Origin of the sequence: Rhodovulum marinum (assembly GCF_004343075.1) — a bacterium.
In the GTDB taxonomy this organism is placed as follows: domain Bacteria; phylum Pseudomonadota; class Alphaproteobacteria; order Rhodobacterales; family Rhodobacteraceae; genus Rhodovulum; species Rhodovulum marinum.
On the sequence record NZ_SLXP01000011.1, the window covers coordinates 57,672 to 105,953 of the forward strand.

Annotated in this window: 45 protein-coding genes and 2 pseudogenes (1 of these 47 cut by a window edge); 9 read left to right on the forward strand and 38 right to left on the reverse strand. The window is 67.6% G+C overall.

From position 1 onward, the window contains the following. Nucleotides 1-317, forward strand: the 3' portion of a protein-coding gene (locus EV662_RS15230; RefSeq protein ID WP_132464423.1) for a hypothetical protein. 46 nt of this gene lie to the left of the window's left edge; only the last 317 of its 363 coding nucleotides appear in the window; its start codon lies off the left edge, out of view; its stop codon occupies nucleotides 315-317. A 75-nt stretch (nucleotides 318-392) separates the two neighbouring features. On the opposite strand, the gene EV662_RS15235 is transcribed toward EV662_RS15230, so the two are convergent. Both EV662_RS15235 and EV662_RS15240 read right to left on the reverse strand, forming a co-directional pair. Continuing rightward, nucleotides 393-1,358, reverse strand: a complete 966-nt coding sequence (locus tag EV662_RS15235) for a glycosyltransferase family A protein (RefSeq protein ID WP_132464426.1) — start codon at nucleotides 1,356-1,358, stop codon at nucleotides 393-395. An 8-nt stretch (nucleotides 1,359-1,366) separates the two neighbouring features. Continuing rightward, nucleotides 1,367-2,254 carry a class I SAM-dependent methyltransferase gene (locus EV662_RS15240; RefSeq protein WP_132464429.1) on the reverse strand — a complete coding sequence of 296 codons (888 nt, stop codon included), beginning with the start codon at nucleotides 2,252-2,254 and terminating at the stop codon, nucleotides 1,367-1,369. A gap of 288 nt (nucleotides 2,255-2,542) precedes the next feature. Here EV662_RS15240 and EV662_RS15245 point away from each other — a divergent pair, with 288 nt between their 5' ends. After that, a complete protein-coding gene (locus EV662_RS15245) occupies nucleotides 2,543-3,832 on the forward strand; it encodes a glycosyltransferase family 4 protein (RefSeq protein ID WP_132464432.1) in 1,290 nt (429 codons plus the stop codon). On the opposite strand, the gene EV662_RS15250 is transcribed toward EV662_RS15245, so the two are convergent. The 4 genes from EV662_RS15250 to EV662_RS15265 all read right to left on the reverse strand — a co-directional run bounded on the left by EV662_RS15250 (nucleotide 3,816) and on the right by EV662_RS15265 (nucleotide 9,673). After that, the gene (locus tag EV662_RS15250) at nucleotides 3,816-4,676 is read right to left on the reverse strand and encodes a methyltransferase domain-containing protein (RefSeq protein WP_132464435.1); all 861 of its coding nucleotides are present in this window, start codon (nucleotides 4,674-4,676) and stop codon (nucleotides 3,816-3,818) included. The genes EV662_RS15245 and EV662_RS15250 overlap by 17 nt on opposite strands. A gap of 174 nt (nucleotides 4,677-4,850) precedes the next feature. Continuing rightward, on the reverse strand, nucleotides 4,851-7,178 hold the full coding sequence (locus EV662_RS15255) for a hypothetical protein (RefSeq protein ID WP_132464439.1): 2,328 nt from the start codon (nucleotides 7,176-7,178) through the stop codon (nucleotides 4,851-4,853). A 178-nt stretch (nucleotides 7,179-7,356) separates the two neighbouring features. Then, entirely contained in the window at nucleotides 7,357-9,408 is a 2,052-nt protein-coding gene (locus EV662_RS15260; protein ID WP_132464442.1) for a hypothetical protein, read from the reverse strand. Between the two features lie 4 nt (nucleotides 9,409-9,412). After that, nucleotides 9,413-9,673, reverse strand: coding sequence for a spike base protein, RCAP_Rcc01079 family (locus tag EV662_RS15265; protein WP_132464445.1), 261 nt, complete (start codon nucleotides 9,671-9,673; stop codon nucleotides 9,413-9,415). Between the two features lie 286 nt (nucleotides 9,674-9,959). On the opposite strand from EV662_RS15265, the gene EV662_RS15270 reads away from it, so the two are divergent. Genes EV662_RS15270 through EV662_RS15280 form a run of 3 tightly spaced genes read left to right on the forward strand, consistent with a single transcriptional unit; the run spans nucleotide 9,960 to nucleotide 14,104 of the window. Continuing rightward, a complete protein-coding gene (locus tag EV662_RS15270) occupies nucleotides 9,960-11,459 on the forward strand; it encodes an O-antigen ligase family protein (RefSeq protein ID WP_132464448.1) in 1,500 nt (499 codons plus the stop codon). A 54-nt stretch (nucleotides 11,460-11,513) separates the two neighbouring features. Beyond that, nucleotides 11,514-13,154 carry a glycosyltransferase gene (locus tag EV662_RS15275; RefSeq protein WP_132464451.1) on the forward strand — a complete coding sequence of 547 codons (1,641 nt, stop codon included), beginning with the start codon at nucleotides 11,514-11,516 and terminating at the stop codon, nucleotides 13,152-13,154. Next, nucleotides 13,151-14,104 carry a glycosyltransferase family 2 protein gene (locus EV662_RS15280; protein WP_132464454.1) on the forward strand — a complete coding sequence of 318 codons (954 nt, stop codon included), beginning with the start codon at nucleotides 13,151-13,153 and terminating at the stop codon, nucleotides 14,102-14,104. Before EV662_RS15275 ends, EV662_RS15280 begins: the two co-directional genes overlap by 4 nt. Nucleotides 14,105-14,132: 28 nt before the next feature. Here the strand turns inward: EV662_RS15280 and EV662_RS15285 are convergent, their stop codons facing one another. After that, nucleotides 14,133-15,728, reverse strand: a complete 1,596-nt coding sequence (locus EV662_RS15285; protein WP_132464457.1) for a hypothetical protein — start codon at nucleotides 15,726-15,728, stop codon at nucleotides 14,133-14,135. Nucleotides 15,729-15,933: 205 nt separating this feature from the next. Continuing rightward, nucleotides 15,934-17,499 (reverse strand): VPLPA-CTERM-specific exosortase XrtD, encoded by a 1,566-nt coding sequence (gene xrtD, locus EV662_RS15290; protein WP_243695871.1) that lies wholly within the window; start codon nucleotides 17,497-17,499, stop codon nucleotides 15,934-15,936. A 512-nt stretch (nucleotides 17,500-18,011) separates the two neighbouring features. Here xrtD and EV662_RS15300 point away from each other — a divergent pair. From EV662_RS15300 to EV662_RS15310, 3 genes are all read left to right on the forward strand, one after another. Then, nucleotides 18,012-19,619 (forward strand): GMC oxidoreductase, encoded by a 1,608-nt coding sequence (locus EV662_RS15300; protein WP_132464466.1) that lies wholly within the window; start codon nucleotides 18,012-18,014, stop codon nucleotides 19,617-19,619. Then, nucleotides 19,616-20,008: a hypothetical protein gene (locus EV662_RS15305; RefSeq protein WP_132464469.1), complete on the forward strand. Its 393-nt coding sequence runs from the start codon at nucleotides 19,616-19,618 to the stop codon at nucleotides 20,006-20,008. Before EV662_RS15300 ends, EV662_RS15305 begins: the two co-directional genes overlap by 4 nt. A gap of 126 nt (nucleotides 20,009-20,134) precedes the next feature. After that, complete coding sequence (locus EV662_RS15310; protein ID WP_132464472.1) at nucleotides 20,135-21,691, forward strand: hypothetical protein; 1,557 nt, start codon at nucleotides 20,135-20,137, stop codon at nucleotides 21,689-21,691. Nucleotides 21,692-22,661: 970 nt separating this feature from the next. On the opposite strand, the gene EV662_RS15315 is transcribed toward EV662_RS15310, so the two are convergent. The 21 genes and pseudogenes from EV662_RS15315 to EV662_RS15415 form a co-directional block, all read right to left on the reverse strand. Continuing rightward, nucleotides 22,662-22,889 (reverse strand): DUF2274 domain-containing protein, encoded by a 228-nt coding sequence (locus EV662_RS15315; RefSeq protein ID WP_132464475.1) that lies wholly within the window; start codon nucleotides 22,887-22,889, stop codon nucleotides 22,662-22,664. Beyond that, complete coding sequence (locus tag EV662_RS15320; RefSeq protein WP_243695872.1) at nucleotides 22,886-24,073, reverse strand: TraB/TrbI/VirB10 family type IV secretion system protein; 1,188 nt, start codon at nucleotides 24,071-24,073, stop codon at nucleotides 22,886-22,888. The genes EV662_RS15315 and EV662_RS15320 overlap by 4 nt, the downstream gene beginning before the upstream one ends. Further along, on the reverse strand, nucleotides 24,070-25,047 hold the full coding sequence (gene trbG / locus EV662_RS15325; protein WP_132464478.1) for a P-type conjugative transfer protein TrbG: 978 nt from the start codon (nucleotides 25,045-25,047) through the stop codon (nucleotides 24,070-24,072). Before trbG ends, EV662_RS15320 begins: the two co-directional genes overlap by 4 nt. Beyond that, nucleotides 25,044-25,727, reverse strand: coding sequence for a conjugal transfer protein TrbF (gene trbF / locus EV662_RS15330; RefSeq protein ID WP_132464481.1), 684 nt, complete (start codon nucleotides 25,725-25,727; stop codon nucleotides 25,044-25,046). Before trbF ends, trbG begins: the two co-directional genes overlap by 4 nt. A gap of 1 nt (nucleotide 25,728) precedes the next feature. Continuing rightward, entirely contained in the window at nucleotides 25,729-27,009 is a 1,281-nt protein-coding gene (gene trbL, locus EV662_RS15335; RefSeq protein ID WP_132464484.1) for a P-type conjugative transfer protein TrbL, read from the reverse strand. 4 nt (nucleotides 27,010-27,013) lie between these two features. Beyond that, the gene (gene trbK-alt, locus EV662_RS15340; RefSeq protein WP_132464487.1) at nucleotides 27,014-27,307 is read right to left on the reverse strand and encodes a putative entry exclusion protein TrbK-alt; all 294 of its coding nucleotides are present in this window, start codon (nucleotides 27,305-27,307) and stop codon (nucleotides 27,014-27,016) included. Between the two features lie 4 nt (nucleotides 27,308-27,311). Then, nucleotides 27,312-28,109 (reverse strand): P-type conjugative transfer protein TrbJ, encoded by a 798-nt coding sequence (gene trbJ / locus EV662_RS15345; RefSeq protein WP_132464490.1) that lies wholly within the window; start codon nucleotides 28,107-28,109, stop codon nucleotides 27,312-27,314. Beyond that, nucleotides 28,093-30,567 (reverse strand): conjugal transfer protein TrbE, encoded by a 2,475-nt coding sequence (trbE, locus tag EV662_RS15350; RefSeq protein WP_132464493.1) that lies wholly within the window; start codon nucleotides 30,565-30,567, stop codon nucleotides 28,093-28,095. The genes trbJ and trbE overlap by 17 nt, the downstream gene beginning before the upstream one ends. A 4-nt stretch (nucleotides 30,568-30,571) precedes the next feature. Beyond that, on the reverse strand, nucleotides 30,572-30,841 hold the full coding sequence (locus tag EV662_RS15355) for a VirB3 family type IV secretion system protein (protein WP_132464496.1): 270 nt from the start codon (nucleotides 30,839-30,841) through the stop codon (nucleotides 30,572-30,574). Continuing rightward, nucleotides 30,841-31,125: a TrbC/VirB2 family type IV secretion system protein gene (locus EV662_RS15360; RefSeq protein WP_243695874.1), complete on the reverse strand. Its 285-nt coding sequence runs from the start codon at nucleotides 31,123-31,125 to the stop codon at nucleotides 30,841-30,843. The genes EV662_RS15355 and EV662_RS15360 overlap by 1 nt, the downstream gene beginning before the upstream one ends. Nucleotides 31,126-31,163: 38 nt before the next feature. Continuing rightward, nucleotides 31,164-32,099 (reverse strand): P-type conjugative transfer ATPase TrbB, encoded by a 936-nt coding sequence (gene trbB / locus EV662_RS15365; RefSeq protein WP_207903629.1) that lies wholly within the window; start codon nucleotides 32,097-32,099, stop codon nucleotides 31,164-31,166. 264 nt (nucleotides 32,100-32,363) lie between these two features. Beyond that, nucleotides 32,364-32,801 carry a ribbon-helix-helix protein, CopG family gene (locus EV662_RS15370; RefSeq protein ID WP_132464505.1) on the reverse strand — a complete coding sequence of 146 codons (438 nt, stop codon included), beginning with the start codon at nucleotides 32,799-32,801 and terminating at the stop codon, nucleotides 32,364-32,366. Between the two features lie 11 nt (nucleotides 32,802-32,812). Beyond that, the gene (locus EV662_RS15375; protein ID WP_132464508.1) at nucleotides 32,813-34,804 is read right to left on the reverse strand and encodes a conjugal transfer protein TraG; all 1,992 of its coding nucleotides are present in this window, start codon (nucleotides 34,802-34,804) and stop codon (nucleotides 32,813-32,815) included. 18 nt (nucleotides 34,805-34,822) lie between these two features. Further along, on the reverse strand, nucleotides 34,823-36,586 hold the full coding sequence (locus EV662_RS15380; RefSeq protein ID WP_132464511.1) for a relaxase/mobilization nuclease domain-containing protein: 1,764 nt from the start codon (nucleotides 36,584-36,586) through the stop codon (nucleotides 34,823-34,825). 247 nt (nucleotides 36,587-36,833) lie between these two features. Next, complete coding sequence (locus EV662_RS15385) at nucleotides 36,834-37,583, reverse strand: lytic transglycosylase domain-containing protein (RefSeq protein ID WP_132464514.1); 750 nt, start codon at nucleotides 37,581-37,583, stop codon at nucleotides 36,834-36,836. Between the two features lie 4 nt (nucleotides 37,584-37,587). Further along, the gene (locus EV662_RS15390) at nucleotides 37,588-38,097 is read right to left on the reverse strand and encodes a S26 family signal peptidase (RefSeq protein ID WP_132464517.1); all 510 of its coding nucleotides are present in this window, start codon (nucleotides 38,095-38,097) and stop codon (nucleotides 37,588-37,590) included. After that, nucleotides 38,094-38,552: a DUF2840 domain-containing protein gene (locus EV662_RS15395; RefSeq protein ID WP_132464520.1), complete on the reverse strand. Its 459-nt coding sequence runs from the start codon at nucleotides 38,550-38,552 to the stop codon at nucleotides 38,094-38,096. The genes EV662_RS15390 and EV662_RS15395 overlap by 4 nt, the downstream gene beginning before the upstream one ends. Nucleotides 38,553-38,557: 5 nt before the next feature. Then, a complete protein-coding gene (locus tag EV662_RS15400; protein ID WP_132464523.1) occupies nucleotides 38,558-38,839 on the reverse strand; it encodes a helix-turn-helix transcriptional regulator in 282 nt (93 codons plus the stop codon). A gap of 192 nt (nucleotides 38,840-39,031) precedes the next feature. Further along, a complete protein-coding gene (locus EV662_RS19610) occupies nucleotides 39,032-39,640 on the reverse strand; it encodes a DUF2285 domain-containing protein (RefSeq protein ID WP_165915619.1) in 609 nt (202 codons plus the stop codon). 19 nt (nucleotides 39,641-39,659) lie between these two features. After that, nucleotides 39,660-39,977 (reverse strand): annotated as a pseudogene (locus tag EV662_RS20100) (transcriptional regulator domain-containing protein); the annotation flags it as partial. Next, on the reverse strand, nucleotides 39,859-40,122 hold the full coding sequence (locus EV662_RS15415; protein ID WP_132464529.1) for a DNA -binding domain-containing protein: 264 nt from the start codon (nucleotides 40,120-40,122) through the stop codon (nucleotides 39,859-39,861). The gene EV662_RS15415 and the pseudogene EV662_RS20100, both read right to left, overlap by 119 nt. Nucleotides 40,123-40,238: 116 nt before the next feature. On the opposite strand from EV662_RS15415, the gene EV662_RS15420 reads away from it, so the two are divergent. Beyond that, the gene (locus EV662_RS15420; RefSeq protein ID WP_132464532.1) at nucleotides 40,239-40,478 is read left to right on the forward strand and encodes a helix-turn-helix domain-containing protein; all 240 of its coding nucleotides are present in this window, start codon (nucleotides 40,239-40,241) and stop codon (nucleotides 40,476-40,478) included. An 18-nt stretch (nucleotides 40,479-40,496) separates the two neighbouring features. Here the strand turns inward: EV662_RS15420 and EV662_RS15425 are convergent, their stop codons facing one another. The 9 genes and pseudogenes from EV662_RS15425 to EV662_RS15465 form a co-directional block, all read right to left on the reverse strand. Continuing rightward, a complete protein-coding gene (locus tag EV662_RS15425) occupies nucleotides 40,497-41,645 on the reverse strand; it encodes a hypothetical protein (protein ID WP_132464535.1) in 1,149 nt (382 codons plus the stop codon). Beyond that, on the reverse strand, nucleotides 41,642-42,181 hold the full coding sequence (locus EV662_RS15430) for a hypothetical protein (protein WP_132464538.1): 540 nt from the start codon (nucleotides 42,179-42,181) through the stop codon (nucleotides 41,642-41,644). Before EV662_RS15430 ends, EV662_RS15425 begins: the two co-directional genes overlap by 4 nt. 22 nt (nucleotides 42,182-42,203) lie before the next feature. Next, nucleotides 42,204-42,959, reverse strand: a complete 756-nt coding sequence (locus EV662_RS15435; RefSeq protein WP_132464541.1) for a helix-turn-helix transcriptional regulator — start codon at nucleotides 42,957-42,959, stop codon at nucleotides 42,204-42,206. 198 nt (nucleotides 42,960-43,157) lie between these two features. Next, entirely contained in the window at nucleotides 43,158-43,496 is a 339-nt protein-coding gene (locus EV662_RS15440) for a DUF736 domain-containing protein (protein ID WP_132464544.1), read from the reverse strand. 720 nt (nucleotides 43,497-44,216) lie between these two features. Beyond that, nucleotides 44,217-44,678 (reverse strand): VanZ family protein, encoded by a 462-nt coding sequence (locus EV662_RS15445; protein WP_132464547.1) that lies wholly within the window; start codon nucleotides 44,676-44,678, stop codon nucleotides 44,217-44,219. Between the two features lie 158 nt (nucleotides 44,679-44,836). Continuing rightward, nucleotides 44,837-45,271, reverse strand: a complete 435-nt coding sequence (locus EV662_RS15450) for a hypothetical protein (protein WP_132464550.1) — start codon at nucleotides 45,269-45,271, stop codon at nucleotides 44,837-44,839. Nucleotides 45,272-45,393: 122 nt separating this feature from the next. Next, nucleotides 45,394-46,311, reverse strand: a complete 918-nt coding sequence (locus EV662_RS15455; protein WP_132464553.1) for a DUF2493 domain-containing protein — start codon at nucleotides 46,309-46,311, stop codon at nucleotides 45,394-45,396. Nucleotides 46,312-46,547: 236 nt separating this feature from the next. Further along, the gene (locus EV662_RS15460; RefSeq protein WP_132464556.1) at nucleotides 46,548-47,591 is read right to left on the reverse strand and encodes a DUF7146 domain-containing protein; all 1,044 of its coding nucleotides are present in this window, start codon (nucleotides 47,589-47,591) and stop codon (nucleotides 46,548-46,550) included. 155 nt (nucleotides 47,592-47,746) lie between these two features. Then, nucleotides 47,747-48,282: pseudogene (locus EV662_RS15465) on the reverse strand (DNA-binding protein); the annotation flags it as partial.

The following is a 48,282-nucleotide window of genomic DNA, read 5'->3' on the forward strand; positions in this document are numbered from 1 at the left end:
TGCAGGAAAACGTGCCCGAAACGGTCTGGGTGGGTGCGGTGCAGACGGGTACGCTGGGCTACTGGCACGACCGCACGATCAATCTCGACGGCAAGGTCAACCCCGAGGCGCTGGCGGCGCGGCGCGAAACCGGCACGGTCCTGCCTTACGTCGTGCAGGACAGCCGGATCGACTACATCGTCGACTGGGCCGGCGTGGCCGGCTGGGTCGCGCAGGACGCAGCGGGCTTCTCCGAGGCGTTCGAGCTTCTCTTGCGCGACGAGGCCGCAAATCTCGCGGTGCTGCGGCGCAGGATCCCAACAACCCCCGAGAACTGAGGGCGGTTGGCAACCGTGCCGGCGGGATCTGCGCCGCCGCCGTGGCGGGCTGATCCTTCCGGGCGATCGCCCGTGCTACACGGCCGTTTCCGAGACCGGCTGGACAGCAGCCGACCACAGCGCCGCGCGTTCGGCCTCGATCTCGGCCACGGCGCGGGCCTTGCCAACCAGCAGCGCACGGCGCTGATAGGAGCGGAGGAAAGCGGCAAGGTCCGGATCGTCATGCTGCGGGATCCGGCGTGCCATCGCCCCGAAATAGCCCTGCAGCATGGCCAGACCACCCAGGACAAGGGGCGGCTGGCGCATCCTGTTGATGGCCGAGGCCAGCATGAACAGCGGATCGGTGCCCATGTAGTACTGTCCGAAGCCGTGGCGGCGACGGCCGGTATAGATGCTCGTCTGGCTCGACCCCATGGGGCGCAGATGCTCGAAGCGCAGGTCAGGATCGTCCCAGCTCACCGGTGTCCAGCCCAACTGGCGGGCCTTGTGGCAGTCGATCCCGTCCCACATGACCTCGCGCACGAAGCCGCCGATCTGGCGGAAACAGGCGACCGAGTAGAACTTGGTCATACCCAGCGACATCTCGTCCCCGATCCGCTCGCTGACCAGGTTACCGTCCGCGTTGCGGAAATAGGCCTTGCCTGAGCAGGTGCCGATCCGGGGATCGGCCTGCATACGGTCCATCAGGATCTCGAAATACCGCGGCGGCAGGTCGAGATCGAGGTCGAGCTTGCACAGATAGGCGTAATCATCGAGCGAAACGGTCTCCAGCCCGGCATAGAACGCCTCGATCACGCCGGGGCCCACGGCGCGGTGGCCGCGGTCTGGTTTCAGCACGATGCGGATCCAGTCGTGGCGGGCGGCATACTCGGCCAGGATCGCGGGGGTGTCGTCGGTCGAGCCGTCATCGACGATCACCCAAAGTGCAGGCCGCTCGCTCTGCGCCACCACGCTGTCGAGCGTGCGACGCATGTAGGCCGCCTCGTTCCGGCAGGGCGAGATCACGACATAGGCGCGGGGATCGGGGGCGGGCTGGGTCATGGTACAGATCAACGCAGCCGTTTGACCACGAACATCAGCGACGGACCCGATTCCACGATGCAGGCTTCGTAACACTCCCCTAGAAGCCCGCCCACGAACTGCCACAGTTCGCGCGCAATCTTGGGGATATCCTCAACCACGGCAAAACCGCCGACGCTCAGCCTTGAGAGAAAAAAGGACAGGGAATTAAGGTTGGCCGTAGGCAGATGAAGCCCGTCATCGATCATCAGATGAAATTCGTCCGGCAACGCCGCGCCGAGTGCAGCAAAGGTGGCGCGGTCGGTCTGGTCGACGGGGAAGGTCCGGATCCGCTCTTCTTCGAACAGCACGCGGCGGTCGATATCGGCCCCGAAGACCCGCCCCCGGGGCAGGAAGTCGCGAAACGCCCGCAGTGAGGCACCAGGTCGGCCGGCAATGCCCATGTTCGACACCACATCGGGATTGTTGGTGCCCAGCCCGATTTCCAGCAGGTTGACGGTCCCATCCTCACCGATCTGGTGCAGGATACTGGCATAGACCCTGTGATACTCGTGGGCAGAGGACTTGTCCGAGCCGTACCTCCGAAAAAGAGCCGCAAGTTCGTCAACCCGGCCGGCGCCGTTCCGCTCGGCATAGACATGATCGGTCATTACCGGAGGGGCAGCCAGTCCGATCCCGTCGCCAAGCGCCTTGAGGGCCGGGACCATATCGTTGACCGCCTGCAGAGCGAGGGGCGCGCGCTGGCTGTAGCCGCCGCCGCTGTAGGCGCAGTAGAGCGGGAACGCCTTGAGCACATCGAGCCGCGTTTGCCCGCGGTTCCTGAAAGCGATGTAGCCGTTTTTCGCACGTTCATAGTAAGGGGCAAGAATCCTATTCTTCTTCGTGAAAAGTAGAAAATCTCTGGGGCTAAATGTCATGTCGCATCACAGATCTTGCGCTCCGCTTCCTGGTCAGCCTCGACCGGGCGCCGAAGCATCGGTTGCGGGATGCCTCCATCGCAGGCAGTCTGCTCGTTGTTTGGGGGCAGCGCTCCTACCGGTCAAGCTTTGAATGTTCCGCTGTCTCATGGTGTGGATATCTCGAGGGTTGTTTTTGCTCGACAAGGCAGGGATACCTTCCCAGCTCGGAACCGGAAATTTCACAGGATCACGACAGACGCGATCCTTCGCCTGCTCGCGGGGCGCCATTAAGCTCAGGGGAATAGCATGACCCGACACCGTATTCTCATCCTCGCCCAGGACTGCAATCCCGAATGGCCGTCCCTGCCGATAGTGGGATACAACTATGCCCGGGCGCTAGCCGGGGTGGCAGATGTCACCATCGCCACCCATGTCCGCAATCGAGAGAACATCGAGAAGGCAGGCGAACTCTCCGGCAGGGTGTGTTACATCGACAACGAATGGATCGCCGCCCCCATGTACCGGCTGTCCGTCCTGCTACGCCGCGGCGAGGAGGTGGCGTGGAGCGTTAACCAGATCATGGCCTATCTGCCGAACCTCGCCTTCGAGCGACAGATCCTCGACACCTTCCGCAAGCAGTTGCGCGCCGGCGCGTTCGACATCGTCCACCGGATCACGCCGATGTCACCGACCCAGCCAAGCTATATGGTCGGCAAGACCCGCCAGCCCTTCGTCGTGGGGCCGCTCAACGGCAATCTCGACTGGCCCTCGCAGTTCTCCTCCGAGAAGAAGCGCGAGCGCGAAGGGCTGCGGTCGCTCCGGGAACTCTACCGCTACCTGCCCTATGCCCGGTCGACGCAGTCGAAGGCCGACTGCATCCTCGCCGCGTTCCAGCACACCATCGACGATCTGAAAGCCGCCGATCCCGCCCGCATCGTACCGATGCCCGAAATCGGGTTCGACCCGGCAATCTTCCATGCCGAGGGGCGGCAGGTTCCGTTTTCGGACCCAGGTCCAAAGCGCTTCCTCTATGTGGGGCGGCTGGTGCCCTACAAACTGCCGGAAGTCGCCGTCCGGGCCTTTGTCGGCTCTGACCTGCTCCGACCCCACAAGCTGCACGTGGTCGGAGCCGGCCCCGAACTCGACCGGCTGAAGGCGATGGTCGCGGAGGCCGGTGCCGGCGACCGGGTGATCTTCGAAGGCGGCAAGACACAGGCCGAGGTCGCCGAGTTCATGCGCCGCTCGGATGCCTTCGTCTTCCCCTCGATCCGCGAGCTCGGCGCCGGCGTGGTGATCGAGGCGATGGCCTGTGGCTTGGTCTGCCTGGTGACGGATTACGGTGCACCGGGGGATCTGGCGGCCAACGACCGTGGTGTACGGATTCCGATGCAGAATCTGGAGGGTCTGGTACACGCCTACCGGGCTGCGATGGAAGATTGCCTGGCCGATCCCACGCGCCACGCCGCCACTGCCGACCGGGCGTGGGCCTATGCCCATGGGCTGTATGACTGGGAGGCCAAGGCCGCCTACACCCTGCGCATCTATGAAGCGCTTCTGTCCGGCGCGCCGCTGGACCAGTTCACCGATTACCGCTGAACCGCTCTCCTCCCCCCGGGTGGCGCAGCGTCATTGCAATGCCGTTGCGCATGTAGGGGATGACCCCGACGGGCTTTGCGAGGATTCGGCCGATGCGGGCCGGCAGGCTGGCGCCCTTGAAGCCGTCTTCGTAATATTCCGCCTGTTCCGTCTCGAACCCCGCATGCCCGGCCTGCCAAAGCATCTGTTTCAGCGTGTATTCGTGCTGATGACCAAGGACCATGCCCGGCTCGGGATAGCGATAGATGTCGAGGACCTCCTTGCCGAGCGCCATGTAGACAAGGTTCCGGAACCGGTGGCCATTGGGCGTGGTCAGAAACAGCCGTCCGCCGGGGGCGAGCAGCTTCTTGATCCGGCCGAGCACCACATAGGGCGGCTGGGGGATATGCTCGATCACCTCGGTCAGGATGACCAGGTCCAGCCCTTCGATCTCCGGGGTCTCATCCGAGAACAGATCGACGATGACGAATTTCAGCCCCAAATCCTCGACATCCTTGCGGGCCCGCTCGTTGACATCGCCCACGATCGCGTCGAATTTCAGAAGCCGCGACACGAGCACCGCGAGAATTCCCCCCCCGATGTCGAGAACACGGCTGCCCGGCGGCAGACCCAAGGCCTCAATATATTGAAACGACTTCCAGAATCTCTGCTTGCAGCGCCTGTAATAGGCTAGGTTCTCGACGAATGTCCGGCCCTGTATGTGGGACTCGTAGGTTTGGCTGAAGGTCGCGTAAGAAACGGTCTGGAGGGAATGATTCATAGAAGACTTGAAGCCAGGAGGGTCAACATCAATCTGTGGCACAGGCAAACACCGAACCCGGAGCGAGTCAAGGCAAGGGGGCATGCGCCGTCCGATGCGTCATGGGCGACCATCAACAGCGAAGAAGGGCCAACTGCGTGACGCAATTGACCTTCCCCCAGATCCCCACTGGCCGACACTGCAGCACGGCTTAGAGGCCAGGCCGCCTCGGCCAAGCGGAGATCTGGGGTCCATCTTCGTCAGCGATTAACAACCGCGTTACAGCTTCCTCGCCCCGATGTTCGCCCGGTCACCCGGCTCATTTGCTATCCAGTCGGCCACGGTTTCGCCAATCGCCGGGCCCATGGCGAAATTGGTCGTCCGTGTCACGCCGCTCGGGTCAGGGGCCGCGCCGGAAGGCAAACCGGAGAGAATATAAGCGGGCGTTACCGGAACAGGGGTTACGGTGATGTCCCCCGGCCCGTTGTAGGTGTAGATATTCTGATCGAGAAGGGTGATCTGGTTGCCCCAAGCATCGAGCAGCGGCGCAGTCTCGTCCAGTTTGTAGTTGATCCCCGCCAAATTCCCGTCCGCAATCCAGCCCGCGAGGGTAGTATTGTTATCCGCATCGGGCCAGGATTCTACGTTGTCACCCCACTGATCCTGCGGCCAATAACTGTAGATGCGTACCTGTGCGTCCAGCTCAGGTATTGGATTTGTGGCAGCCGGATCATCTCGCAAAGACACCATTCGGATCAACTCGACAAATGGAACTATTAGCGATCTAGTAAACGGAGAATAGTGAACAAAAGTGTTTCCGTAGAACTTGTTCGGGGCCACTCTTGCCTTGAAGAAATCCCGCCACTGCTCAATAAACGGCGCTACTCCTAGCGCGCTGTTGAAGAAAGCATCAATGGCGGCTTGATCGCTCAGGTCCACGTCCCCCCGCCTTTGAACAGCAATTGCGGAAGATGCCGGGGCACCAAGGAAGCTGTGGAAAATACAGTTCCTGATTGTTACGCCCATCCCTTGAACGTAGGACATATGCTCAGAACCATTGACGCGAGGAATGAAAATACACCCGTCGAGGATTGTGTTGCCGAGGTTCGGAAGGTTCGGGTTGCGTCCGTTTGTATATGTTGAAACAACACCGAGGCCGCCCTGTCCGATGCTGTCAAAGACATACATATGCGAGTCATAGCGGGGCGGGAACGAAGCACCGCTCATGTCTTGAAGGCGGTAACATTCTTGAACTTGCGATGTGGCGTTGGTGTGGCTGATATATAAAAGGTTGGATCTCGGAACCCTGAACGCGGCGGCAGATTTTCCCTCCTGCACGGTGCCAGCCGCATCGACAATTTCCGTGCCAGTAAAGCCGAAGTATCCGGTGCGGCCGCCTTCCATTTCGCTCGAGCACAAAGCGCCATAACTGCCGCGCTTTGCAATAGTGAAATCGTTGCAGTGGAAAATCCCGTTAACATAGTTCAGGGAAATGGTATCCCAGAAGCCGGTCAAGGTGATCTTGTCGGCAATGAAGCTTGCGGCAGAACCTGGGACGTATACACCAACATTGAGATTTTCCGGCAAAGTTGCCGAGAAGGGCGCAACGGTCGGATCATACCCGCCACGAAGGTCAATGTTGGAACAATGAATCTCCCCTTCAATTCCTTGCGGCGGTGCAAGTCTTATAGTTCCAGCGCTTCTAGGAGATGATGTCAGATTATTCCAGATTGGATCGTCGCCAGTTCCATAAGCGTCAATGCCGCTGATGTTGTCCGAATTGCTGTTGAAGTGGACGTTGTAGGTCTTATTCCTCTTCCAGAGAAACAGCGTCTTGTTGCCATTTTCCGGGCGCGTGTTGATGATGCCCGGACGCCTATCGTCAACAAACGGATAGTAGTAGCTATAGCCGCCGTTAATCTTCCACTCTGCCGATACCGCAGTGAACGAAAAATTCACATCGGTTTCCTGAAACCCGTCGAAAACCAGTGTGCCCGCATTAACCCGATCCGTGATCCACGAGGGCATGTCCGGGTCGTCATGGGCAGGCACCGAGTCCGTGTCAAATGCGACAACGCTGAGGTAGAAGTCTTCTGGCTTGGCAACCTCGACCTCGGTAGAGGCCGTTGCCCACAGACCAGAAGACGGCTCATAGACCAGCACGCTGGCAACGTAGGTTCCGCCTTCCCGGTAGAGGTGCATGGCTTCCGGCCCTTTACCGTAGCGGCGAGAGGCGCAACCGGGCGGCAGGCGGGTGGGGGCGGACCATTCCTTTTCTGCCTCGGGCACGTTTGCCCACGCCGCGTCGCCGTAGAAATCCCAGAGGTAGATGAGATCGTGATACCGAGGATAGTATTGCTGGCGGTGTCCAGGCGGCGTGCTTTCCGGGTGTTCCAGCGGCGTCTGGAAGAGGGATTGCGTCGTGTTCACCCGGAACGTCACGCTGTCCGGGGCAACCTGCCCGCGGGTTCGCGTCAGTTCGATCGAGATCGTGCCCGCCGTCGGATTGCCCCAAGATGGCACTTGCGCCGATGCCGAGTTCCCTCCCTGGGTGATCGTCAGAGTCATCGCCGTTCCGGCGAGCAGGGCGGATGTCAGTTTGAGCATGTCACGTCTCCGCATGGGAACTCCCTTGAAATCCGCGATCCATCCTCGGCTTTTCGCAGAGCGGACCCGATCCAACCGGAAGTCAAGCTGTTTGATATTTGAGTGCGCCCTCGGCTCCCCGAGCCGACACCGTCTCTGGGCTCAGATGCCGGGATTTCGAAACCTGCTGGCGCGCGCCTCAGTCATTGGGGGCGGCCTTCGCCGTCAGCCATGCAACAAGCGCGACCCTCTCGTCCGGGGTCAGATCATTGGTGGTGCAGACGATCTGCCGGACGCGGCCTTGCACGCCGTACGAAGGGACAGCCGATGAGTATGACAGCGGGCGGATAGTTGCTGCCATGTCTGGTGTAGTGCCGGTCAGATCGAGACCCTCGGCGCTGACGACGACATATGTACCGTTTGTCGTCCACAGGCCATGCAATTCGGCGCGGGTGGAGGGCGTGATCGGGGTCCCATCCGCACTATAAGTGATCGGGCCGCCAAATCCGATGTCGAGGGGAGTGGCGCCCCCGTAGTTGGTTGCCGAAGCCACCCCTGCGGCGACGGAAGACAAAGACGTGCCCACCAGCATGAAATTCCCGTCGTTCCGGGTATCGATGACCGCGTGGAGGCACATATCGGCGGTCAAGCCGGTGAGCGCGCTGGCGGGCGTCAGATAGCCCGTCGAGGTCACATTGTTATTGGTGTAGCTGCCCTGATACGTTCCGATGCCGACCGGCGAGGAGGCAGCGGCGTCCCCGGTGGTGAAGTCGTTGCCAGTGCCGGACTTGTCGGTGAAAAGGATCGGCGTGTCGCCAAGGGCCGGGGGCATCCCGGCCTTTGTCTGCATGCTGGCGGCATCGGTGAAGTCCAGCCAGAAAACACACTTGTTCTGAGCCCCCTCGTTCAGACTGGCCGGATCGAACGTGGCCGCGCCCGCGATGGCAATTGCGTTCGTGTCTTGCGAGACATCCGCCCCTGCGCCGCTGCGGGCCGCTTCGGTGACGATGATGCTGCTGCCTGCGTCGTCCGACTGAACCTCATAGGTCGGCGCCGCCGCCGTGCCGCCCATGGACCCGGACCCACTTGACGTGTAGGCGATGCTGGGCTCCGGGTTACTGGCGTCATAGACCCACAGGCCCGGCGCGACCGTCAACGTCTCCGCTACTCCACCCGTGCCGGACAGGATCGGCGCAACCAGACATTTCGCCACCACGCCCGAGAGCGCATCTAGGTCGAGTACTGCGCCATCGGCCCAGGTGGTATAGGTACCCGCATACAGACCGCCCTCGATCATGATGCTGTCAAGCGTGCCGGCGCCGCTGATCTCCAGCGTATTGTCACCGGGGTCACGCAGGGTGATCTCGCTGCTGCGGATCATGTTCGAAGTCGCGGTCACCGTGCCCACGATATTTTCTGCCGTGACGACACAGGTGATCTCCGCGCCGATATCGACGGTTTGCAGCATGTAGCCCGACCCCGTCGCCCCGGAGATCACTGCACCATCACGATACCATTGATAGGAAAGGCTTGGCGCGGGGATTGCTGTCCAGCTGCCCGGATCGCATGTCAGTGTGGCGCCGACGGTCGGGTTGCCCGAGATGCTGGGCGCCACAACGTTCACGGGCGGCACGAACCCCGTAACCCTGATGGTATTCGAGGTGGCCGAAGCCGACCCTTCCTCGTTGGTCGCCGTCACCGTGCATGCGATCTCGGCCGCATCATCATCCTGCGTGATCGTATAGGTGGTGGTCGTCGCCCCGACGACCGGGAGACTGCCCCGCATCCACTGGTAGACAAGGCTCGGCGCCGGCGTACCCGTCCAGCCGCCGCTCTCCACGACGAGCACGTCGCCCAGAGCGGATCCGCCCGAGATGATGGGGCCGATGGTGTTCGACGGCGCGACACCCGAAACGGTCGTGCTTGAGGTGTTGAAGAGGAAATCGTTGTTCTCGCTGTCCGTCACCCGGATACGCGCCTGTACGCTTTCACCATAGGCGAGAATGACGGAGCCGTCGAAGGTCCAGGCGCCCCCATTCACGGACCATTCTGCAACGGCCGAGACGATCGATCCGCCCGTCGATTTGTAGTTGGCCGTATCCGTGGCCGAGGCCGGGAGCGTGTCTGCCAGGGTTGTACCGTCCGGAACGGGTTGGATGGCCGGGGCGACCTTGGCGATGATGAGAAGGCCGTCCTCGGCGACGATCGGTCCGGAGGACGAAAAGGCAATGCCGATGGGAAAACTGCTCATTGGATCACCTCAGCGCCACGATTCCGGTTGCGGTCGTACCGGTCGCCCAGACCCGTGTGGCACGGACGGGAAATATGACCCCGGCGACGACATAGACAGCGCCGGTCGTCCCTCCGACCGTGGTGACTTTCACGGTCCCGGAGGTGGCGACATTGAGCCCTCGGCTGGCCGAGGAAAGGTCTTCGGTATCGCTGGGCGTGACCGCGTGGAGTTGTGTCGCCGGACTGTCCAGCCCTGTCTTGTGATTCTGGAAGGCGTCTTTCATCCGCTCGGCTCCCGTTCGGAGGTGTTCTTCAAAGGCAATGCGCCGAACATGACGGGACTGCGCCCTTCTGTTTTCAGGCCTTGCCGGACGAGGGGACTATCGGGGAAAGTGCTGAAAGAGGGGTGGGACCGCCGCACGCAGTGCAGTGCCCCGGCGCAACGCTCTCGGCAGGATCGCGTTTACCGGTGTCGTTCTATCCTGTATCGCGTCGTGCCGAGGAGGACCGACCGTCAATCACCGCTGCGCGCCCCGTGCCTCGGCGCAAGCGCCGGACAGGAGTTAGCCCATGCTGCCCCCCTTGGCCGTGCTGTTCGCCTGGCCCGTCATCAGCATCATCTTCTTCCGGACCATGCGCCTGCCCCTGGCGATCCTCGTCACGATCTTTGGGGGTTATCTTCTACTGCCCGAAGCCACCGTTATCGATTTTCCGCTTCTTCCAGCCCTCAACAAGCACACCGTTCCGGTCCTGAGCGTATTGCTCCTGATCGCGCTCGGGATCGGCTACGCCCCCCCTCGGAAGCTCGCCGGCCTGCTGCCACGGCATTGGCTAGTTCTCGTTCTGCTGGCCGTTCTGGTCGGGGGGGCCTTCATGACCGTGAGGACCAATCCCGATCCATTGGTCTACGGGCCGGTGTTCCTGCCAGGAATGAGGACCTATGATGCGTTTTCAGAGGTTCTGAGCACCATCATGATGGTGTTGCCGATGCTCGTGGCGCGGAAATACCTCGCCCATCCGGCCATGCATGTCCTGATCCTGCAGATCCTTTGCATTGCCGGTCTCGCCTATTCCCTGCCGGCCCTGTTCGAAGTCCGGATGTCGCCCCAGCTCAACAACTGGATCTACGGCTTCTTTCCGCATAGCTTTGCCCAGCATGTGCGGGGTGGCGGCTTTCGGCCCTTGGTCTTTCTCTCACATGGCCTGTTGCTGGCGATCTTCCTGTCGGCCACGATCCTAGCCGCACTCGGGCTTTCCAGGATCGATACGAAACGGCGCTCTCTCTTCCTGTGGGCAGTGCTCTGGCTCCTTGTCACATTGATCCTGGCCAAGTCGCTGGGCGCCCTGATCCTGACCCTGGCCCTCGCCCCGGTCGTCTTCCTCGCCTCGGCAAGACGCCAGTTGCTGGTCGCGGCCATCGTTGCGGGAATCTTCCTCAGTTATCCGATTCTTCGAAGCAGCCAGATCGTCCCGGTCGAGCGGATCGCGGCGACCGTCGAGACGTTCAGTTCGGATCGGGCTGAATCCTTTCGCTTCCGTTTGACCAGCGAAGACAGGTTGCTTGAAAAGGCACAGCAACGCCCGCTGTTCGGATGGGGCAAATGGGGAAGAAACAGGGTCTATGACGAAAAAGGCCGTATTATCGCCATCACTGACGGGGCCTGGACCGGTCAGATTGGAACATCTGGGTGGGTAGGATATCTAGCCGTTTTCGGGCTGCTGACCATGCCGCTTCTGCTTCTGTTCCGGAACGCTCGGCGATACGGGATCGGGATGGAAACCTCCGTTCTGGCACTGATCCTTGCGGGAAACCTCGCCGATTGCATTCCGAACGCGTCGATCACCCCGCTCACATGGGTCATCGCCGGAGCACTCTGGGGGCGGCTGGAGCTGAGGGCCGAGGCCGCCGAAGCGGCGCCGCAAACCTTGTCCTATGCGCGGCCGGGGTATCGCAGGGCCCCACCGGTCAGGCCCGCCCTGGTCGGCGAAGGCACGGATGCGCCTGCGCGCGGTGCTGCCTACACGCGTCAGACTGTGCTCAGATCCCGCAATCGGTCCCCCTCCCGCTAACGGCATTCTTGTTTCTGCCCCGGAGATGTCATTGTTCCTTGCGACGGAAATCTTATGAAAGCGCGCGACTGGCCCGTTCGTACAAAACCGGTGACACAAATGCAGGACAGTGCGGAAATCTCGGTGATCGTCGTCAATTACGGAACGGCGGACCTCGCCCGAGCTGCAGTCGACAGCGTCCTCGCCCACGACCACGACGGACGAAAGGTCGACGTGCATCTGGTGGACAACGCCTCGCCCGGGCAGGACCGCGAAATTCTGGCAGAGGCGGCGCGGTCCAAAGCCTGGCGTGGGCGGGTCACCTTCTACCCCGAGATGGTCAATCACGGCTTCGGCCGGGGCAACAATCTGGTCCTGCGGGTGCTCGCAGCCCGGCCGACGCCCCCCGACAAGGTGTTTCTGCTGAACCCCGATGCCCGGCTCGACAACGAAGCCATCGCGATCCTAGCCGACGCAATGGATGCGGACCCAACCATGGGCTTTGCAGGCGCCGGGATCAGCAAGCCCGGCTCGGGCCCCGTCGTGGCTGCCTTCCGTTTGCCAGGGCTGATCTCGGAGGTCGTCTCCACCCTAGGCGTCGGCCCCCTCGCCCGGCTTGCGCAGCACTGGCAGGTACCGCTGCCGCCAGACCATCCCGAGGGCCCGGTCGGCTGGGTTGCCGGCGCGGCCGTTCTGGCCCGCTTCCACGCACTACGAGAAATGGGCTTCTTCGATGACGCATTCTTCCTCTATTACGAAGAGGTCGATCTCATGCGCCGCGCCGACCTAGCGGGATGGAAAATCCATTATGTTCCCCGGGCCCGGGTCATCCATGCCGAAGGAGCCGCGACGGGCGTCAGAAGCGGCGAGACCGTGCGCCGCCGCCGACCGGCCTACTGGTATCAGTCTTGGGCATATTACTTCCTCAAGGCCCGGGGCCGCGTCGGGGCGGCGGGCCTCGCGGTCGCTGTGCTGCTGGCGAGCGTTCTACATTTCCCGCTGTCGGGACTGCGCCGTCGCCCCCCCGCCCTGCCGCTGCATTTCCTCGGCGATTTCTGGTCCGTCGCCGTCTGGCCGTTACTGCGGGGCCAGGCGCCCATTTCCTGGCCGACGCCGCCTGTGCAGGACGCGCCGACCGAGGCAGATACAGATCCGTTCCGGGTCAATCCCGGAACCGCGAACTGCAACCCGCTTGGGATCGGATTCTGGGCGTTGGTGCGTGAAGATTTCCGGACCAACGACAGTGATCTTCTCTCCCAGGGATTCTGGGCACTCTTCTGGCACCGCTTCGGCAACTGGCGCATGGAGGTCCGGCCAAAGCTCCTGCGGGCGCCGCTGAGCGTGATCTACGGGCTGATGTACAAGATGTGCCAGTGGTTCGGGGGAATCATGCTGCCCTACACCGTCCGGGTCGGGCGGCGGGTGCGGCTGGACCATTTCGGCGGCATGATCCTCGTGGCCCAGCAGATCGGCAATGACGTGATCATCCGGCAGAATACCACCTTTGGCATTGCCAGGCTTGACGACTCGCAGGGCCGCCCAGTGATCGGGGACGGCGTTGAGATCGGGGCCGGCGCGGTCATCCTCGGCCGGATTCGCGTGGGCGATCGTGCGACGATCGGGGCGAATGCCGTCGTGACGAAACCGGTGCCCGACCGGGCGGTGATGGGCGGCGTCCCTGCCCGCCTGATCCGCATAGTGGAGGCTGCGGAGTGAGCGTGGCGGCGGTGGCGATCGGCCGCAACGAGGGCGCGCGCCTGATCGCCTGTCTCGAGTCCCTCGCGGGCCAGGTCGAGCGGATCATCTATGTGGACAGCGGTTCGACCGATGGCAGCGTGGCGGCGGCCTGGGCCCGCGGCGCCGAGGTTGTCGAACTCGACACGGACACCCCCTTCACTGCAGCCCGCGCCCGAAATGCCGGCTTCGCCCGGCTGATGGAAGGCGGCCCTCCCCCGACCCATGTCCAATTCCTCGACGGCGATTGCGTGCTGCAGCCGGGCTGGATCGAGACCGCCGCCGCCTTCCTCGACGCCACCCCCAAGGCCGCCGTGGCCTGTGGCCGCCGGCGCGAGCGCCATCCCGAGGCCTCGATCTACAACCGGTTGATCGACACCGAATGGAACACCCCCGTCGGCGAGGCCCGGGCCTGCGGCGGCGATGCGATGATCAGGACTGCGGCATTTCAGGCGGTGGGCGGCTTCGATCCCGCCCTCATCGCCGGCGAAGAGCCCGAGCTTTGCGTGCGGCTGCGCGCCGCCGGCTGGCGGATCTGGCGGCTCGATGCCGAGATGACGCTGCACGACGCGGCCATGACCCGCTTCGGCCAGTGGTGGCAACGGGCGCGGCGGGCCGGCCACGCCTATGCCGAGGGCGCCGCGCTGCACGGGGGCCCGCCCGAACGGCATGGCGTACGTGAACTCACCCGCATCGTCGCCTGGGGCATGGTGCTGCCGGTGCTGACGCTTCTGGGCCTGATCGTCTCGCCCTGGGCCGGGCTTCTGCTTCTGGCCTGGCCCGCCCAGGTGCTGCGGCTGCGCCTGCGCGGCGAGCCCTGGGCGCAGGCGCTCGCCCTGACGCTGATCACGCTGCCCCAGGGCCTGGGGGTACTCACCTATCTGTACCGTCGCCTGACGAGGGCCCGTGCCCGGCTGATCGAGTACAAGTGACGCTCGCCCGATGCCCTGACGCTTCCGGTCACGGCGCATATCCCTTGTATACCTGAAATAGTCTGCCTTCGAAGGCGATCGGATCGCCATACGGCACGAACGCGCCGTCACGCCACGCCTGATCAAACCCGGGATCCTCGCGTAGCCAGGCAAGGATATCGAAGTTCGAATCCTCGAACCATCGCAAATGCCCGCTGACATCGAATGCCACCCGTTGCGGCCGCGCTTCTGCAAAAATTTCCGCAATGCGCCCTCTGTACCAGTCCGCAAGACCCTGACGCCGGTCCTCCGGAACATGGTTCTCACGGGCGTACCGTCCGTCTTGCTTGATGAGCGTCGCCAGCGGCCAATGCACAAGCGAAACACCCGCCCACTTTGCATCGAGAAAAATATAGACCTCCCCCATGCCCTTGACGCTCGGGCTTACCATCAGGACCGATTTCCCGGGTTCCTCGGGAGACATGCGCCTTACCAACGGGTGATCTACCACATCCCGTCTGCTCGGCATATCCGCCACCGAATGTCCCAAAGCGCCCGAGATCACGATCAGTATTGCAATGGCGCCGATGCGGAATATTGCCGGCTGGTATCGTGCGGACAGAAAAACGAGACCGGAAAAGATCAGCGCGAGATAAAGCACCTTTGCCGGCACGGCCTGATATTTCAGGCCAAATCCCTGAACGGAATACTGAAGCAGTGCGGCAAAAAACAGAATGACGAGAGTTCCCGCGGTGGCGAACAGGCCCGCCTTGTCGATGTTCTTCCATCCGTGAATCGACCCGGCGATGGCCGAGAGCAGTATCACCGGCAGACCGACCATGAACCATCTTCTCTGCAGTACGGCGAGAGGATCGGCAAAGCCCTGCGACAACCGGCCGAACGTCTCCATCGCGAATGGAATGATCTCCTTGAAATAGGCGGGCTCCATGAGCGCAAGTGCCGTATAGGACAGGAACCATGACACCGCCGCGCCGAAGGTCGAAAAAGAGAGTTTTCGGATCCTGCCCCGGGCGTGAACAAGATCCAGCAGCGCCAAGGCCGTCGCCATGAGTGCGAAATGCGGCTTGAACATCATCGAGAGACCGCCGAACACCCCGGCGATGGCCGCCAGATATTTGTTCTCCGGCTGGTTTGCCCGGCGCATGATTATCGCGCCGGCCCAGGGCACGAGCAACAGCGCGCCAACCAGATCCCGCTTTCCGATCAACGGATCGGAAAGAAAGAACAGCGTGCTCACACCAAGTGCCAGGACAAGGCCCTGTTCGACAGACCCCCGGCGCAAGACGGGTGCGAAGATCGCAAGAACGAGGCCGCAAAGAACCAGATCCAACACAAGGTACAACACCGTCAATACCTGGTCGAATTCCGCACCGACATGGTTCGAGATCGCGTAAGAGACGATGCCAACCAGAACGGGACCCGGCGGATTCGCATCGATCACCTGCTCATACAGGTGCAGGCCCTCGGACACGGCCTTTGCCGTGCCCGCAAAATAGGCAACGTCCAGATCGAGCCTGCTGTCCCATGAAAACCAGACCGACAGCGCGAAACACAGTAATGGAATGAGGAAGACCCAGATCGCCCCTGGCTGCCTTCCCTCCTGAGCGGAAACCATGCCCGTCATGTTGAATCCTCTGAGCCGAATGTCGCCATACCGCGCGTAGACCCGTCTTGAACCGGATAGCGTTTGGGCCCGGACCGCATCCGATAGGCTTTCACCGGTTTGTCTTCCGATCCTGACGCGACGGTGTTGCGTTGCACTCCAGCCCCCTAGCCGTAGCAGCGCATGTCACCTCTCCAGGTGCGCACAGCTTTCGTGGCGCCTGCGGTTATCGTGCACTGGTACCGTCGGGAATAAACCGGGGCAATGTCGGCTCCAGATCGCTCAGGACCTCCAGCAGGCGCGCTTCGGCCGCGGCGTCGGGCTCGCCGCGCAGGATCGGCGTCGTCAGCCGGACCAGCGCGCCATCGGTACGGCCCGTCCGGGCACCGTCGACCATCAACCAGAATTTCGCAGCATAATCGAGTGCGATGCGGCGGTGCTTCTGCTGGAACCAGTAATAGACCATCATCCGCGTCTCGCCCCTCTGGATGATCGCGCGGTTGATGTTGAAAGGCTGCACGCTACCCACCGCCCCCGAAATGTCGGTGCGTTCCAGCCAGGCGATTTCCCAGCCTGCACCGGGAAGGCAGATCTCGGGAGAATGCACGCCGCCCCTGCTCTGATCGGCATACCAAGCCATAAACAGACCCACCGACGCTTCCTCCCCAGCCTTGGCGAGCGTGACCTGGTGGTAGTCGTCTGCGGCCAGGTTCTGTTCGACGCCGGGGGTGAGATATTGCCGAGGCCCGTCCTGCCGCCATTCCCCAAGCGTGCGCGGGAACAGCACGAAACTCTCGCGCGCAGGTGCGACGGCCCCGCGCTCGGGCATGGCCTGCAGCGCGGCCAACGCGGCCAGAACGATGCCGACGGAAGCGATCAGCGCCGTCGAGGGGCGCAGGTATTGCAGCCGCATGAGTTGCGGGGCAAAGCCGGTCGTGTCGAGATCGAGCGCCTCGGCCAACCCGGGTCGCCCGGGATGGAAGAACAGCATCAGCCGTGCGAGGCCGAAAAGGATCACGATCGAGCACAGGAAGATCACCCAGCCTTCGAAGAAATGGGTGAACCCTTCCAGCCAGTCGAGCCCGTAATACTGCACGATGATCCCGGCGACCGCGATCCGGATCGAGTTCATGACAATCGCGATCGGCACCGCCGAGACCAGCAGCACCGCCTTGTGCCATTTCGGTCCCTGATAGAGTACCGCGAAGATGTAAGAGAAGCTGAGGATCGGGAACATGTAGCGCAGGCCGGAACAGGCCTCGGCCACGTGCAACTTGGTCACCCCCAGGTCGATGATGTTGCCCTCGAGAAAGACCGGGATCGACAAGAGCTTGAGAAACCACACCCCCAGTTCCGACGAGATGAACTGCAGGTAGGTGGAGACCTTGTAATAGAGCACGCCGGGAAGCGGCAGCATGTAGACCAGATGCAGCACCGGCGGCCAGAAATGCTTGCCCGTGCTCCAGCCGAAGCTGACCAGCAGGATGCCGCCTACCCACAGGATCAACCCGTAGGCCACGATGTCGCCGATGTTGCTGAGGATGCCGAGCGCGCCCAGCAGCACCGCAAAGACGATCAGCAGCACCCCCGGCCAGCGATCGGATTTCGGGCCCGGTTCGGGCGGATACTGCTTGAGCTCGCGCAGGAACATCAGCGCCGAGAGCACCGGGATCAGTGGCCCGTGGCTGTATTCGGGAAGCTGCCAGGCGGTGAGCAGTGCGTCGATGCCGCTCCAGAAGAAGACCCCTGCCGCCAGGACGGCGAGCAGAAGCCAAAAGATGCCCCAGGACATGGACAATGACGTCCCCGAGCGGCTCCAAAAACTCGGCAGGGAGAGAGACATTCAACAATCCTTCCGGCAAACGGCGGCCTTTGAAACAAGGGCCACATTGTCAGATTCATCGCGGGACTTCTATCCCGCACAGACCTGTCCTGACACGAACTTGAGGATGTCGGCGGGGACTGCGGCCGGTTCTGGAGACAATGCCAGACGACGCGCCCGATTGGACATCGCCCGGGATACTGCCGCGACGCGCAAGCCACAATATGGGGCGGCGCGGTGCAGATCAAATGTGGGCAAGCTGCCGAAGCGGGCCGCCCTGATGGACGACGCCGAGGAGGACGTGCTGGCTTCCATGACCTTCCCCGCCCCGCATTGTTCGAAGCTGTACGCGGCTCCGCCATCGCTCCGGGGCAGACCGAGCGGGCACCGGCGTCGCCCGACGGCCTCTGGACCGGAGCGCATGCATGCCCTAACAGATCAGTCATGCCCATCCGGTTCGGAATGGACGGAAGGAGTTCGGCATGTTCCTTGATGGTCGACAACGGTCGGATCTGCCGGAAACGGATTACGACATCATCATTGTCGGCGCGGGCCCGGCCGGGATTACCCTGACGCAAGAGCTTGAATCCACCGGTCTCCGGATCGCCCTGCTGGAAAGCGGCGGCGAGGAATACGACGATGCCTGCCAGGATCTCAACGACGGCCGGATCGAGGGCAACGACGACGAGTACGATCTGGCATCCAGCCGGCTGCGCTATCTCGGCGGTACCTCGAACCACTGGGGCGGGCATTGCACGCCGCTCGACCCGATCGATTTCGCGCGGGCGCCGGCGACGGGGTTTTCGGGCTGGCCCTTTGGCCACGCGGATCTCGCCCCCTATTACGAAGGGGCGCATCCCTATTGCGATCTGGGGCGGTACGAGTATGCGCTCGACGCGCTGGCGCCGCCCGATCCCGATTTGCGGCTGCTGCCGGACAACCCGGAGGTCGAAACCGCCATCCTGCGCCAGAGCGAACCGACCCGGTTCGGCCAGAAATACCGCAAAGCGCTGGCCGCCAGCGAGACCGTCCATGTCTGGCTCTGGACCAACGCGGTGCGGGTCGCGACCGGCCCGCAGGACAGCCCCGTGGTCGAGACACGCACGCTTGACGGGGTCGAACGGCGGTTTACCGGCAAGGCGGTCGTGCTGGCCGCCGGCACCATTGAGGCCACGCGGCTCTTGCTGTGGTCGAATGCCCGGAACGGCACCCGGGCCGGCGATGCGGGCGATCTGCTCGGCCGCTGTTACATGGACCACCCTTCCGGCGGGGCGGCGTTCCTGCATTTCTCCGCGCCGATCGCCAATGCGCTTTACTGGAGCGATATCGATACCTATGCCGACGACGGCGTGCCGCTGCATTTCGTCTGGCGCCTGAGCGATGCGGCGCTGGAAAAGCGCGATCTGCCGAATTTCCACTATTTCGTCATTCCGTTCCTGGACGATGACGAGACCCGTGCCCGGCGCCAAGCGGCCGATTCCGGCCTGGCCTCGCTCAAGCGGATCGGGAAATGGGCGCTGGGGCGCGATATCGGAGCGAAGCCGTTTTCCTTCGGCACCGAGTATTGCAACGTCATCGAGAATACAGACGAATTTGTTGCCGACCGGACGCATCGGATGCTGTCCAGGCCCGGCTACAACCTTGCGCTTCTGAAATACGAGGCCGAACAAAGGCCCGACCGCACCAACCGGATCACGCTCGACCCCGTCGAGACCGATGCGCTCGGCATGCCACGACCGGTGCTGACCTGGTCGCCCTCGGCCGATGACATGGAAGCCGTGCGCCAGAGCGCGATGCTGTTCGGCCAGTTCGCCGGGGCAGCCGGACTTGGCCGGATACAATTGGAAGACTATGGCGACGACCCCTATTGGGGCACCACGACCGCCTGGCACCAACTCGGCGCCCTCAGGATGGCCGACAGCCCCACTTCCGGCGTCGTCGACCGCGACTGTCGCGTGCACGGCACCCAGGCCCTTTATGTCGCCAGCGGCGCGGTCTTTCCCACCGTCGGGCGCGCCAACCCGACGCTGACCATCGTGGCCCTGTCGGTCCGGCTGGCCGATCACCTGAAGACGAGGTTCCAGGCATGACCGCGTTTCCGCGCCGCACGGTCCTGATCGGGGGGCTGTCCGTTCTGGGGGGCGGGGCGCTTGCCTATGGCGGGTCGCTCGCCGTCTGCACCGGCGGGTTCCGACTTGCGGGGATCGTGGCCCCGCTGCGATGGGCATTGCCCGATATCGCGGACCCCGAGCGGGTCGGCCGCGCCTATCTCGCCGCCGAGGGCCCGGAGCGGATCGCGCGGGCGGTCCTGGACCGGCCCGATCTCACCGAGATGGCCTTGCTCCTGGACGCCGATGCGCGCCGGATCCGCCTCGAGGCGCGGATCCGCCAGGACTTCGCCGCCGGCGAGACCGTTCTTGCCGGGAACTGGGTGGTCGCGCGAACCGAGGCCCTGATCGCCGCCGCGGCTCGGATTTGACGCCGGTCGGAACGCGGCGCCAGCGGGCAGGACATGCATGGGGAACGCTTCGATGATCAAACCGCCCCGGACCCTACCCAGACGGCCGGGTTAGGCGGTTCCGGCCTGAAGACGGGATATCTCTCCATGGATCGACTGGAAAAGCGCATCGCCCTCTCCTGTCTGCTCGGGACGGCTCTGTTGGCCGGGCTCGTGCTGCTCAACGCTCTTTTCGGGGTTTTCTACGACACCGATCATTTCGGCGACACGCTCTTCCTGCTGGGGGCCGGCTGGCGCGTGGCGCAGGGGCTGACCCCGGTCATCGATTTCGGCCATTTCTACGGCGGCGTCATGGCCGAGGGGATCGCGGCAACCATGGCGCTCTTCGGGCCCGGTGCCTTCGCCTTCGACTATTTCACGCTGCTCCTGCTGGGGGCCCTGAGCGCCACGGCGGGCGTTATCCTGTTCCGCCGGATGTCCTTGGCCGGGATGGCCGCGGTGATCCTGACGCTCGCGACCCTGATGCTGACCCGCTATCCGCTGGAACTCAACGATCCCATCATCGGCGTCGTCTCGACCCATTCCTTCCTGTACAACCGCGTCGGCCTGGCCCTGCTGCTGCTTGCCGGTCTCTATTCTGCGCTGCGCGCGGCCTCCCCGCGCGGCGATCTCCTGCCCGGCGTCCTCGTCGGCTTGCTCGTCGTACTCGCGATGCTCACCAAGCCGACCTTCGCAGTCCTGGCCCCCGCCGTGCTTCTGGCCCTGGCCCTGCAAAGGCGCTGGCACGGGCTGGGGGCCGTCCTCATCGGCATGGTCGCGGCGCTCGCGGTTCTGGACCCAACGCTGCAAAGATGGCTTGGCGCGCTTGCCTATGCCCAGGCCCAGGTCGGCGACAAGGACAGCGCCCAGGTCGGGCTGCTGATGCGCAAGGCCGTGCAGATTCCCCTGGCCCAGCCGGTCGCGACGACCTTCGCCCTTGCCGCGCTAGCCACCCTGTTCGTGACCCGCACGCAGCGCGCCGCCGCGCTCGGTCTTGTCGTGGTGTCTGGGGCCGGGGTCGGCATGGCCGCCACCATGGGCGGTAATGGCAGCCTGGGCCAGCTCGCCCTGCCCATGGCCATCCTGATCGCGCTGGCCGCTGCCGAAATCGCCCACCGCGCCAATCTGGCCCCCGCCTTCACGCTGCGGGCCATCGCCTTCTGCCTGGTCGCAGCCTTCGCCCTGCCCCATGGCGCCAACCTCGCCCGGGCAGCAATCGAAGGCTATGCACAGCGTGACCGGATGCTGATTTCCGAAGGGCCCTATGCGTCCTATCTCGCCCTGTCAAAGGGGGTGGGCCGGAACAGCACCCCGGCGGCGCAGTACGAGATGCTGGCCGACGGGATCGCGGCACTGCACCGGCTGGGCGATCCGTCGCAATGGGGCATCGTCGCGGATAACGGCGTGATCTTCGAACACGCCATCCTCGGCCGGCCGGTGCCCGGCTATCCGTTATGGCAGCGGCCAGAGGCGCCGGAACTGGCCCCCGATCTGCCTATCGCGCCAGAGGCCGATATCGCGATGATCGGTCGATCAGGTACAATGGGAGAGGTCGGCCGCATCCTGACCGCAAAGCTCCGTCCCGATTTCATCCCCTGCACCACCTCGACGCATTGGACGATCCATGTGCGCCGCACCAGCGCGATCGCCTGCCCGACCCGTTGAGCCATATTGACCGATTCGACACGCCGCGTTAACCTTTATTAATGCGTTTCGATTGTTTTAGGGTCAAATTAAAGTGTTAAAGTTTCTCCGGCTCATTTTCGCATCCGCCCTGCTTTTCCCGCATCCCGGTGACGCCGCGACATATCTGTGGGAGTTCGATATCGAACTGACCAGCATGAGTGTTTCGCTGCTGGGAGTTGGGGTCGAGCCCTCAAACACGGATCACCATGATCCAGCCAATCTCGGAGTGCCTGATTATGACCAGTATTTTGTCACCCCGGATATGACCGACGACCCGATCGTTCAAAAGATATTCGATGACTACCATGCATTCTCGTATTTGCGCGACTCAGTCGACCGGGTCGGGATCCGATTTGACGGAGTCCGCACCGAATGCCTGTATGGCGCGTTTTGCCGTGCTTCTACTGGGTGGGACGCTTGGCGGTATTCGATGCACGTCATTTTGACCGCAGACGGTGTGCCCTACATCACAGATTGGTACACCGTTCTTCCTCCTTATTACTGGTCCTGGACCGGATCGCCACCCGGCGGTAGGACGGTGTCCTTTTATGACGACTCCGTCGGACGCCCCGCCACGATCGACGGCTATAGGGCAAGTTGGAGTTTTGAACGTGCATCTTTCCGCGTGACCAACGAGTCTCTGTGGAGACTCGAGTCCGTGCCTTCCCCCGTCCCCATTCCGGCAGGCCTCCCCCTGCTCGCATCCGCCCTTGCGGTCCTGGCATATCGATACCGTCGCGGGGCGGTCACATCGTCAGGGTCAATAGTCCGCCGACATTCGGGGAACAGCGGTCGACCATCGAACGTCAGATGCCGTGACCCCCGCCGCGCATCCCGCTAAAACCAGAGGCAAAGGGTGACAATTGCCCCTTGCGCCGGCGGAGCCAGGGGCGATTGGCACCGCGGTTCAGGTGCGCAGGCAAGACGCGTTCTGGAACGAACATCGCTTTCATTCCAAGGGTTTATTTCCCCTGCGCATCCTCGCGAACCCCCTGTCCGTCGCCATGAACCGGGCGAGCATGGGGGCGACGAGGCGGGCGGGGTCGAGGTCCTGCCCGGTCTGCTGGCCGAGAACCGCGGCATAGTCGCAGAGGTCTCGGTGGACGTCGGCGGGCAGCTCGGCGGTGAGCTTGACGGGCTTGTCGTCGGGGAGGACGCCGAGCTTGAGTTTGGTCATCGCACTTCTCCGAGCGGCTCGAGGATCAGGTCGCGGGTGACCATGACGCGGACGGGGAAGCCCGGGCGTATGGTCAGGGTCGGGGGAACGGCGAGCTGGCGGCGAACGATCTCGTCGCCGGTGCGGCCGATGGTGTCCTGCGCAGCCTCGCGGATGGCGCGGGCGATGTCATCCTCGCTGTCGCTGTCCTGTTCGAGGCCGAGGTTCAGGAGCGTGGCGAGGCCGGCGGCCAGCAGGATGCGGCGCCAGTGGGTGTCGACGCGGTCCTCGAGGCCCGCGGCGCCCGCGGCATCGGTGCCGGGCTCGCGGGTCAGGGTGATCGAGCGGCCATCGGGCAGGATCAGGCGGGTCCAGACCAGCAGCAGGCGGGTCTGCCCGGCGGCGACGCGGCTGTCGTATTCGCCGAGGAGCCGCGCGCCCTGGGGGATCAGCAGGTAGCGGCCCGAGGGGCTGTCATAGACCGGCGCGGTGACCTGGGCCGCGATCTGGCCGGGCAGATCGGAGCGCAGGCCGGTGATGAGCGCGGCCGGGATGACGCTGCCTGCCTGCAGGATGTAGGGGCTCGGCGGCGGGGCAAGCCGCTCGGCGCTGACCGGGTCGCGACCGGTCGGGCGGGTCAGGAAGGCCTCGGGCTCGGCCACCCCATCGGGGGTGCCGGCACCCGCAGAGAGCGTCGGGAACATCCCCGGCGCGGCGGGCGGTGATGCGGCAGGCGCGCCGCCGCGCGGGACGGTCTGCGTCTCGGCGAAGAGCGCGCTGAGGCGGGCGGCCTCGATCTCCTGCAGGCGGCGTTGTTCATCCGGATCCATCGGGGCTGGGCCCGCGACGACGGGACCGGCGGGCACGGCCACGCCGCGCTCCTGCGCGGCGACGGTGGGGCGGCCAAGATAGCCGGGTAGCGGCGGGCCGAGACGCGGGATGTCGGCATAGGAGCCGGGCAGCCGCGAGAGGCCCTCGGCCGCCTGGACGCGGTCGGTGGAGAAGAGCTCGGTCGGGTCTTCGGCCCCGCGCCGATCCTGCAGGGCGACGGTGAGGATGGCACCGAGCCCCAGCCCTCCGACGGCGGTGGCGAGCGCGATGGCCTTGCGCGACAGGCGCATGACGTGGGGCGGGTCCGGGCGCAGGCGCAGGGTCTCGGCGATCTCGGCCTCGGTTTGCGGGCGGTCGGGATCGGTCGCGGTCATCGGCCCTGCTCCTCGGGGTTCCGGGCATGGCGTGGCGCGGGCGGTCGGCCATCGCTGCGCACGATCCGCACCACTTCCTGCCGCCCGGCGCCGAGGCGCAGTTCGGCAGCGGCGAAGAGCCGGTCGACGATCAGCACATTGCCCCGCACGCGTGTGTTGGCGATCTCGGGGCCGCCACCGGGACCGATGACGAAGAGCGGCGGCATCTCGCCCTGCGCGATCCCGGGCGGGAAGACGATGTAGACCCGGCGCCCGTCGTCGAAGGCCGAGACCGGCCGCCAGGGCGGATTGGCGCCCGCGAGCGCGTAGCGGTAGCGCCGGTCGGCCTCGGGCGGGATGGTCGGGCGGCTTGATGTCTGCGCCCGCCGCGGCGTCGGCGCCTCGGGATAGGCCCAGGCGACGGCGGGCATCCAGATGTCGTCGCTGGCGCGGAGCTCGATGTGATAGCTGCGCCGGTCGGTGTTGACGACGAGGTTGGTGGCGATGTCGGGGCGCGTCGGCTTGACGAGGACATGGATCCGGGCGGTGCGGCCCGCGCCGCTGGTGGTGTCGCCGATGATCCAGCGCGCGGTGTCGCCCGCGGCGATCGGGCCGGGGCCGGTCAGCCGCTCGCCGGGTTCGAGTGCGATGCTGGTGATCTGGCCCGGCGCGGCATGGACCTGGTAGAGCGCGCCCTCGGACCAGGGGAAGACCTGCAGCGCGTTGTAGTAGCCTTCGCGCCGGGGCTCGACCCGAGCGGCGGCATTGGCGGCGAGGATGCGCGCCTCGGTCGTCGCGGCATCGGGGTCGCCGCCGCGCGCCGGGGTCCAGGCGGGCGGCATGTGGACGGGGCGCGGGGGCCGATCCGCGGCCGGGGCCGGGGGCGGCGCCAGCGCGGGCACCCGGTCGTCATAGGCGATCCCGGGCAACTGCGCCCGAGCGCAGGCGGTGAGCGCGGTGGCGGCAAGCAGAAGGACGGGCATCGGGGCTTTCATGACGCGTTCTCCCGCGACCAGTTGATGGCATGGACATAGACGCCGAGCGGGTTGGCGCGCAGCCGCTCCATCTCGCGCGGCGGCTGGATCACGACGGTCAGGATCGCGGTCCAGCGTTCGGTGGCGGCGAGTTGGCCGTTCTCGTAGCGGCGCTCGACCCAGGCGACGCGGAAGCTCGTGTCCGAGGCGCGGATGACGCTCGAGACCTCGACCGCGACCTGCATGTCGCCGACCCGGGCGAAGGGATCGGCCGCCCGGGCATGGTCGTTGAGGGCGATGGTCCCGCGATCCGTGGCGAAGTCGTAGGCGCGCAGCCAGTTCTGGCGCAGCACGATCGGATCGGCCGGGACCTGCCGGACATGCTCGACGAAGCGGGCGAGGTGCCAGGCGATCTGCGGATCGGTCGGGCGGTACTGGGCCAAGGCCGGGGCGACGGCCTGCGCGGCTCCGAGGCTGTCGACCTCGACGACATAGGGCACCACGGTTCCGCGCGCCGAGTGCCAGACGAGGGCGGCCGACAGCCCGGCCGAAAGCGCGAGACAGCCCATGGCCATCAGCCGCCAGTTCCGGGCCTGCACGCGGGCCGAGCCGATGCGTTCGTCCCAGACCTGGGCGGCCTTCTGGTAGGGGGTGACGGGGTCCGGGGTGGTGGCGTAACGGATGCTCGGTCGTCGAAACATGTCAGGACCTTTCGGAGAGGCTGACGGCCGTCCCGCCGCCGCCGTGATCGCCGGAGCGGATCACGTGGGCCGCGGTGCTGACGCCGTGATGGAGGGATTGCTGGCGCTTCATCCGCCGCGCCCAGGCGGGCGAGCCGTCATTGGCCGGGGCGGGAACCCCTGCCCCCGAAACGCCGCCGGTCGCGGCCCAGGCGGCCTGCGCGCCGGACCGGGCGCTGTCGGCGAGCGCCCGGCGGAGCGGGCTGATCGCGGTGACGGCGCCCGCGCGGGCCATCGCGGCCGCCCCGCCCACAGCCTTTCCGGGAAGGCTCGACCCCCCGGCGGCGCCGAGACGGTAGGCCGTGGCGGCGCCTGACCCGACGGCGGTGCCGCCACGGAGGCCGGCGCCGGCAGCGGCCAGCCCCATGCGCGTGGCGGCGGCCCCGCCCACCGCCGCGCCACCGACCGCGAGGCCGGTGCCGACGGCCGCGCCGGCGCCCAGCTGCGGGCCGCCCGAGACGATGCCGTTGGCGATGCCGGGTCCGAAGATGCCGAGGGCGAGCAGCGCCAGCGCGCCGAGGACCACCGACATCGCGTCGTTGATCGTGGGCTCGCCTGCGAAGCCTGCGGTGAACTCGCCGAAGACCGTCGAGCCGATGCCGACGATCACGGCCAGCACCAGCACCTTGACGCCCGAGGAGATGACGAGACCCAGCACACGCTCGGCCATGAAGGCGGTCTTGCCGAAGAGGCCGAAGGGGACCAGCACGAAGCCCGCGAGCGTGGCGAGCTTGAACTCGATCAGCGTGACGAAGAGCTGGATCGACAGGATGAAGAAGGACAGCAGGACGACGATCCAGGCGAAGGCGAGGATGCCGATCTGGACGATGTTGTCGAAGAAGGCGACATAGCCGGTCAGATCCGCGATGGCGGCGAGGATCGGCTGGCCGGCGTCGAGCCCGACCTGGGCGATGCGCCCGGGCCGCAGCAGGTCGGCGGCGGAGAGGGTGCCGCCGGCGGCGACCAGGCCAAGGCCCGCGAAGCTCTCGAACACGATACGGGCGAGGTCGTTCCAGTTGCCGATCAGGTAGGCGAAGACCCCGACGAAAAGGGTCTTCCTGACCAGCCGGGCCAGGATGTCCTCGTCCGCGCCCCAGGCCCAGAAGAGCGCGGCGAGCGTGATGTCGATCACGATCAGCGTGGTGGCGAGGAAGGCGACATCGCCGCCCAGGAGACCGAAGCCGGAATCGATGTAGGAGGCGAAGACCTCGAGGAACCGGTCGATGACACCGACGCCGCCCATGGGGTCACTCCGTTCCGGCCGGGGCGTCACCCGGCGTGTCATTGGTCGCCGACGGCAGGCCGAAGAAGCGCCGCCGGGACTCCGCCCAGGCGGCACGACAGTCGGTGGCGGTGGCATAGTCCTCGGGTGCGAGGGTGCGGCAGCGTTCGAGCGTGGTGCGGAGCGGATCAGCTTCGGCCGCGGGGGCGACCCGGTCGTTGCCCCTGCTGCGGCCCAGTTCGACCAGGGCGGCCAGCCCGGCCGCGAGGCCGAGGGCGAGGGCTATGAGCTTCAGGACCTGCGGTGCGCCGATCTTCATCGCCTCAGTCCCGGAACAGGCGGGCGTTGCCCGGCCGGTAGCCGGTGCCGTAGTCGAGGAACCGCGCGAGGTTCTCCTTGCCCTGCGCCTCGGCCGAGGCGGCGCGGGCAGCCTCCAGCGCCGCGGCCCGGTTCTGGGCGGCGACGGCGGCGGTCAGATCGGCGATTTGCGTCGATTGGAGCGCCAGGAGCTGGTTCCCGGCCTGGGCCGCCTGCAGCGCGCCGACCGCGCCCTGGCTTTCCCGGACGAGGGTCTCCATCTGACCGCGGGCCGCCTCGATGTTGCCGACAACCCCCGCCTGCACCCGCAGTGCGTCTTCGAAGCCCGCGACGGAGGTCTCCCACCGCTGGCGTGCGCCTGCGATCATTGCGTCGAAATCGCCCTCGGCCGCGGCGGCGCCGTAATCCCGGGCGAAGGCCTCTTCGATCGCGGCGACATCGAAGGCGAGGCTTTCGGCGTCTGCCAGCAAGGCTTGCGTCTCGCCCACCGCCTGCTGCAGCCGGGCGAGCGAGGAATGCGGCAGGCGCGCAAGGTTCAGCGCGTCGTTCAACAGCATCTGCGCCTGGTTCTGAAGCTGCGCGATCTGGTTGTTGATCTGTTCGAGCGCCCGGGCGGCCGAGAGGATGTTCTCGGCATGGTTGCGCGGGTCGTAGACGATCCGGCCCCCGCCCCCGAGCCCGAAGAGCGCCTGGGCGGGCGTTGCCATGATCGGGGTCAGCACGGGTGCCAGTGCGAGCGCCGAGGCGATCACTCCGGCGGTGAGACTGCGGGGTTTGGTCGGGCGATCAGGGCTGCGGGTCATGGTCTGTCTCCTTCGGGTCAGGGGTGGGTGGTTCCGCGCCGGCGGTCGCCGGTCCGAGCAACTCGACCGCCCAGTCGAGCCCGCGATGGCGGAGCCAGGCTGCGGCGAACCCTGCGCGGCCGTGCTGGGCGAGGATGTCGAAGATCGCGGCCTGGTCGGCCTTGGACGAGGCGGCGGAAAAGGCCAGCGCGACTTCGCCCAAACCCAACGAGAACAACCGGTTGCCGCGGCGCGACTGGCAGTAATAGTCGCGCTTCGGGATCGCGCGCGCGACGATCTCGATCTGCCGGTCGTTCAGCCCGAAGTTCCGGTAGATGCGCGCGATCTGCGGTTCGACGGCGCGCTCGTTGGGCAGGAAGATGCGGGTGGGGCAGCTCTCGACGATGGCGGGCGCGATGAGCGATCCGTCGATATCGGCCAGCGACTGGGTGGCGAAGACGACGAAAGCGTTCTTCTTCCTGAGCGTCTTCAGCCATTCGCGCAGCTGCCCGCCGAAATTGGCGTCATCCAGCGCGAGCCAGCCCTCGTCGATCAGGATCATCGTGGGCCGGCCGTCGAGCCGCGCCTCGATCCGGTGGAAGAGATAGGCCAGCACCGCGGGTGCTGCGGGCGAGCCGATCAGCCCCTCGGTCTCGAGGGCCAGCACATCGGCCTGGCCCAGCTCCTCGGCTTCGGCATCGAGGAGCCGCCCGAAGGGCCCGCCGAGGCAGAAGGGCTTGAGCGCGCGCTTGAGTTCGGTCGATTGCAGTAGGACCGAAAGGCCCGTGAGCGTGCGCTCCTCGACCGGGGCCGAGGCGAGCGAGGTCAGCGCCGACCAGAGGTGATCGCGCGCGACAGGTTCGATGGTCGCCCCTTCGCGGCCCAGGATCCCGGCCAGCCAGTCCTGCGCCCAGGTGCGTTCCGCGGCCTCGTCGATCCGGGCGAGCGGTTGCAGCTGCACCGCGGGGTCCTCGTCAGCCAGCGCCTCGCCCAGGTTCTCCCAATCCCCGCCCATGGCGAGCGTGGCGCAGCGGATCGAGCCGCCGAAATCGAAGGCAAAGACCTGCGCACCGGCATAACGGCGGAATTGCAGCGCCATGAGGGCCAGCAGGACCGACTTGCCCGCCCCGGTCGGCCCGACTACAGCCATGTGGCCGACATCGCCGACATGGGTGGAAAACCGGAACGGGGTCGAGCCCTCGGTCTCGGCGTGGAAGAGCGGCGGGCCCTGGAGGTGATCGTTGCGCGCGGGGCCCGCCCAGACCGCCGAGACCGGGATCATGTGCGCGAGGTTCAGCGTCGAGATCGGGGGCTGGCGGATATTGGCGTAGAGATGCCCGGGCAGCGAGCCGAGCCAGGCCTCGAGCGCGTTCAGCGTTTCCGGGATGCAGGTGAAATCGCGGCCCTGCACGATCTTCTCGGCCGCCTGGAGCTTGGCTTCGGCCGCGCGGGGATCCTCATCCCAGACCGTGATCGTGGCGGTGACATAGGCGGCACCCGCCGCATCGGCGCCAAGCTCCTGCAGCGCCTTGTCGGCATCGGCCGCCTTGTTGGCCGCGTCGCTGTCGAGCAGCGTCGAGGCCTCGTTGGTCATCACCTCCTTCAGGATCGCGGCCACCGACTTGCGCTTGGCGAACCACTGGCGGCGGATGCGGGTGAAGAGGCGGGCCGCATCGGTCTTGTCGAGGCAGATCGCCCGTGTGCACCAGCGATACTCGAAGGCCTGGCCGTTCAACTCGTCCAAGAGCCCCGGCCAGGTGGCACTGGGAAGCCCGAGGATCGTCAGCGTGCGCAAGTGCATGGACCCGAGCCGCGGGGCGAGGCCTCCGAGGAGCGGCGCGTCGGCCAGCACCGCGTCGAGATGCATCGGCACCTCGGGCACCCGCACACGCTGGCGCCGCGTCGAGATAGTGGAATGGAGGTAGGTCAGCGTCTCGGCATCCGTCAGCCACGCTGCCTCGGGCATGACCCCTTCGAGCAGGTCGAGGAAGCGGTCGGTGCGGCCGGTGAAGCCGGCGAGGAGTTCCGCCGGGTCGGTACCTTGTGCGGGCGCGTTCTCGATCAGCCAGCCCCCGGCGCGGCGGGCCTCGTCGGCGGGCGGCAACCAGACCAGCGTCAGGACATACGTGCTCTCGAAATGCGCCTGTTCCTCTTCGAACTGTGCCCGCCGCTCGGCATCGACCAGCGCCGAGACCGGGTCGGGGAAATCCGAGGCCGGATAGTCCTGCGCCGGGATCCGCTGCGCTTCGACGAAGACGGCCCAGCCGGACCCCAGCCGCCGGAGCGCCGCGTTCAGCCGTGCCGAGGTGGCGACCAGTTCGGCGGGCGTGGCGGAGTCGAGATCGGGCCCGCGGAACCGGGCGCTGCGCTGCAGGCTGCCGTCCTTGTTCAGGATCACGCCCGGGGCGACCAGCGCCGCCCATGGCAGGAAATCCGCGAGCGATACGGGCTTGCTTCGGTATTCGGCGAGGCGCAGCATCGGTTCAGACCCCGAACCAGGACGGGTAGCGCAGGTGCCGCCGTGCGACCTCGGCAATCTGCGCGTCGCGCCTCGCGGCCCAGACGGCCAGGAGATGACCGATCAGCCAGAAGGCGAGCCCGACCAGCCAGAGCCGCAGCCCCAGCCCGATGGCGGCGGCGAGCGTGCCGTTGGCGATGGCGATGGCGCGCGGCGCGCCCGCGAGCAGGATCGGATCGATCAGGGCGCGGTGAACCGGCGCGAGATAACCGGGAATGTCGGTCGGGCTCTCCATCAGATCAGCGCCCCACCGCCGAAGGAGAAGAAGGAGAGGAAGAAGCTCGAGGCCGCGAAGGCGATGGAGAGGCCGAACACGATCTGCACGAGCCGCCGGAACCCGCCGCCGGTGTCGCCGAAGGCCAGCGTCAGGCCGGTGACGATGATGATGATCACCGCGACGATCTTGGCGACCGGGCCCTCGATCGACTCGAGGATCGACTGGAGCGGCGCTTCCCAAGGCATGCCCGACCCGGCGGCCAGCGCCGGAGTGGAGATCAGGACGGATGTCGCGGCGAGGATGGCAAGGCCCGCAACGCGAGATGCGACGGGAAATGCGGTCACGGCTGATCTCCATGGCTGGGGGTGAGGAGGTCTTCGAGGGCGTAGTCGCCTACAGGGCTCAGCCCGGTCACCCGGGCGAGTTCGATCAGCCGCCGCTCGGCGCCGCGCCCGGCGAGGACGGCGACCAGGTCGATGGTCTCGGCGATCAGGGCGCGCGGGACGGTGACCACGACCTCCTGGATCAGCTGTTCCATCCGCCGCAGGGCCCCCAGCGCCGAGCCCGCGTGGATCGTCCCGATCCCGCCGGGATGGCCGGTGCCCCAGGCCTTCAGGAGATCCAGCGCCTCGGCCCCGCGCACCTCGCCGATGGGAATGCGGTCGGGGCGCAGGCGGAGCGAGGAGCGCACGAGATCGGAGAGCGTCGCGACGCCGTCCTTGGTGCGCAGCGCGACGAGGTTGGGCGTCAGGCACTGCAACTCGCGGGTATCCTCGATCAGCACGACGCGGTCGGTGGTCCGGGCGACCTCGGCCAGCAGCGCATTGGTCAGCGTGGTCTTGCCCGTCGAGGTCCCGCCCGCGACGAGGATATTGGCCCGCCCGGCGACGGCCTCGTGCAGGGCATGGGCGGCCTCGACCGTCATGATCCCGGCGGCGACGTAATCCTGCAGCGTGAACACGGCGACGGCGGGCTTGCGGATGGCGAAGGCCGGGGCCGCGACCACCGGGGGCAAGAGGCCCTCGAACCGCTCCCCCGTCCCGGGCAGTTCCGCCGAGACCCGCGGCGCCCCGGCATGGACCTCGGCGCCGACATGGTGTGCGACCAGCCGGATGATCCGCTCCCCGTCCGACGCCGACAGCCGCGCGCCGGTGTCGCAAAGCCCCTCAGCCAGCCGATCGACCCAGAGCCGGCCGTCGGGGTTCAGCATTACCTCGACGACCGCGGGGTCTTCGAGCCAGGCCGCGACATCGGCGCCCAACGCCGTACGCAGCATCCGCGCGCCGCGGGTTGAGGCTTCAGGATGGAGGGTGGTGACGGACATGTTCGGCCCCGCGTTGGATCACGGGACCGATCAAGAAGACCGGAGTCAGGCGCGGGGCAACAGCGGTGAGGGCGTAGTAGGGCTGGGGCGCGGAAAGGCAGGTGGACGCGGAGTGTCCGGAAGGGATGGGCGCTGCGAGGCCTTGCCGGAACGTCGAGGTGGCCGCACAGCTGCCACTCGTGCGCGATGAGGCGAATGACCGCTATTGCCCCGCCGTTACTGTTCCGATTCGTGGCCATCGTCTGTGCCCGCACGGATTTCCCGACTCAGGTCCTTCACCAGCGTCGCTCCCTTCGCCAGCCTGCGCGCCAGCGTCTCGACGAAACCGGCATAGCGCTCCCTGCCCTTCGCCTGCGCGGCGTCGTGCAACTCGTCGGGCAAGGGCGGCGTGGTCGTGAGCCAGAACCGGACGAAGAGCGCAAGGGCCTCGCCGGCGATCTCCTGGTCCCGTTCGAGGCGTTCCATCGCGCGGGTCAGCCGGTCGAGGCGGCGGACCAGCACGGCCTCGTTCTGCTCGGCGCCGTCCGGCGAGAGGAAGGACGCGACCGCGGCCTCGATGATCTGCGTTCGCGGGACGCGGCGGCGGGCCGCCAGCGCATCCAGGTCATCGGCAAGGCCCGCATCGAGATAGACGGTGACCTTTTCCTTTCTCATGATCGGACCTCCTAGAGCTTCCTGCCTTCGTCGGGATCGAGCGTGGCCTGCCGGGCGATGACCCGCGCCTGCCTTTCCATCTCGCGGGCAGACTGGGTTTGGTCGGCGGGATCGTCGTCGAAGCGGAATTCCTTTTGGCGCGGCGGCGGCTTTCCTTCGACGGTTTCCTGCACGGCCAGCTCCCGTTCGCGCCGGATTCCGCCTTCGCGATCTGGTTTCGGCGCTGGCTTGGCCTGGGCCGCGGGCACGGCGACCGGGGCGAGACCGCTCCAGTCGTCCGTTCCCCGGGCGACGGGAAGGCCTGTCCCCCCGGGCCGCGGCGCGGCAACGACCCGGGCCTTCAGTTGCCCATCAAGGAAATAGCGCACCTTGCGCGCCCGAATCGGCGGCGCCCCCGAGACGAGGACGATCTCGTCGTCGGGCGGCAGCTGCATGATCTCGCCCGGGGTCAGGAGCGCGCGCGCGGTTTCCTGCCGCGAGACCATGAGGTGCCCGAGCCAGGGCGACAGGCGATGGCCTGCATAGTTCTTCATCGCGCGCAACTCGGTCGTGGTGCCGAGCGCGTCGGACAGGCGCTTGGCCGTGCGTTCGTCATTGGTCGCGAAGGCCACGCGGACATGGCAATTGTCGAGGATCGCGTTGTTCGACCCGTAGGCCTTCTCGATCTGGTTCAGCGACTGGGCGATCAGGAAGGCCTTGAGCCCGTAGCCCGCCATGAAGGCGAGCTGGGATTCGAAGAAGTCGAGCCGCCCCAGCGCGGGGAACTCGTCGAGCATGAACAAGAGGCGATGGCGGCGGGCGCCGGTGTCGAGCTCCTCGGTCAGGCGGCGGCCGATCTGGTTCAGGATCAGCCGGATCAGCGGCTTGGTGCGCGAGATATCGGACGGCGGCACCACGAGGTAGAGCGTGGCGGGACGGGACCCGGTCACCAGATCGTCGATGCGCCAGTCGCAGCGACCGGTGACGGCGGCGACCACCGGGTCGCGGTAGAGCGCGAGGAACGACAATGCGGTCGAGAGTACGCCGGACCGTTCGTTCTCGGCCTTGTTCAGAAGCTCGCGGGCGGCCTGCGCAACCACGGGATGGGGGCGATCCCCGAGATGGGGCGTGCGCATCATCGCGTCCAGTGTCGCGTCGATCCGGCGTCGGGGATCGGACAGGAGCGCGGCGACCCCGGCCAGCGTCTTGTCGCGTTCGGCATAGAGCACGTGCAGGATGGTGCCCACCAGCAGCGAATGGCTCGTCTTCTCCCAGTGGTTGCGCCGCTCGAGCTGGCCTTCGGGATCGACGAGGACGTCGGCGATGTTCTGGACATCGCGCACCTCGCACAGCCCCCGCCGCACCTCGAGCAGCGGGTTGTAGGCGGCGCTCGCGGCGTCGGTCGGATCGAAGCGCAGCACCGGGCCGATGCGTGCCCGCCAGCCCGCGGTCAGCTGCCAGTTCTCGCCCTTGATGTCGTGAACGATGGCCGAGCCCGGCCAGGTCAGCAGGCTCGGGATCACGAGGCCCACGCCCTTGCCCGAGCGTGTCGGCGCGAAGCAGAGCACATGTTCGGGCCCGTCGTGGCGGAGATAGCGCCGGTCGAGCCGCCCGAGCACGACCCCGTCCGCGCCGAAGAGCCCGGCCGCCGTCACGTCGTCAGGCATGGCCCAGCGGGCCGAGCCGAAGGTGGTGACGTCGCGGGCCTCGCGGGCGCGCAGGACCGAGAGGAGGATGGCGACGGCGATCGCGGCGATGCCGCCCGACGCGGCGATCACCGCGCCCTCGACGAAGATGCGCGGGGCATAGGCGTCGTACCAGTACCACCAGGCGAAAAAGGCCCAGGGCCGGTAGACCGGCCAGCCGAGGAGCGTGGCGATCGGCGCACCGAGCCCGGGCTGGTGGCCGAGGCGGAGGGCGACCCATTGGGTTGCGGCCCAGACGAAGATCAGGACTACGAGGCTCACGAGGGTGATCTGGCCCCAGAGGATCCTCGTGGCGGGCGCGTTGGCGGAGCGGGTCATGCGGGTCGGCCCCCCCTGTCAGAGGCTGAGGCCGCGCTGGCGGCCGAGGGACCACTCGATGCCGCCGCCGGAGGTCATGGTGCCGGCGACGCCGCGGCCGAGGTGGCGGTCGAGCTGCGGGGTCCAGGGGACAAGCGAGAAGCCGAGGCCGCCCTCCGGCCCGAAGCCCTCGATCATCGCGAAGCGGCCCGAGGCGAGGTCGAGGCGCCGCTGGTAGATGCCGCCGACCGCCTCGCCCTCTGCGGGCCTGTGGCGGGGAAGACCGGTCCGGGCGGCGATGGCCGCGGCGGCGCCGTCAAGCTCGCGGGCGCGCAGCGTGGCGAGCAGGTCGCGGGCGAAGACGACGCGCCCGCCCGCGCGTCGGGCCAGGCCCTCGGCTACAAGGTGATCGGCGCGCCGGTCGAGCGCGTCGCGGACCGCGGCGCCGAAGCCCGCGCCGGCGAGCGGCACGGGATCGCGGGCGAGCCGCAGCCGGTCGAGCCAGGTCGCGCCCTCGGCCTCGATCTGGGCGGCCAGCGCGAGGTCGGAGCGCCCGACCAGCGCGAGGTTCGGGGCGTCGCCGTCCGCAGATGTCCAGAGGCGCGTCTCGACGATGCCGCCGGGCGGGGTATCCCCCGTCGCCTCGATGTCGTCAAAGCGCAGGTGATGGACGCGGCCATCGACCCCGTCGATGATCGCGTATCCCGTGCCGCGGTGCTCGTCGTGGAAGCCGCGCTCGACGAGCCTGCCGAGGATCGGCGTCTCGGGGGTCCCCTCGATGGCGAAGTCGGTGGCCGCGCGGTCGGGCCCGCCGGCCAGGGCGCGGTGCATCGTCTTGATGATGTCGCCCCTGAGCCCGAGGTCGCGGAGCGTCGCCTCGGCGCCGGGGCGGAGTTCCCACATGGCCGGCGCGATCCGGTCCGCCAGTCCGAGCCGTTCGAGCGTCTGCGCCCGGCCGATCATCCGCCGGCGCAACGCGGGATCGCGCGGCTCGGGCGCGCCGTGCCGGAGATCGGCGATCCCGCCCGCGTCGTCGGACAGCGCCCGCAGCGCCCGGTCGAGATCGGTCCAGCGCTCGGCACTGACCTGGGCCTCCAGCGCCCGGGCCATCTCGCGCGCGCTGCGGGGGCCAAGCTCGATCCCGACCAGGTGCTCGGCGCGGGCGCGCAGCCCATGGCTGATGTAGTCGCGCGAGATAACGAGGTCGCGGCCGTCCCCGACCCGGCCCCGGATGAGGATGTGGACATGCGGGTTGTCGGTGTTCCAGTGATCGGCGGCGATCCAGTCGAGCCGCGTGCCGAGATCGCGCTCGGCGCTTGCCATGAGGTCGCGGGTGAAGGCGCGCAGGTCTTGCATCTCGGTGGCATCCTCGGGCGAGACGATGAAGCGGAAATGATGCCGGTCGTCCTCGCAGGCCTCGGCGAAGGCGCGGCCGTCAGCGGCCTCGTCGGTTCGGTCGAAGAGCGCCGCGTCCCGCCCGTCTCGGGCGACCCCCTCGCGCTGGAGGTAGCCGATGTGGCGGGAGAGCGGCGCCGAGCGGTACCGTGCTCCGCGGTGGCGCACGATGCGCGCCTTGACCACGACCCGGCGGGCGGGATCGGCAAGCCCCCTTGCGGTGCGGGCGAACCGGCCCCGGCCGAAGCCCGCGCCGCGCCCGGAGCCGCCGAAGCGATAGCCGGTATGGCCGGCCTTCCGCGCGGCCTGCATCACCTCCGAGACGAACCGCGCCGGGCGCTTCGGGGTCTTCCCGCCATCGCGGATGCGGCCGGGGCGGATGCGGAGGCCGTCCTCGCGCCGCGTCATGGCCGGGCTCCCGCGTTCGCGGCCTTGCCGCAGGGAAAATCGCGGCCGATCAATCCCTTGTCCGATGCTGCACGGCAGGGTGTCCGGGCATGCGGTTCGGAGGATGCCGCCAAAACAACAGCTTGAGGTCCGCCTGCGGCACCTCTTTTATCTCGCGTCCGACCCGGGTAGCCCGGCGCCCGACCTGGCCTCCCCGCCGGTCCCCCGACGGCACGCGCCGCACCGCGAGAGAGAGCGATCGTGCTGGTCATGGCTGGTCCTCCTGTTCGATCGTCACGAAGAGCCCCGGTGCCGTGCCCGGAGCGGTGGGGGGCGGTGCGATCCGTGGCCCGGCACGACCTTGAACGGACGCGCGCCGGGGGCTGCGACCGGCAGGCGCCCCGCGAACGACGAAGAGCGGGGCCGCCCGCCAGTCCCGGGGGTCGGGCACGCCTTCGCTGGGTGCCGGTGATGCGGCCGAAGGCCCGATGCGCCGTGCAAGCCGGGCGACATAGGCCCGCGTCTCGCGCGGCAGCGGACGGCCCGTCGCGAGGTGCTCGCCGTAGCGTCCCGGCCCGGCGTTGTAGGCGGCGAAGGCTCCCGGGACGCCGAAGCGATCGACCATCCGGCGCAGGTAGGCGGTGCCCGCGAGGATGTTGTCGCGCGCGTCGAACGGGTCGTCGCCGAGGCCATGGGCGGTGCGCAGCTCGGCCCAGGTGCCGGGCATGACCTGCATCAGCCCCATGGCCCCGGCGCGGCTGACGGCGCGCGGATCGCCCGCGCTTTCGACGGCGATGACGGCGCGGATCCAGGGCGCCGGCAGGCCGAACCGGGCGGCGGCCTCGGCGATGTGTCGGTCGAGCGGATGCACCGCCGTCGCGACCGATTGCGCGTTTTCCTGGCGGCCGGGCGTCCTGGCCTCTGCGCCCGCGGTGCCAGGATAGGGTGCGCCCGGGAGCAGGAGAAGGACCAGGGCCGCGACGCCCGGAATGCGACCGGAAAGGGAAGAGAGGGGCATTGTCTCAGCCTCCCCGTGTCCAGAGCGGGTGCGCGCGGCCGATCACCAGATCGGCGTCGAGCGGGCCAAGATAACGGCCGTCGAAGCTGTCCGACACCTCGGCGTTGAGCAGGAACAGCTGATCCGAACGCAGCACGCGGCAGCCGTGCCAGGCGGGCAGCGGACGCCCGCTGCGATCGCGGGTCTGCGCCGCGGCGACACCCCGGCCGTCGATCGAAAGGCGCGCGCCGTTGCGGCAGATCGTGCTGCCCGGCCCCGCCGCCACGCGCTTGAGGAGCGGGGCACCGGCGGCGAGATAACCGCGGGACGCCATCCAGGTGGCGAGGGGTGCGGGCAGCCGGGTGGCGACCAGGTCGCCGACGGCAAGCCCCTCACGCGCCCCGATCCGGTAGAGACCGGGCGGCGCGCTCGCCGACAGGTTCCAGACGAGCCGCGGGGCATGGGGCTGCGTCGAGGCCGCGACCAGCGTGAGCGCGACCCCCATGCCGAGAAGGGGACGGACCGCGCCGCTCATGGCGACACCGCGCGCCGCTTGAGCCAGGCCACGTGCCGCACCGGCGTGTAGGGGCGCGGCTGCAATCCGGCCATCAGGCGGTTGTGGACGTGCCGCCAGTGATCGGGGCAGACCGCCTCGGGCGGGATGCGATGGCGCTCGACGATGTCGATCGCGTCCAGCACCGCCTCGACCTGCGGCCAGCCCGTCAGACGCAGCAGGATCTCGCCCCCGGGCGTCACATGGCGCACGGTCGAGGCCGCCTCGCCCGCGCCGACCGCACGCAGGATGTCGATCCGGCTGTCGACCTTGCCAAGGCCGTTCGAAGACCAGCGGACCAGCGCGAAGATCGCGCCGGGATCGAAGGCGACGATGCGCCTCCGGGGGCCGAGGTTTGTGGTCTCGACCGGGGTGCCGAACCGGAGCCAGCGCTCGATGCGGCCCTCGATCCGGAGGAGATCGACCGTGGTGCGCATGGGCGTCACCGGTTGCGCCGCAGATAGGCGGGCGAGATCGCGGCATGCCGTTTGGCGGGCCGGACGGTCTCTCCGGTGTCGTCCGAGGTGGAGCTCTTGCCGCCGCGGGCGACCCAGGCCTGCAGGTCCTCGAGCGCGTAGACGACCCGCCCGCCGATCTTCGAATAGCGCGGGCCGGTGCCGTAGGTGCGGTGCTTTTCCAGAGTGCGGCCGGACAGGCCGAGGAAGCGGGCGGCCTCGGGGGTCCTGAGATAACGGGGCGGGAGGCCGGCATGGGGGTCGGGCATGGGTCTGTCTCCTGGGGGTTCTGCCGCGCCGCGACCTGCGGCGGGCTGACAGGGACGATCAAAGCGGAGAAGGGCCCCGGCGGGGGATGACGAAGATCGTCCGCGAAAAACGTCACCCCCTCCCGGGCGCAGCGCGCCGGGACAGCGGATCCCGGTGCGGAGGCCGGGACGCGGCAGGCGGGGGAGGCCTTTCTATTGGCGGCGCGTGGGCGGCCGGCCCGCGAGGAGATCGCGATAGCCGCGCTCGGCAAGCCGTCGACCATAGGCCGCTAGGCGGGCGACCTGCGCCTTCAGCGCACTGGTCGCCCACGGCTCGGCCGCGACGCGCGCCGGGCCGAAGAACGCCTCTGCGATCCGGCGGAGCGTCGCGCCCTCGGCGCGCGCGTCGAGTGTCCGTAGCGCCATCTGGATGCGGCGAAGCTGCTGGAAGGTCAGCGGTGAAGGTGGGTGTGTGCCGTCGACAAGCGTGCCGAGCGCGCGTTCCATTGCGTCACGCCGGGCGGGCCAATTTCGGTCCGTGGGCAACAGGAACCCGATCGGCTGATCGGGATCGCGCACGGCACCTGCAAGCAGCGTGCCGGTTTCGAGCTGCAGGAAGACCAGATCGCCTGCGTCATGCGTGTGACGAATCCGGTCCGGGGAGAGCCCGATGGCCGACAGCCCGGTGTCCGGCAGAGCCGCGACCAGGACGACGGCCGCGGGCGCCTCGGCGGGGTTCCAGAAGACCGGCGCGTCGGGGGCCGGAAGTCCGGGATCGGCCGGGAAATCGCAGCCCCCAAGGACGCGGCGAGGCCTCGCCACGCAGCATGGCCGGAAAGGCGGCAAGGTAGCCCTCGTTGCGCCGGAGGCATTCCCAGGCAAGGCCGGAGAAGTCGAGGCCATCGAAGTGGTCGTAGCTGGATGCGTCCTGCCAATCCGGGGCCATTGCGGTGTCCTGCGGGCTTGCGCTGCGATGCCCGACAGGCTGGCGCCGCGCGACCAGATGGCGCGAGTGGTAGATCGTCCACCTGACAGCGGCCTCAGGAGTCGTCCCGCGCCGCACCCGAAAGTCGCAGGTAGCCGGTCTCGACCATCCAGCGGGCACGCGCGAGATGGGCGCGGTGCTGGGCCTCGGCCGCACCTGGGTCAGCATTGACATCGGCGCCGAGCACGATCCGCGCCGCGTCCTGCCAGGGCGCGCCTGCGGCTGCAGCATCGACAAGGCGCATGTAGAGCTTCAGATGCGCGATGTCGTAGGCGGTGGGCTCTTCCGAGACCGGAGGATGGGTGGCGAGCGAGGACATGGGCGGTGCGCCTTCGGCAGGATGCGGCGCGTCCGTATCATCGCAGCAACGGCTGCGCGCCGAATTCAGAGTATACTCCGTGGTCAAATACTCTGCAACGCGGGCCTCTCCATGGCATGGATATCCGAGAGGTCCTTGCCACGAACCTGAAGCGTCACCGACTTGCGGCCGGACTGTCGCAGGAGGAGCTTGCCCATCGCGCCGGGATCGACCGCACCTATGTCAGCTCGCTGGAACGATGTGTGTACGCGGCGAGCATCGAGGTGCTCGACCAGCTTGCAACCGCGCTCGGGGTCGAGGCGGCGGACCTGCTGCAGCGGGAGCCGGGTGGCGGGGAGAACAACGGGCCCGCCTGACCGGCAGGCTTCGCGGTGTCAGAAGAAGTCGAACGCGTCGGCGAGGTCGAAACCGCCGGAATAGCCTGACGAGGATCCGTAGTCGGACGAAAACCCGAGCGGTTCGGACGGTTCCGAGAGGGCACTGACCGTTTTGGACGGCCCGAAGGCATCGCCGAAGCTGAGGTCCGCGGACAGGTCCGATGCAGAAAACCCCGTGTCGGCGCCGTGATCGGGAACCTCCGGCGCGGTGTCTGCCGCGTTCGAAGTTGACGGGCTATCCCCGCCGCTGTCGCGCACCGCGCCACCATCCTCCCCGCTTCCGCGATCCGGCGCAGCGCCCGCCGCCGGCTCCGAACTGTCGGCATCGCCACCAAAGGCGGAGAAGGCCAGGTCGACATCGCCCAGATCGACGAAGGAGTCTTCCGCACGCTCCACGGCGTCGAACGCGGTTCCAAAGGAGAGCTCCGGCGACGGGTTCGCGGCCTCGTAGGTCCGGGCGGGCGCGAAGAGATCGTCCAACGCTGCAGCCCCGACCTCCGGTTCGGAAGCCCCGGGGTCGGCATCGGTCGGTATGACCGCATCCCCGGTGCTGGCGGTTTTCTCGGGCTCAGGCGCCAGGGGATCGGGCAGATCGCCGTAGATGACCGGATCGGGCGGCGGGGGCGGATCGAGCATGTAGGGTTCGGGGGCCACGTAATAGGGCCGGTCCGACGGCCAGGTGCTGAACGGGTTGTGGTCGGTGACCGGCACGCGGGACCAGACCAGGGAGCCGGTCCGCGCGTCGGCCGGAAAGAGATCGCCGAACGCACCGGGATGCCCGGACTTGTCGTAGAAATCCGAGACCAGCTCGACGCAGGCCTCGGTCAGGACGCTGTAATTATACGTCTGGTTTTCGAGGGCGCGGGCCTCGCCAAGCAGCCGGTCATACTCGAGATCGGTCACAGGCACCCCGGCCGAGGTCACATCCCCGGTGGCCATCGCCGCGAGATGGAAGGCGCTCTCGTCACGATAGATGCCGTCGTCGGGTTCGAAGGGCGCAACCTTGGGGATCGCGAGCTGCGGCACCTCGAGCCGGATATTCGCGCCGATCGTGTATTCGTGCTGGCCCTGCCGGTAGAACGATACGTTGGCGTGGCCGATCTTGCTGCTGTTGTAGACGTTGATGCGGAGTTCCCGGTCGCTCATCGCGGCACCCCCTCGATGATGGCGAAGGTGAAATCGGGGCAGCGCGTCGTCGTCACGGTGATGTCGGACCGGGCGACGAGCGCGTCGAGATCGGCGGCAAGGCTCGGGTAACCGCCGGCCGCGCCGGTCAGCCAGTCGGGCAAGGGCGGCGCGAAGAGCGCCCCCGTCACCACGGGGTCGCCGGCGAAGATCGCGAAGGCGGTGAAGGCCGCCCCCGAAATCCTGTCGCGCGGGACCAGGATCAGCGCCTGCAGGTTGCGCCGCGGGTCCGAGGGCTCGGCGAAGGTCCCGATCCCGCAATTCGGCTCCCAGCCCTCGTCCAGATCCGGCACCGAAAGCTCGATCCCCGTCGCGGCGAATTCGGGCCGGACGACCGCGCCGGTCAGCGCGTGGCTGTGGGCGCGCTGGTAGACTTCGGAGAGGATGCGCGTCAGGTCGCGCTGCATCTGGTCACGTTCGGCCTCGGTTCCGAGGCCCGCTGCGGCAGCCGCCAGCGCGATCACGATGGCCGCCGCGGCGAGAAGCTTCCCCTTCATGCGAACACCTCCGGACATGCTGCTACCTGTAGATCTGTCCCTGAATCACCGCCCGCAGCACCGCCTGCAGCGTGTTGGCCACACCCAGCCGCTCGCGCGCCTCCTGCATGTGCTTGGTCACGGTGTTGCGGTGGAGCCCCATGATCTCGGCGATCTCCTCGATCGTCTTGCCATCGCCCGCCCATTCCAGCACCTCGCGCTGGCGGGGCGACAGCTCTTCCTCGGGGGGCACGCGCGGCATCGCCCGGGCGCAGACATCGAAGGCCGAAAGCGCCATCAGGACCTCGTCGCCATGGGCCTGCCAGGTTCGGTCGACACGTCCCTGCGTCGAGGCTTCCTCGGCGCAGAGCCCGAATCCGCTGATCAGCGCCGCGCGCGGGCTGCGCAGACTGACGGTGTAGCCGTTGACGATTCCGAGGGCGAGGCTGCGCTCGTGCACCTCGCGCTGCTTCGCCGTGAGCTGGCCGCGCGCGTTCAGGCGGCGCGACAGGCCCCAGCTGACCGCGCCCTCGCTGTTGATCGCCCATTGCGTGGTGACATCCGCCAGGAAGGCGCCGCCCGATACGAAGAACCGGTCGAACTCGGTCCCGTAGCTCGACTGGATCGCGGCATCGCGGACGGTGAACTCGCCGCATGCCGGCCGGCGCTGGGTGCAGACGTAGAAGACCTTCTCGAAGCCGAAGCGCGCGAGGTCGCGGTGAAGGTATGCCCAGAGCGCCGGCATGTCCCGCGCGGACAGGTAGGGTTCGAGGCGTGATGTCGTCGGTCGAAACGGCATGGTGCGCCCTCGCTCTGGGCTCACCCTTCCCCCCGGATGCGGGATCGTAGCGCAGAATTGCGCCCCGCGCGCCGGGTCTGGGGAACCGCGGCGCGCGATCGGCGGAAATCCTGACGGATCGCCCGGATGCGGCGGCAGCTTCCCGCCGATGGCGGGAACGGCCCCGCCTGGGTTTCCCCGGGCGAGGCCGTCGCGGGCTCAGTCGCCGTTGCGGCGGCTGGGCGGCCGCGACCAGATTAGCGAGAAGGTCTCCTCGCCGCCCTCGACCACCGTGTCGTCGAAGAGGTTGGCGTAGATCGGCGCGGTGAAGCTCGGGTCGTCGAGCTTGAGGCTGAGGTAGTCGCGGCCCTCGGCCGAGCGCTTGGACCAGGCGGCGCCGATCTCGGCCCGGCCGACGAAGACGCGGTGCGAGGGGGCGTTCTCGTGGGCGGTGCTGTCCTCGGGAACGATGCGGACGTTCTTCGCCTGCACGCTCAGGGTGACGATCTCGCCGAGGTATTCGGTGCCGGTCTTCCGGAAGGTACCGATGGTGGCCATGTCAGTTCTCCTTTTGGCTGTCTCCGAGCCCGCGCCCATCGCGGCCTCGATGGCGATCGTCAGGACCGGGACGATCCGCCGACGCAGCCCGATCCGGGGTCCTCGGGCAGCTCGCTGCCTGGGGTGGTCGCGGCCCGCAGCGCCAGCGGAGGACGGCAAGACCGGCCTTTCTTGCCCCGCGAGGAATGACGGCCTGCCGTCAGGGGAAGAAAGTCCGGACGCGCCGTTGCGGCCAAGGCGGTCGAGGCGTCAGCCGCTCCCGGTCAGATCAGCCCCGAGAGGCCCGCGTGGGACGCCGGGCGTGACGTGCCATGGGAGAAGGTCGCTGCCCTTCATCGGTTCCGGCAAGACACGGGAACCGGCCATCGGAGAAAGACAGGCACCGGCGTGCAGAAACGAAGGGTCCGCATCGCCTCCGGCGAGTACCAGCCCACGAGTATGCCCTCGGGCCTTCATCTGGCCGAGCGGGTGGTTCGGCTCCGCCTCCCGCGAAGGGCGGCCACGGGAACGTCTACTGAGGCAGTCAAGCCGGGAACCGCGACGCGCGCCCGCACCGGCACGATCCGCGCAGGGTGATCATGGGCCGGCGGGCCAATGGCGCTCAGCGCCGTCGGGCACCAAGTCCAGCCGCAGGATAATGCACCTGCTTGCACAAAAGGCGCCATACTTCGTGAGCCGACTCGGAGATTGGGGTGGCGCCCACGAACACGGTCAACGCCGTCAGGCTTCCAGTCGGTCGTCACGCCGGCGCCAAGCCATATGCGACAGCAGAAGGCCCACCGCGACACCGAGGGCGAGGCCCAGGGCGTTCGCGGCCACATCGCTCCAGGACGGGGTCCGCCCGGACAGGGACTGGGCGAGCTCCAACCCGGACCCGAAGGCCAGAAGAAGCGGCACCTGCCAGCGCAGCATCCGCGGCGTCGCGCACCCGGCGGGAATGACGAGGGCGGCGAAGGCCAGGACATGGGCCAGCTTGTCGGCGCCAGGCACGATCTCGGGCACGTGGATCGACGGGCTGAGGATCAGCACGGTGAGGAGGACCGCCATCGCGGCGGGCAGCAGCATCGCCGGGGGCAACAGGCGGAGCGCCGGCCAGGCCGTGGCGCCTCGCGCCCGCGGGGCCCGGCCGACCAGGGCCGGCGCGGCGAGGGACATCGCCGCCTGTCTCATGGTCGCTTGCATTTCCGCCCCTCCGTGTCGCGCCCCGGCGGAAGCCGTGGCTCACGGTCCAGAGACGCGGGCCCGGAGGCAGCCGAAGGGCATCACCGTGGAAATTCGGTGGCCGGGAGCTGGGCGCGCCCCGTCGATGCGCATTCGGCCGACGGACGGGGCGGTGGCGATCAGGCAGGCGGGAGCGCACCCTCCTCGTCGGGGCTGGCGGGGGTCGTGATCCGCCCCCAGGCGGTACCGCCGATGACGAGCGCGCCGAGCCAGGACAGCAGCGTCTCGGCGGTCGGGCCGGCGCCTGCGAGCTCGGCGAGGCCTTTCGCGGCGTGGAACCCCGCGATCCCGGCCGGACCGGCATAGGCCGACGCGATGACGAGGCGGACCGGGACCGAGCGGATGCGGGCGAAGGCGATCTCGCCGAGGGCGAGCGTGGCCGCCCCCGCGAAGAGGCCCGTGCCAACGGACAGGATCACGCCCTGCCCGGCCTCGAGCAGATGGAGAGCGGTCATCATGCCGATCCAGAACGGCAGCGCGTAGATGGCGAGGGTGAACAGCATCCAGAGGGCGGCGCCGAGGCCGAGGATGCCAAGGGCGGTGGTCGCGAACATGGGGGCTCTCCCTGTGGGAAGGATCGCGCCCCCCCTCCATTTGACGCGCGATCAGCATACCAGAGAGCGGCCCGCGCCGGGAGGGACCGGCGCGGGCATCGGCATGGTCCCGCCGTCGCCGGTCAGGTCGGGGCGGGCTTCGGGCGGAAGTCGAACAGCGGGATGCCCATGGCGCGGGCCTTGTCGGCGAGGTTGTCGGTGATCCCCGAGCCCGGGAAGACGATCAGCCCGATCGGCAGCACCTCGAGTAGCTGGTCGTTGCGCCGGAAGGGGGCGGCCTTGCCGTGGCGCGTCCAGTCGGGCCTGAAGACGATCTGCGTGACGCCGCGATTGTCGGCCCAGGCGGCGGCGATGCGTTCGGCCCCGCGCGGCGCGCCGCCATGCAGCAGCACCATGTCGGCATGCTTGCCCCGCACCCGGTCGAGCGCGTCCCAGATCGCGGCATGGTCGGCGCAGTCGGCCCCGCCGGTGAAGGCGATCTTCGGCCCGGCGGGCAGGAGCGGTTGCAGATCGGTCCGGCGCCGGGCGGCGAGGTGGTCGCGGCTGTCGATCAGCGCGGCGGTCAGGTTGCGGTGGCGGACATGGCTGCCGGTGCGCGGGTGCCAGACCAGGCCGAGATGGGCCTCGAAGCCCTCGGCGGCGAGGTCGCGCATCGCCTCCCAGGCATTGCGCCGCTCGATCAGCGACAGCCCTTCGGCGATCAGGGTCTCGAGTTCCACGGAGCGGATCTCCGAGCCGTCCTGCTCGCGCTGCGACCGGCGCTGCGCCTGTTCGTTGGCGTCGAGGTCGCACTCGACGCGGGTCGCCATGCGGTGGAAGAGGTTGACCGCCTGCCAGAGCACATCCTCGAGGTCGGGCTCGAGCCGGGTGTCCGACAGGGTCGCGACCAGCGCGTCGAGGATGTCGGCGACGGCGCTGCGCAGGGCGTCGGGTTCGGGCAGCGGGCGCGGGTCGGGCGCGTCCGCGAAGGGGCGGTGGCCGTAGAGCTGCAGTTCCTCCAGCACGATGGCGGTGGCGGATCGGGTCCGGATCTCGGTCATGGTCGGGGTCTCCCCTGCTGTCGGACCCGCGCCTCTCGCGGGCCTTCCCGGGCGACGGGAAAGCGGGGCCCGGGCGGGCCTGCACCGCCGCGCAAGCGGCGGCCGGAGCGCAGCGGAGGACGGCTTGCCGTTGCGGGCCCGGCCGGGCTCTGCTCCGTCTGGCCCGCTCTCGGAAGGCCCCGAGGCGTGGGCTCTGAGGGATAGAGGTGACCCGGGCGCGTGCAGCCGGACCCTGGTCAGTCTCCGTGCTGGGTGAGGAGCGTTCCAGCATCCTCGGGCGTCAGTTGCGGGCGCAGATGGGCGCGCAGGTCGGACAGCCCGAAGGTGACGAGGTCGTCGTTGAAGTCGCCCAGACGCGGGAGCAGGCGGATCGCCTCGATCCCCTCGGCGGCGGCGCGGGTGGCGAGCCGATCGGCGGCGGCAAGGCCCGCGGCGTCCCGGTCGGCGGCGATGTAGAGGCGGCGCAGGGCTGCGGACAGGGTCAGGGCCGCGAGGTGGCTGGCCGAGAGCGCCGCCACGATGGGCAGGACGGGCACGGCGCGGCGAAGTGCCAGCATGGTCTCGAGGCCTTCGCCGGCGGCGAGCATGTCGGTGCCGCTGCCGATACGCACGCCGTGGCCCAAAAGATGCCCCATCGCCTTGCGCGGCGGGATCACCGGGGCCTTGCCTGCACTCACGGGATCGATCCAGGTGCGGTGCAGGCCGGTCAGCCGCCCGTCGAGGTCGGTGACCTTCGCCAGCAGCGCGGGCCAGCGTTGCGGCGGTGCCGCCCGCGGGTGGTCGTCGCCGCGATGGAAACAGGCCGGGTGGTAGCGAAGCGCAGGAAGCGCGCCGAGGTCGGTGAGACCGCGCGCGGCAAGGTAGCGGTCGGCCAGCGTGCCCACGATGGGCTGGCCCATGGCCCAGAGACGCCGGGCGGCCTGCACCGTACGCGTCGGTGCGGGCGGGGCCTGCGTCGGAACCGGTGCGGGGCGCGGCAGGTTGAGGAACCGGCGTGCCTCGTCCAGCGTGTCGCGCAGGGAGCCGTGCCGCCGGTTGGCGGCGATCAGGTCCAGCAGGTCACCGAACGCACCCGTCGCGGCATCGGTCCAGCGCCCGGCGGCCCCCGGTCCCGAGGCTGGCCCGATCAGGCGGACATAGAGGCTCCGCCCCGGGCTGTTCTCGACATCGCCCGCGATCCAGTAGCGGCCTTGCCGCCGGCCATTGGGCAGATAATGGCGGCAGACGGCCTCGGCCTCTTCGGCGAGGCGGCGGGCAAGCGTGGCGGCGGGGCTTTCCATCGGCGGCACCCTCGGTCGGACAACAGGAAAGAAGGGGGCCACCGTGCTCGGCGGCCCCCAGGTGTCCGGGATCGGAAAGGTCGGGGGGTGAGCGTCGTATCGGCGAAGGTCCACGGACCTGCCCGCGACGGGAGCTCCTTCCCGACCCCGGCGGATCACTCGGCCGCGGTGCGCGCGACGTCCGCGTCGGTGACAGGCGCATCTTCGCCCGTACCGTCCGGATCGCCCATGGCCGGTTCGCCGCCGTTGTCCGCCGATTGCGCTATGCCGTCCTCGAGGTCGGCTTCGGACGGATCGTCCCCGGCCTCGACCAGGTCGATCTCCGGCGCGTCAGCCTCCGGCAGCGGCGGCGTGCGCAGCGGGTCCGGCAGCCAGCCGGTGCCGACGAGCAGGTCCTCGGCGGCAGTCACCATCTCGGCCTTCTTCAGCCCCGCGATCCGGTCGGCGGCGGCCTCGCCCTTCGCCTCGCGCACGGCCTCGAGGATGCGGGCCTTGGTCACGCGGCCGAGATAGGTGTCGCCCGTGGCCGTCCAGCCCGCGTGCCCCATGTCGAGTTCGACGGTCGCGGCCAGCACATCCGCATGCGCGATGGCGCACGGACGGCGCTGGTAGGGATCGTGGACGGCATTGACGCTCATCCCCACGCAATGGGCGAAGAGTGCTTCGCGGCTGCAGCTGTCGAATTCGGTCA

What these genes read in the sequence shown, in the direction of transcription:
- EV662_RS15235 (WP_132464426.1), bottom strand. Translation starts at nt 1,358, where the DNA reads ATGACCCAGCCCGCCCCCGATCCCCGCGCCTATGTCGTGATCTCGCCC.
- EV662_RS15240 (WP_132464429.1), bottom strand. Translation starts at nt 2,254, where the DNA reads ATGACATTTAGCCCCAGAGATTTTCTACTTTTCACGAAGAAGAATAGG.
- EV662_RS15245 (WP_132464432.1), top strand. Translation starts at nt 2,543, where the DNA reads ATGACCCGACACCGTATTCTCATCCTCGCCCAGGACTGCAATCCCGAA.
- EV662_RS15250 (WP_132464435.1), bottom strand. Translation starts at nt 4,676, where the DNA reads ATGCCCCCTTGCCTTGACTCGCTCCGGGTTCGGTGTTTGCCTGTGCCA.
- EV662_RS15255 (WP_132464439.1), bottom strand. Translation starts at nt 7,178, where the DNA reads ATGCTCAAACTGACATCCGCCCTGCTCGCCGGAACGGCGATGACTCTG.
- EV662_RS15260 (WP_132464442.1), bottom strand. Translation starts at nt 9,408, where the DNA reads ATGAGCAGTTTTCCCATCGGCATTGCCTTTTCGTCCTCCGGACCGATC.
- EV662_RS15265 (WP_132464445.1), bottom strand. Translation starts at nt 9,673, where the DNA reads ATGAAAGACGCCTTCCAGAATCACAAGACAGGGCTGGACAGTCCGGCG.
- EV662_RS15270 (WP_132464448.1), top strand. Translation starts at nt 9,960, where the DNA reads ATGCTGCCCCCCTTGGCCGTGCTGTTCGCCTGGCCCGTCATCAGCATC.
- EV662_RS15275 (WP_132464451.1), top strand. Translation starts at nt 11,514, where the DNA reads ATGAAAGCGCGCGACTGGCCCGTTCGTACAAAACCGGTGACACAAATG.
- EV662_RS15285 (WP_132464457.1), bottom strand. Translation starts at nt 15,728, where the DNA reads ATGACGGGCATGGTTTCCGCTCAGGAGGGAAGGCAGCCAGGGGCGATC.
- xrtD (WP_243695871.1), bottom strand. Translation starts at nt 17,499, where the DNA reads ATGTCCTGGGGCATCTTTTGGCTTCTGCTCGCCGTCCTGGCGGCAGGG.
- EV662_RS15300 (WP_132464466.1), top strand. Translation starts at nt 18,012, where the DNA reads ATGTTCCTTGATGGTCGACAACGGTCGGATCTGCCGGAAACGGATTAC.
- EV662_RS15305 (WP_132464469.1), top strand. Translation starts at nt 19,616, where the DNA reads ATGACCGCGTTTCCGCGCCGCACGGTCCTGATCGGGGGGCTGTCCGTT.
- EV662_RS15310 (WP_132464472.1), top strand. Translation starts at nt 20,135, where the DNA reads ATGGATCGACTGGAAAAGCGCATCGCCCTCTCCTGTCTGCTCGGGACG.
- EV662_RS15315 (WP_132464475.1), bottom strand. Translation starts at nt 22,889, where the DNA reads ATGACCAAACTCAAGCTCGGCGTCCTCCCCGACGACAAGCCCGTCAAG.
- EV662_RS15320 (WP_243695872.1), bottom strand. Translation starts at nt 24,073, where the DNA reads ATGACCGCGACCGATCCCGACCGCCCGCAAACCGAGGCCGAGATCGCC.
- trbG (WP_132464478.1), bottom strand. Translation starts at nt 25,047, where the DNA reads ATGAAAGCCCCGATGCCCGTCCTTCTGCTTGCCGCCACCGCGCTCACC.
- trbF (WP_132464481.1), bottom strand. Translation starts at nt 25,727, where the DNA reads ATGTTTCGACGACCGAGCATCCGTTACGCCACCACCCCGGACCCCGTC.
- trbL (WP_132464484.1), bottom strand. Translation starts at nt 27,009, where the DNA reads ATGGGCGGCGTCGGTGTCATCGACCGGTTCCTCGAGGTCTTCGCCTCC.
- trbK-alt (WP_132464487.1), bottom strand. Translation starts at nt 27,307, where the DNA reads ATGAAGATCGGCGCACCGCAGGTCCTGAAGCTCATAGCCCTCGCCCTC.
- trbJ (WP_132464490.1), bottom strand. Translation starts at nt 28,109, where the DNA reads ATGACCCGCAGCCCTGATCGCCCGACCAAACCCCGCAGTCTCACCGCC.
- trbE (WP_132464493.1), bottom strand. Translation starts at nt 30,567, where the DNA reads ATGCTGCGCCTCGCCGAATACCGAAGCAAGCCCGTATCGCTCGCGGAT.
- EV662_RS15355 (WP_132464496.1), bottom strand. Translation starts at nt 30,841, where the DNA reads ATGGAGAGCCCGACCGACATTCCCGGTTATCTCGCGCCGGTTCACCGC.
- trbB (WP_207903629.1), bottom strand. Translation starts at nt 32,099, where the DNA reads ATGCTGCGTACGGCGTTGGGCGCCGATGTCGCGGCCTGGCTCGAAGAC.
- EV662_RS15370 (WP_132464505.1), bottom strand. Translation starts at nt 32,801, where the DNA reads ATGAGAAAGGAAAAGGTCACCGTCTATCTCGATGCGGGCCTTGCCGAT.
- EV662_RS15375 (WP_132464508.1), bottom strand. Translation starts at nt 34,804, where the DNA reads ATGACCCGCTCCGCCAACGCGCCCGCCACGAGGATCCTCTGGGGCCAG.
- EV662_RS15380 (WP_132464511.1), bottom strand. Translation starts at nt 36,586, where the DNA reads ATGACGCGGCGCGAGGACGGCCTCCGCATCCGCCCCGGCCGCATCCGC.
- EV662_RS15385 (WP_132464514.1), bottom strand. Translation starts at nt 37,583, where the DNA reads ATGCCCCTCTCTTCCCTTTCCGGTCGCATTCCGGGCGTCGCGGCCCTG.
- EV662_RS15390 (WP_132464517.1), bottom strand. Translation starts at nt 38,097, where the DNA reads ATGAGCGGCGCGGTCCGTCCCCTTCTCGGCATGGGGGTCGCGCTCACG.
- EV662_RS15395 (WP_132464520.1), bottom strand. Translation starts at nt 38,552, where the DNA reads ATGCGCACCACGGTCGATCTCCTCCGGATCGAGGGCCGCATCGAGCGC.
- EV662_RS15400 (WP_132464523.1), bottom strand. Translation starts at nt 38,839, where the DNA reads ATGCCCGACCCCCATGCCGGCCTCCCGCCCCGTTATCTCAGGACCCCC.
- EV662_RS15415 (WP_132464529.1), bottom strand. Translation starts at nt 40,122, where the DNA reads ATGTCCTCGCTCGCCACCCATCCTCCGGTCTCGGAAGAGCCCACCGCC.
- EV662_RS15420 (WP_132464532.1), top strand. Translation starts at nt 40,239, where the DNA reads ATGGATATCCGAGAGGTCCTTGCCACGAACCTGAAGCGTCACCGACTT.
- EV662_RS15425 (WP_132464535.1), bottom strand. Translation starts at nt 41,645, where the DNA reads ATGAGCGACCGGGAACTCCGCATCAACGTCTACAACAGCAGCAAGATC.
- EV662_RS15430 (WP_132464538.1), bottom strand. Translation starts at nt 42,181, where the DNA reads ATGAAGGGGAAGCTTCTCGCCGCGGCGGCCATCGTGATCGCGCTGGCG.
- EV662_RS15435 (WP_132464541.1), bottom strand. Translation starts at nt 42,959, where the DNA reads ATGCCGTTTCGACCGACGACATCACGCCTCGAACCCTACCTGTCCGCG.
- EV662_RS15440 (WP_132464544.1), bottom strand. Translation starts at nt 43,496, where the DNA reads ATGGCCACCATCGGTACCTTCCGGAAGACCGGCACCGAATACCTCGGC.
- EV662_RS15445 (WP_132464547.1), bottom strand. Translation starts at nt 44,678, where the DNA reads ATGCAAGCGACCATGAGACAGGCGGCGATGTCCCTCGCCGCGCCGGCC.
- EV662_RS15450 (WP_132464550.1), bottom strand. Translation starts at nt 45,271, where the DNA reads ATGTTCGCGACCACCGCCCTTGGCATCCTCGGCCTCGGCGCCGCCCTC.
- EV662_RS15455 (WP_132464553.1), bottom strand. Translation starts at nt 46,311, where the DNA reads ATGACCGAGATCCGGACCCGATCCGCCACCGCCATCGTGCTGGAGGAA.
- EV662_RS15460 (WP_132464556.1), bottom strand. Translation starts at nt 47,591, where the DNA reads ATGGAAAGCCCCGCCGCCACGCTTGCCCGCCGCCTCGCCGAAGAGGCC.